The organism is Autumnicola aciditolerans (genome assembly GCF_041679265.1).
GTDB lineage: Bacteria > Bacteroidota > Bacteroidia > Flavobacteriales > Flavobacteriaceae > Autumnicola.
On sequence record NZ_JBGFSM010000003.1, the window covers coordinates 57323 to 114775 of the forward strand.

59 protein-coding genes, 2 tRNA genes and 2 pseudogenes (1 of these 63 running past the window's edge) are annotated in these 57453 nt (G+C 38.4%); 30 read left to right on the top strand and 33 right to left on the bottom strand.

Annotated features, from left to right (window positions below; genetic code table 11):
* The 3 genes in view from AB8M93_RS03605 to AB8M93_RS03615 are tightly spaced (at most 54 nt apart) and all read right to left on the bottom strand, a layout consistent with a single transcriptional unit that may run on beyond the window.
* Positions 1-224: the start of a 4Fe-4S dicluster domain-containing protein gene (locus tag AB8M93_RS03605; protein ID WP_373056269.1), read on the bottom strand. Its footprint begins 1120 nt before the window's first position; only the first 224 of its 1344 coding nucleotides appear in the window; the start codon lies at positions 222-224; its stop codon lies off the left edge, out of view.
* A gap of 5 nt (positions 225-229) precedes the next feature.
* Positions 230-1180 (bottom strand): MlaD family protein, encoded by a 951-nt coding sequence (locus AB8M93_RS03610; RefSeq protein ID WP_373056270.1) that lies wholly within the window; start codon positions 1178-1180, stop codon positions 230-232.
* Positions 1181-1234: 54 nt separating this feature from the next.
* The gene (locus AB8M93_RS03615) at positions 1235-2347 is read right to left on the bottom strand and encodes an N-acetylmuramoyl-L-alanine amidase family protein (RefSeq protein ID WP_373056271.1); all 1113 of its coding nucleotides are present in this window, start codon (positions 2345-2347) and stop codon (positions 1235-1237) included.
* Between the two features lie 137 nt (positions 2348-2484).
* Here AB8M93_RS03615 and AB8M93_RS03620 point away from each other — a divergent pair, with 137 nt between their 5' ends.
* Complete coding sequence (locus AB8M93_RS03620; RefSeq protein WP_373056272.1) at positions 2485-5199, top strand: putative LPS assembly protein LptD; 2715 nt, start codon at positions 2485-2487, stop codon at positions 5197-5199.
* Between the two features lie 202 nt (positions 5200-5401).
* Positions 5402-5785 carry a RidA family protein gene (locus AB8M93_RS03625; RefSeq protein WP_373056273.1) on the top strand — a complete coding sequence of 128 codons (384 nt, stop codon included), beginning with the start codon at positions 5402-5404 and terminating at the stop codon, positions 5783-5785.
* Positions 5786-5794: 9 nt separating this feature from the next.
* On the opposite strand, the gene AB8M93_RS03630 is transcribed toward AB8M93_RS03625, so the two are convergent.
* The gene (locus AB8M93_RS03630) at positions 5795-6160 is read right to left on the bottom strand and encodes a methylglyoxal synthase (protein WP_373056274.1); all 366 of its coding nucleotides are present in this window, start codon (positions 6158-6160) and stop codon (positions 5795-5797) included.
* 8 nt (positions 6161-6168) lie between these two features.
* Positions 6169-7154 (bottom strand): annotated as a pseudogene (gene pfkA / locus AB8M93_RS03635) (6-phosphofructokinase).
* Positions 7155-7514: 360 nt separating this feature from the next.
* Between pfkA and AB8M93_RS03640 the strand changes: the two are divergent.
* Entirely contained in the window at positions 7515-7844 is a 330-nt protein-coding gene (locus AB8M93_RS03640; RefSeq protein WP_373056275.1) for a hypothetical protein, read from the top strand.
* A 137-nt stretch (positions 7845-7981) separates the two neighbouring features.
* Here the strand turns inward: AB8M93_RS03640 and AB8M93_RS03645 are convergent, their stop codons facing one another.
* Positions 7982-12388 (bottom strand): translocation/assembly module TamB domain-containing protein, encoded by a 4407-nt coding sequence (locus tag AB8M93_RS03645; protein WP_373056276.1) that lies wholly within the window; start codon positions 12386-12388, stop codon positions 7982-7984.
* A gap of 91 nt (positions 12389-12479) precedes the next feature.
* Between AB8M93_RS03645 and tsaD the strand changes: the two genes are divergently transcribed.
* From tsaD to AB8M93_RS03675, 6 genes are read left to right on the top strand one after another with little or no spacing between them, the layout of a single operon-like run.
* Entirely contained in the window at positions 12480-13502 is a 1023-nt protein-coding gene (tsaD, locus tag AB8M93_RS03650; protein WP_373056277.1) for a tRNA (adenosine(37)-N6)-threonylcarbamoyltransferase complex transferase subunit TsaD, read from the top strand.
* Between the two features lie 3 nt (positions 13503-13505).
* Positions 13506-14213: a 16S rRNA (uracil(1498)-N(3))-methyltransferase gene (locus AB8M93_RS03655; RefSeq protein WP_373056278.1), complete on the top strand. Its 708-nt coding sequence runs from the start codon at positions 13506-13508 to the stop codon at positions 14211-14213.
* A gap of 49 nt (positions 14214-14262) precedes the next feature.
* The gene (locus tag AB8M93_RS03660; protein WP_373056279.1) at positions 14263-14907 is read left to right on the top strand and encodes a DUF4159 domain-containing protein; all 645 of its coding nucleotides are present in this window, start codon (positions 14263-14265) and stop codon (positions 14905-14907) included.
* Positions 14904-15422, top strand: a complete 519-nt coding sequence (locus AB8M93_RS03665) for a TrmH family RNA methyltransferase (protein WP_373056280.1) — start codon at positions 14904-14906, stop codon at positions 15420-15422. Before AB8M93_RS03660 ends, AB8M93_RS03665 begins: the two co-directional genes overlap by 4 nt.
* A gap of 18 nt (positions 15423-15440) precedes the next feature.
* On the top strand, positions 15441-16529 hold the full coding sequence (locus AB8M93_RS03670) for an AI-2E family transporter (RefSeq protein WP_373056281.1): 1089 nt from the start codon (positions 15441-15443) through the stop codon (positions 16527-16529).
* A 9-nt stretch (positions 16530-16538) separates the two neighbouring features.
* The gene (locus AB8M93_RS03675) at positions 16539-17723 is read left to right on the top strand and encodes a THUMP-like domain-containing protein (protein ID WP_373056282.1); all 1185 of its coding nucleotides are present in this window, start codon (positions 16539-16541) and stop codon (positions 17721-17723) included.
* A gap of 55 nt (positions 17724-17778) precedes the next feature.
* On the opposite strand, the gene AB8M93_RS03680 is transcribed toward AB8M93_RS03675, so the two are convergent.
* From AB8M93_RS03680 to AB8M93_RS03695, 4 genes are all read right to left on the bottom strand, one after another.
* Positions 17779-20772: an MMPL family transporter gene (locus AB8M93_RS03680; RefSeq protein WP_373056283.1), complete on the bottom strand. Its 2994-nt coding sequence runs from the start codon at positions 20770-20772 to the stop codon at positions 17779-17781.
* A 139-nt stretch (positions 20773-20911) separates the two neighbouring features.
* Positions 20912-21271 carry an ApeI family dehydratase gene (locus AB8M93_RS03685; protein ID WP_373056284.1) on the bottom strand — a complete coding sequence of 120 codons (360 nt, stop codon included), beginning with the start codon at positions 21269-21271 and terminating at the stop codon, positions 20912-20914.
* Between the two features lie 81 nt (positions 21272-21352).
* The gene (gene lolA2 / locus AB8M93_RS03690) at positions 21353-21976 is read right to left on the bottom strand and encodes a flexirubin biosynthesis/transport protein LolA2 (RefSeq protein WP_373056285.1); all 624 of its coding nucleotides are present in this window, start codon (positions 21974-21976) and stop codon (positions 21353-21355) included.
* 181 nt (positions 21977-22157) lie between these two features.
* The gene (locus AB8M93_RS03695) at positions 22158-22607 is read right to left on the bottom strand and encodes a hotdog family protein (RefSeq protein WP_373056286.1); all 450 of its coding nucleotides are present in this window, start codon (positions 22605-22607) and stop codon (positions 22158-22160) included.
* A 351-nt stretch (positions 22608-22958) separates the two neighbouring features.
* Here AB8M93_RS03695 and AB8M93_RS03700 point away from each other — a divergent pair.
* From AB8M93_RS03700 to AB8M93_RS03735, 8 genes are all read left to right on the top strand, one after another.
* A tRNA-Ser gene (locus tag AB8M93_RS03700) sits at positions 22959-23041 on the top strand.
* 314 nt (positions 23042-23355) lie between these two features.
* Positions 23356-23430, top strand: a tRNA-Pro gene (locus tag AB8M93_RS03705).
* 227 nt (positions 23431-23657) lie between these two features.
* Entirely contained in the window at positions 23658-24911 is a 1254-nt protein-coding gene (locus AB8M93_RS03710) for a site-specific integrase (RefSeq protein ID WP_128767235.1), read from the top strand.
* A gap of 328 nt (positions 24912-25239) precedes the next feature.
* Entirely contained in the window at positions 25240-25671 is a 432-nt protein-coding gene (locus AB8M93_RS03715) for a hypothetical protein (protein WP_373056287.1), read from the top strand.
* Positions 25672-25921: 250 nt separating this feature from the next.
* Positions 25922-26758 carry a DUF932 domain-containing protein gene (locus AB8M93_RS03720; RefSeq protein ID WP_128767233.1) on the top strand — a complete coding sequence of 279 codons (837 nt, stop codon included), beginning with the start codon at positions 25922-25924 and terminating at the stop codon, positions 26756-26758.
* Between the two features lie 429 nt (positions 26759-27187).
* On the top strand, positions 27188-27955 hold the full coding sequence (locus AB8M93_RS03725; RefSeq protein ID WP_128767232.1) for a DUF6577 family protein: 768 nt from the start codon (positions 27188-27190) through the stop codon (positions 27953-27955).
* On the top strand, positions 27948-29057 hold the full coding sequence (locus AB8M93_RS03730) for a nucleotidyl transferase AbiEii/AbiGii toxin family protein (protein ID WP_128767231.1): 1110 nt from the start codon (positions 27948-27950) through the stop codon (positions 29055-29057). The genes AB8M93_RS03725 and AB8M93_RS03730 overlap by 8 nt, the downstream gene beginning before the upstream one ends.
* 68 nt (positions 29058-29125) lie before the next feature.
* Positions 29126-30964: a P-loop NTPase fold protein gene (locus tag AB8M93_RS03735; RefSeq protein WP_128767230.1), complete on the top strand. Its 1839-nt coding sequence runs from the start codon at positions 29126-29128 to the stop codon at positions 30962-30964.
* Between the two features lie 4 nt (positions 30965-30968).
* On the opposite strand, the gene AB8M93_RS03740 is transcribed toward AB8M93_RS03735, so the two are convergent.
* Positions 30969-31166 carry a hypothetical protein gene (locus tag AB8M93_RS03740; RefSeq protein WP_128767229.1) on the bottom strand — a complete coding sequence of 66 codons (198 nt, stop codon included), beginning with the start codon at positions 31164-31166 and terminating at the stop codon, positions 30969-30971.
* A gap of 684 nt (positions 31167-31850) precedes the next feature.
* Between AB8M93_RS03740 and AB8M93_RS03745 the strand changes: the two genes are divergently transcribed.
* From AB8M93_RS03745 to AB8M93_RS03800, 12 genes and pseudogenes are all read left to right on the top strand, one after another.
* Complete coding sequence (locus AB8M93_RS03745; RefSeq protein ID WP_128764522.1) at positions 31851-32207, top strand: single-stranded DNA-binding protein; 357 nt, start codon at positions 31851-31853, stop codon at positions 32205-32207.
* A gap of 77 nt (positions 32208-32284) precedes the next feature.
* A complete protein-coding gene (locus AB8M93_RS03750) occupies positions 32285-32665 on the top strand; it encodes a DUF6876 family protein (RefSeq protein WP_128764521.1) in 381 nt (126 codons plus the stop codon).
* A gap of 21 nt (positions 32666-32686) precedes the next feature.
* Positions 32687-32884 carry a hypothetical protein gene (locus tag AB8M93_RS03755; RefSeq protein ID WP_128766709.1) on the top strand — a complete coding sequence of 66 codons (198 nt, stop codon included), beginning with the start codon at positions 32687-32689 and terminating at the stop codon, positions 32882-32884.
* Between the two features lie 431 nt (positions 32885-33315).
* Positions 33316-33696 (top strand): BfmA/BtgA family mobilization protein, encoded by a 381-nt coding sequence (locus AB8M93_RS03760; protein WP_128766708.1) that lies wholly within the window; start codon positions 33316-33318, stop codon positions 33694-33696.
* 10 nt (positions 33697-33706) lie between these two features.
* Positions 33707-34738, top strand: a complete 1032-nt coding sequence (mobB, locus tag AB8M93_RS03765; RefSeq protein ID WP_128766707.1) for a MobB family relaxase — start codon at positions 33707-33709, stop codon at positions 34736-34738.
* A 9-nt stretch (positions 34739-34747) separates the two neighbouring features.
* Positions 34748-36328 (top strand): type IV secretory system conjugative DNA transfer family protein, encoded by a 1581-nt coding sequence (locus AB8M93_RS03770; RefSeq protein ID WP_128766706.1) that lies wholly within the window; start codon positions 34748-34750, stop codon positions 36326-36328.
* 75 nt (positions 36329-36403) lie between these two features.
* Positions 36404-37192, top strand: coding sequence for a type IV toxin-antitoxin system AbiEi family antitoxin domain-containing protein (locus tag AB8M93_RS03775; RefSeq protein WP_128766705.1), 789 nt, complete (start codon positions 36404-36406; stop codon positions 37190-37192).
* Complete coding sequence (locus AB8M93_RS03780; RefSeq protein ID WP_128766704.1) at positions 37189-37977, top strand: nucleotidyl transferase AbiEii/AbiGii toxin family protein; 789 nt, start codon at positions 37189-37191, stop codon at positions 37975-37977. Before AB8M93_RS03775 ends, AB8M93_RS03780 begins: the two co-directional genes overlap by 4 nt.
* A gap of 39 nt (positions 37978-38016) precedes the next feature.
* A pseudogene (locus tag AB8M93_RS03785) lies at positions 38017-38225 on the top strand (transcriptional regulator); the annotation flags it as partial.
* A gap of 62 nt (positions 38226-38287) precedes the next feature.
* The gene (tnpA, locus tag AB8M93_RS03790) at positions 38288-38743 is read left to right on the top strand and encodes an IS200/IS605 family transposase (protein ID WP_128766703.1); all 456 of its coding nucleotides are present in this window, start codon (positions 38288-38290) and stop codon (positions 38741-38743) included.
* Positions 38744-38895: 152 nt separating this feature from the next.
* Positions 38896-39000, top strand: a complete 105-nt coding sequence (locus tag AB8M93_RS03795) for a hypothetical protein (protein ID WP_373056472.1) — start codon at positions 38896-38898, stop codon at positions 38998-39000.
* Positions 39001-39027: 27 nt separating this feature from the next.
* Positions 39028-39780 (top strand): DJ-1/PfpI family protein, encoded by a 753-nt coding sequence (locus AB8M93_RS03800; protein WP_128766702.1) that lies wholly within the window; start codon positions 39028-39030, stop codon positions 39778-39780.
* Positions 39781-39802: 22 nt separating this feature from the next.
* Here the strand turns inward: AB8M93_RS03800 and AB8M93_RS03805 are convergent, their stop codons facing one another.
* From AB8M93_RS03805 to AB8M93_RS03845, 9 genes are read right to left on the bottom strand one after another with little or no spacing between them, the layout of a single operon-like run.
* Positions 39803-40174: a hypothetical protein gene (locus tag AB8M93_RS03805; RefSeq protein ID WP_128766701.1), complete on the bottom strand. Its 372-nt coding sequence runs from the start codon at positions 40172-40174 to the stop codon at positions 39803-39805.
* Between the two features lie 7 nt (positions 40175-40181).
* On the bottom strand, positions 40182-41012 hold the full coding sequence (locus tag AB8M93_RS03810; protein WP_128766700.1) for a DUF4138 domain-containing protein: 831 nt from the start codon (positions 41010-41012) through the stop codon (positions 40182-40184).
* A complete protein-coding gene (gene traM / locus AB8M93_RS03815) occupies positions 41009-41938 on the bottom strand; it encodes a conjugative transposon protein TraM (RefSeq protein WP_128766699.1) in 930 nt (309 codons plus the stop codon). The genes AB8M93_RS03810 and traM overlap by 4 nt, the downstream gene beginning before the upstream one ends.
* 33 nt (positions 41939-41971) lie before the next feature.
* Complete coding sequence (locus AB8M93_RS03820; protein ID WP_128766698.1) at positions 41972-42586, bottom strand: conjugal transfer protein TraK; 615 nt, start codon at positions 42584-42586, stop codon at positions 41972-41974.
* Between the two features lie 20 nt (positions 42587-42606).
* Positions 42607-43449, bottom strand: a complete 843-nt coding sequence (locus AB8M93_RS03825) for a hypothetical protein (RefSeq protein ID WP_128766697.1) — start codon at positions 43447-43449, stop codon at positions 42607-42609.
* A gap of 2 nt (positions 43450-43451) precedes the next feature.
* Positions 43452-44027, bottom strand: a complete 576-nt coding sequence (locus tag AB8M93_RS03830; protein WP_128766696.1) for a conjugal transfer protein — start codon at positions 44025-44027, stop codon at positions 43452-43454.
* Positions 44028-44031: 4 nt separating this feature from the next.
* A complete protein-coding gene (locus tag AB8M93_RS03835) occupies positions 44032-46434 on the bottom strand; it encodes a TraG family conjugative transposon ATPase (RefSeq protein ID WP_373056288.1) in 2403 nt (800 codons plus the stop codon).
* A complete protein-coding gene (locus AB8M93_RS03840) occupies positions 46421-46705 on the bottom strand; it encodes a hypothetical protein (RefSeq protein ID WP_128766694.1) in 285 nt (94 codons plus the stop codon). The genes AB8M93_RS03835 and AB8M93_RS03840 overlap by 14 nt, the downstream gene beginning before the upstream one ends.
* A 2-nt stretch (positions 46706-46707) precedes the next feature.
* Positions 46708-46995 carry a hypothetical protein gene (locus AB8M93_RS03845; RefSeq protein ID WP_008610937.1) on the bottom strand — a complete coding sequence of 96 codons (288 nt, stop codon included), beginning with the start codon at positions 46993-46995 and terminating at the stop codon, positions 46708-46710.
* Positions 46996-47184: 189 nt separating this feature from the next.
* Between AB8M93_RS03845 and AB8M93_RS03850 the strand changes: the two genes are divergently transcribed.
* The gene (locus AB8M93_RS03850; protein ID WP_128766693.1) at positions 47185-47826 is read left to right on the top strand and encodes an N-acetylmuramoyl-L-alanine amidase family protein; all 642 of its coding nucleotides are present in this window, start codon (positions 47185-47187) and stop codon (positions 47824-47826) included.
* Positions 47827-47922: 96 nt separating this feature from the next.
* On the opposite strand, the gene AB8M93_RS03855 is transcribed toward AB8M93_RS03850, so the two are convergent.
* The 13 genes from AB8M93_RS03855 to AB8M93_RS03915 all read right to left on the bottom strand — a co-directional run bounded on the left by AB8M93_RS03855 (position 47923) and on the right by AB8M93_RS03915 (position 57432).
* Positions 47923-48585 carry an ATPase gene (locus tag AB8M93_RS03855; RefSeq protein ID WP_128766692.1) on the bottom strand — a complete coding sequence of 221 codons (663 nt, stop codon included), beginning with the start codon at positions 48583-48585 and terminating at the stop codon, positions 47923-47925.
* On the bottom strand, positions 48569-49321 hold the full coding sequence (locus tag AB8M93_RS03860; protein ID WP_128766691.1) for a hypothetical protein: 753 nt from the start codon (positions 49319-49321) through the stop codon (positions 48569-48571). Before AB8M93_RS03860 ends, AB8M93_RS03855 begins: the two co-directional genes overlap by 17 nt.
* Positions 49322-49324: 3 nt before the next feature.
* On the bottom strand, positions 49325-49609 hold the full coding sequence (locus tag AB8M93_RS03865) for a helix-turn-helix domain-containing protein (protein WP_128766690.1): 285 nt from the start codon (positions 49607-49609) through the stop codon (positions 49325-49327).
* Positions 49610-49906: 297 nt separating this feature from the next.
* Positions 49907-50746 carry an RteC domain-containing protein gene (locus AB8M93_RS03870; protein ID WP_128766689.1) on the bottom strand — a complete coding sequence of 280 codons (840 nt, stop codon included), beginning with the start codon at positions 50744-50746 and terminating at the stop codon, positions 49907-49909.
* 176 nt (positions 50747-50922) lie between these two features.
* Complete coding sequence (locus AB8M93_RS03875) at positions 50923-51255, bottom strand: helix-turn-helix transcriptional regulator (RefSeq protein ID WP_240674093.1); 333 nt, start codon at positions 51253-51255, stop codon at positions 50923-50925.
* Positions 51256-51848: 593 nt separating this feature from the next.
* Positions 51849-52343 carry an asparaginase domain-containing protein gene (locus tag AB8M93_RS03880; protein WP_128766687.1) on the bottom strand — a complete coding sequence of 165 codons (495 nt, stop codon included), beginning with the start codon at positions 52341-52343 and terminating at the stop codon, positions 51849-51851.
* 444 nt (positions 52344-52787) lie between these two features.
* A complete protein-coding gene (locus tag AB8M93_RS03885) occupies positions 52788-53609 on the bottom strand; it encodes a universal stress protein (protein WP_220114941.1) in 822 nt (273 codons plus the stop codon).
* A 57-nt stretch (positions 53610-53666) separates the two neighbouring features.
* Complete coding sequence (locus AB8M93_RS03890; protein WP_220114940.1) at positions 53667-54023, bottom strand: SpoIIAA family protein; 357 nt, start codon at positions 54021-54023, stop codon at positions 53667-53669.
* Between the two features lie 18 nt (positions 54024-54041).
* Complete coding sequence (locus AB8M93_RS03895) at positions 54042-54218, bottom strand: hypothetical protein (protein WP_373056289.1); 177 nt, start codon at positions 54216-54218, stop codon at positions 54042-54044.
* 9 nt (positions 54219-54227) lie between these two features.
* A complete protein-coding gene (locus AB8M93_RS03900; RefSeq protein ID WP_220114939.1) occupies positions 54228-55544 on the bottom strand; it encodes an APC family permease in 1317 nt (438 codons plus the stop codon).
* 18 nt (positions 55545-55562) lie between these two features.
* Positions 55563-55748, bottom strand: a complete 186-nt coding sequence (locus AB8M93_RS03905; protein WP_008615609.1) for a hypothetical protein — start codon at positions 55746-55748, stop codon at positions 55563-55565.
* 3 nt (positions 55749-55751) lie between these two features.
* On the bottom strand, positions 55752-56750 hold the full coding sequence (locus AB8M93_RS03910) for a sodium:calcium antiporter (RefSeq protein ID WP_128766685.1): 999 nt from the start codon (positions 56748-56750) through the stop codon (positions 55752-55754).
* A 43-nt stretch (positions 56751-56793) separates the two neighbouring features.
* Positions 56794-57432, bottom strand: coding sequence for a lipoprotein signal peptidase (locus AB8M93_RS03915; protein WP_373056290.1), 639 nt, complete (start codon positions 57430-57432; stop codon positions 56794-56796).
* Between the last annotated feature and the right edge of the window lie 21 nt (positions 57433-57453).

Sequence of the window (57453 nt, forward strand, 5' to 3'; positions counted from 1 at the left end):
AGGTAGACTATAACATGAAGAATACCAGCGATGGGTTTTCTAACCATCTTGCTCTGGCCAAACGCGATCCTGGCCATTTTGGAAAATCGTTCCCCTGCCCTGTCTTTTCTATCTATTTCTTTCCCTAATTTGATATTTCGAATGAGCAGGCGGATATTTTTCGCGAAAAATCCCAGGCCTGCCACCAGGGCAATTAAGAATAAGATTTGGGCGATAATTTGCATGGATATTACTTTAGGCTATCTTCAGGCTCTGTATAACCCTTTGGGCGTTTTCCAAAAACCGAAAAATGTACATACCGCTTAGGGTTAAGTTTTATATCCTGCAGTAATTCTTCCAATTGTTTGGTGGCACGATCCAGGTTATTGTATACCTCGGGATCATTAATAAGCTTTCCTGCTGTGCCTTCCCCTTCGGCAAGGCTATTGGTGATATTTTCAAAATCGGCGACCACATTTTCCAGGTCATTCGTCATTTTGCTAAGATTTACATTAGCCAGGGTATCAGAAAACCTATTAAAGTTGGTGGACATTTCGTCCAGGTTGGTAAGGGTGTGATCTATTTTACCTGCATTGCCATGAACAATTTCTTCGAGAGACTCTGCGGCTCCCCTAAAAGACCTTGAAGTAGCACTTAAATTCTGAAATGTATTTTGGATGTTATTTGTTGTGGAATCATTCAACACCCTATTTATTCCGGAAAGCAGGGAATCGGCGCTCACAATGGCATTTTCAACTTTAGCCTGCAGCGGGGTAAGCTTGTCGTTAACCAACTCCATTATCCCCTCTTCAATTTCGCCGCGAAGGGTATCACCAGATTTTGCAAGATTCCCTTTTTCATAATTAGGAACTATGGCAAGAGATTTCCCGCCAATAATATTACCACCGTAAATGTTGGCCACACTGTTGGCAGAAAAAGGAAAATCGTTATCTACAGTAAATTTCACCACCAGTAAACCGGTATTGTTCAGGAAATCTATACTGGAAACCTGGCCAACCTTAAGACCATTAATAGTAACTGCGGAAGAAGGCGAAAGGCCTTCAACATCGTCATAAACCGCATAAAATACTCTGCTGTCATCAAGGAGATTTTTGCCTTTGAGGAAACTATAACCGAAAATAAGAATAAGTATGGCAATGATGCCAAGTATGGCTGTTTTTACCTCTTTAGAATACTTCAAAAGCTATTTTTTTAGGATCCGTACAAATTTAGAAATAAAAATAGAAAAGTACATCTAATTGAGCTTTGATTTTAACGCCTCATTAACTGTAATCTTATGCCCGTTCCTGAAAGCGACAATATAACTGGAAGAATATCCGCTTTTTATGGCCTGCTGATGCAAATGCTGAATTTGAAGATAATCTGAAGTCGCACCAAGATAATATTTATAAAGGGAGCCTTCTTTAGCACGGGTTACATTTTCCAGCCCTTTAAAATTATAAGGTTTGGTTTCCAGTTTTTTAGAACCGGCAGCCAGCTGCACTTTAAAAGTAATGCCTTCATAATAACTGGAATTGCTTACAGGTGTTGACTCTATATTTCCGGCGGTTTCAGGAATACTTTCTAAAGTAGAGAGGTTAATGTTTTTACTGTAATTAATAATGGCCTGGGAAATAGCATCGGCCATTTTATTTTGCCCGCTGTTGCTGTTTAAAAAAGCTCCTTCTTCATCATTGGTAAGAAAGCCGGTTTCTATTAGCACACTGGGCATTACAGCTTCACGTAATACAAGAAAGACATCCTGTTTAACTCCCCTGTTATTCCTTTCAAGCTCGTTGGTGAATTTCTTCTGAATAAAATCTGCGAGCAGGATGCTCTGATTTAAATATTCTTCCTGCATCAAGGCCAGACCTATATAAGATTCAGGAGAATTAGGATCAAAACCATTATAGGTAACCTCGTAATCCTCTTCCAGATAAATTACGGAGTTCTCCCGTTTGGCAATTTCTAAATTATCATCACTTCTCCTAAGCCCCAGCACAAAAGTTTCGGTTCCTTTGGCCTGTGAACTATGGGAGTTGCAATGCACCGAAACAAACAGGTCTGCCCTGGCATCGTTGGCAATTTGTGTTCGCTCTTTGAGCGGAATAAAAACATCGCTGTCTCTGGTATAAATTACTTCTATCCCGTTCTTTTCAAGCTCCTTCCCTACTTTTAGAATGATACTAAGCGCAATGTTCTTCTCTTTGTACCCATTTCCCATGTTACCGGGATCTTTACCTCCATGGCCTGCATCCAGGACCACTACAAAACGATCTTTTGGAGGCACTTCACTGGCAAAGGCATCAGGCCGAAAATTAAAAACAAAAAGAAATAATACGAAAAGTTTAATTAAGTTCGTTCTCATAAACAGGTAACGCTAATATCGGGGTGAATATTTTAATTACTATTTTTCACTCATTCACAAAAGTCAGGTGGAAAAATATATGTAATTTTGGAATCGCAAAAAGCAAGCCACTCTATACAAAAATAGTACTTAAAGCATTGCAAACAAATATACCTTATATACTTTTTTGCTGTATTTTTATACTGTCATTCCCCTCATTTATCACCGCCCAGGAAATTGATTCTCTTGGTGGCATTCGTATAGACGCGGCGCGTGATACTATAATTTCTGTAGGTGAAGGCATACCGCTGGCCCAGACCATTCGTATGCAGGACAGCATTCTGGCAGATACGGTGCGCCCTCCGCAGGGAAACCAGCTTTTAACAGATAAGGTGACTTATAAAGCAAAGGATTATCTGCGCCTTAGCCAAAGGGAAAACCGTATGTACCTGTATAATGAAGCTGAAGTGGTCTACGGAGACATGACGATTAATGCCGGCCGTATAATTATTGATAATGAAAAAAATGAAGTATATGCTTTTGGAATAGTAGATTCCACAGGCACTTATACCCAGGCTCCTGTTTTTAAACAGGGGCCTAAAACAGTAGAACCAGATTCTATAAGATTCAATTTTGATACTGAAAGGGCACTCATTTACAATTCCCGTACCCAGGAAGCACAGTTTAATGTAAAGGGAGAAGTTACCAAAAGGGAGAATGATTCTGTCTATTTTATGCAGAACGTGCGCTTTACCACTTCTGAAGATGTGGATAATCCCGACTACTATTTTTATGCCCGAAAGATAAAATTTGTACCAGACAAGAAAATTGTTGCTGGTTTGGTGAATATGTACATTGCCGATGTTCCCACACCATTAGGATTGCCTTTTGGTTATTTTCCGCTTACCGAAGAAGAAACCTCGGGCTTTATTATTCCTTCTTTTGGAGAAAGCAATGCCCGGGGGTATTACCTTCAGAACGGTGGCTACTATTTTGCCATAAGCGATTATGCAGATCTTTTGGCCATAGGAGACTATTATACTAACGGTAGCTATGCCATGAACCTCGAAAGCAATTATGCCAAACGTTACCGCTTCCGCGGAAATATAAGTTTCAGGTATGAAAGGCTGTTAGAAAGCGAAAGAGGTTTTCCCGATTTTGCGCAAAGCTCTAACTATAACTTAAGGTGGTCCCACAGCCAGGATTCCAAAGCCAGCCCTTCTTCAAGATTTAGTGCTTCGGTGAATTTAGGAAGTAGCGATTATTACAGGGAATCTGTAAATCAGGCTAATACAGGTAACTTTTTAAATAATACCTTAAACTCTTCGGTTTCCTACTCAAAGACATTTGAGGGCACCCCGCAGGTCACCTTAAACCTGGCTGCCCGGCATTCGCAGAACACCAATACCGGAGTGGTTAATTTAACTTTGCCTACCCTAACCGCCAGCATGTCCAGGATTTATCCTTTTGAACCCAAGGTGGGAGCAAAAAAAGGAATTATAGAAAACATTAATTTTCAGTACAACTTAAGAGCTGAAAACAGGATTAGCACGTATGATTCTCTGTTCTTTAAACCGGAAATGTTTGAAGGCGCGGTTTATGGCGCTCAACACTCAATTCCTGTCTCTACTAATTTCAAGCTTTTTAGATATCTAAGCGTTAGTACCGGTGCCAGTTACGAAGAAAACTGGGTTTTTGAAACATACGACCGGTATTACGATGAAGAAACCAATAGTGTTTTAAGGGATACCATTAAAGGCTTTGATGCTTTTCGCACTTATAATTTTAATGCCAGTATAGGAACCACAGTTTATGGAATGAAAAGCTTTGGGAAAGACAAAAAAATCCAGGCTATAAGGCATGTAATGCGTCCTTCACTAAGTTATAACATCAATCCGGCTTTCGACCAGTATTACGACCAATTTGAGCAACCGGACGCAGCAGACCCCACGCAGATAAACCTGGTGGACTATTCCCGCTTTGACGGGACGTTATATGGTGCCCCGGGAAGAGCTTTTTCAAGCTCAATTGGCCTGAGCATTAGCAATACCCTGGAAGCCAAAGTCCGGGATAAAGATAGTACCGCCACAGAACCCAAGAAGGTTACCCTCCTTAATAATTTTAGCGTAAGTACATCCTACAATCTTGCCGGGGATTCCTTAAGGCTGGCTCCTATTTCTATGCGCGGAGGAATTCCGATAATAGACAACAAGCTCACCATCAATTTTAGCAGCTTACTGGATATTTACGCGCTGGATAATAATAACCGCCGCATTGATAAGCTCAATATAAATAACGGTGGAAGCTTATTCCGTTTCACCAACGCCAATGTGAGCTTTGGATATTCCTTCTCAAGTAAAGATTTTGATAAGGATACGGAAAATGATGATGAAGTAGAAAACGATACGTACCGCAATGGCGGGCGCAGGGACGATCTATTTGGAAAAGGGACAGATCTTGATGGCACATTTTATGAAGACGGGGAAGATCCTTTTGAAGGCAATGAAGAACGGGAAACCAATAGTGAATGGTACAACTACAAGATTCCGTGGGACCTGAGGCTTTCTTACACCATGACCTATAGCAATAATGCAAGACAGGATGAAATAACTTCTCACTCCCTCATGTTTTCCGGTAACGTGGAATTATCGCCTAAATGGTCTGTAGGCGCATCTTCCGGTTTCGATATTAAAGAACAAGGGTTTACCTACACTCAGCTTCGCTTTGCAAGAGACTTGGACAGTTGGAGGATAAACTTTAGCTGGATACCCTTTAGCCAGCGCAAATCCTGGAATTTCTTTATTGGGATAAAATCTTCTATTCTTAGTGATATCAAATACGAGAAGCGTAGGACCAGGGACAGGAGGCTTTAAATAAAAAACAATTGACAATGGGTAATTGATAATTGATAATGTGGATTGAATGTAGAGAAAAAGTAAAGAGGGAAGTAAGAGAAAGAAAGATAATTCAAAATGAGAAATTTTAGAATAAAGAATCATTTCATAATTTAGAATTCATCCTTCAAAATAATTTTAAATTGGAAGGACAATATTTTTTAGATTAAATTTATCAAATATGAAGAAAATTATTAAAACCAAAAATGCCCCTGCACCAATCGGTCCATATAACCAGGCAATCCTGAGCGGTAATATACTTTATGTTTCAGGCCAGATTGCTATTAATCCCATGACTGGTGAACTGGAAACAGAGGATCTTGCCGCGGAAACCAAACTAGTGATGGAAAACCTTAAAGCTATTCTTGCTGAAGCAGAAATGGATTTTGATAATGTTATTAAAACTTCCATCTTTATAAGTGATATGAATAATTTTGGAAAGATAAATGAGGTTTACGGAAGCTATTTTGATACCGAAACAGCTCCTGCACGGGAAACGGTGGAAGTAGCAAACCTCCCAAAATTTGTAAATGTTGAAATTAGCGCTATAGCGGTAAAGTCTTAATTTCGAGACCTAAATACCCTTTATTAATAATCCGGCTGTGGCAGGGTTTGTAGCCAGTGGCACATCATGAACATCGCAAAGGCGCATTAACATAAAAATATCGGGTTCATGAGGATGTTTATCCAGCGGGTCACGAAAAAAGATAACCATATCTATAAGGCCCTCAGCTATACGTGCCGCTATTTGTGCATCACCTCCTAATGGACCGGAGAGTAGTTTTTCCACTTTAAATCCCGCCAGTTCTGTTTTTGCACCGGTTGTACCTGTTGCCACCAGGTTGATATCTTTAGACTGAAGGGTTTCCCGATGCTCATTAAGGAACTGAACCATCTCTGCTTTTTTACCGTTATGGGCAATAATGGCTATTGTTTTCATATCATTATTTAGGTAGATAAGATATCTGAGATTCTCAGAAGATCTTTATTAACTTTATGCTCGGTTTGTAAGGCTTCCATAATTCCGGTTGCTTTTATATCGTTATTAATGATTCCTACCATCATGTCCCGTTCTCAATCCATCAATAATTCTACGGCTTTTACACATAGACGGCTGGCCAGTACGCGGTCAAAACAAGTGGGCCTTCCTCCCCTCTGGATATGCCCCAACACAGTAACTTTTGCATCATAATAGGGTAAATTATCCTGCACATATTCTGCAAGTTCAAAAACATTTTTACCTATTTTATCCCCTTCAGAAACTACCACAATACTGGAAGTTTTCCCGGACCTCCTGCTTCTTTCCAGGGAATTTAGCAATCTTTCCAGCCCAAGATCTTCTTCAGGAATCAGAATTTCTTCAGCCCCCGCTCCTATTCCACTGTTTAAAGCAATAAAACCAGCGTCCCGTCCCATAACTTCCACAAAGAATAGGCGGTTATGAGAACTTGCAGTATCTCGTATTTTATCTATTGCCTCTACTACTGTATTCAAAGCCGTATCGTACCCAATAGTATAATTGGTACCCGAAATATCATTATCAATAGTACCCGGTACTCCTATGCAAGGAATATTATGTTCTTCGCTTAAGGCCAGCCCTCCCCTGAAGGTGCCGTCACCTCCAATTAAAATCATGGCATCTACATGGCCTCTTTAAGTTTTTCAGCAGCTTTAGCCCTGCCTTCTTTTGTACGGAATTCTTTGGAGCGCGCAGACTGTAGCATGGTCCCTCCATATGTAATAATATTACGGACACTCCTTGCATTTAAAGGAATGTAATCGCCCTCTATCATTCCCTGAAAGCCCCGGTAAAAGCCCACACATTCTGTATGGTAATAAGCACAGGCCCTTACTACTGCACGAATGGCAGCATTCATCCCTGGTGCGTCGCCACCGGAGGTCATCACTCCTATTTTTTTTATTTTTTTTGACATAAATTATGCTGTACTTTTCCTCTTTTCTTTTAAAGAATGATGTAAATCTAAATACAAATAGACATCTGGCAAAATATTATAGAAACTTCAAATAATATTTTGTAGAATACTAATTCCATAAAAGAATTATTTTAGCCGATGAATGGATTTGTTGTTAACATTTCTTTAACGCCACTAATGTAGAATACCTAGCTTGTCATAGCTTTAATATGTAAGAATTTTTGGTCAATATTGCTATTTTTTAAGATTTATTTAAGTATAACTAGTTGTATTTGTGTTAGTTAAAAAAGTTTTTGAGCTATGGGAGTTCAGTAAAATTTATTTTCTTTGATAACAGATTAACCATTCTACTTAAAAGCCATGCATTACAAACCAACCCAGGGCTTCCTTTATGTGCCCAGCAAACCAAAGCCTACGCTAAAAGGTGCTACAGAAATTAATTTTGATTATTATTTTTCTGCCCGCTACTTTGAAGAAAACGTCCTCCTGGATGTGACTACTAAAATTATTTCGCATTATGACAAGGTTTACACCAGAATTTCTAATCATCTGATAAATCGAGGTGAAGTAAAAACCTGTGTTAAAGAATGTATCCTTACCCATTTGCTTAGGATGGGAGTGTCCCGCAAAAGAGCCGATCATATCCTGAAAGATTTCAGGCTAAGTCCTAGAAAGATACAATTTCAATAATATAATATACTATTTACCGGCACTCGTGCCGCTTAAAATATATTTGGGTTAGCTACATTTGGGGAGATGTACTAATCTGAAAAAGGGAGTGAATTAATTTTTGCTCCCTTTTTTCATTTTGCTTTATTACCACGTAATTAATCTTCAGGGAAACTAATATAATCAGGCGCAAGAGATTGTTGGTTCGTTTCTTCCTCATCCTCTTCTTTTTTAGCCTTAGAAAATTGACTGTCTGCTATTTTCCGAAGCAATTCTTTAAAAGTATCAAAATCTACCGAGTACGATAAGCCCACTCCCTGGGTGAAACCTATTTCTTCTCCAATAAACTGGATATTATTTTCACGGTTGAAGACTTTAGCGCGCAGAGTACCGTCTTCATTTAAAAGAAAGTCTATCTCTACATTTCCAATAATCAGCGATTCCGTAACTCCGCCGATAGGCACCCCAACCTGCCCGTTTATTAAAACGCGGTCACTAATTTGGGTGGAGAGGGTTAGCCCAAACCTGTCCACGGTTTGCTGATCTGGAGTACGGTCTCCCTGTACATAATTAACCCCAACCTGGAACTTCCCTTCTTCATCTGCAAAAATATCATTCACAATACTGGAAGCCCGCTCTGCCAGCGTCCCTGTAATAGCTGTTTGATTTATGCCAAATTCACTGTAAAAAGCACCCTGGGTAACCAGGAATAAAGCCTGTAATTCCTTACTGGCCCGATCGTCAATTTTATATTCAAGCTCAGAGCGTACTACAGAACTGGCACTTGGAAAGTCAATATCAAAAGTAATATCAGGCTGTACGATTTGACCCTGCAGGTTAATCACCACTTCTACAGGGATTTTACGGTTGATGGTGGGATTTTCCAGCAGGACAGAAGGATTGGCATTTAACTGGTACACCGCGCTCACATCCAGTTCAGCCCGTACAGGATTCCCGTCCCAGTTAATGCTTCCTCCGGATTTTACACGGAAAACCTTTTGGACCAGCCCGGCATATTTAAAATTATAAACACCTTCATAAACAATAAAATCTCCCCACATGTTAAACTTACCGTTGGTGTTAATCTCCAGCAGCAGGTTTCCTGCCCCACGGCCGCGCAAAGTACTTCCACTGGTTTTATCTATCACCACTTCCACCTCGGCATCATTGGTCACATCAAGATCAAACACCATTTCCAGCCCCTTTACTTCAGGCAAAACAATTTCTTCCCCGGCAAGTTTGGCTGCTTTTTCTTCCGGGCTAAGGAAATGTATATAGGAATTATCACCCACAGATTCGGTATCACTTAGAGGGATTTTAAAAACCGTACCTTTTTCTGTTGTGGCATTTACTTCCATTAAAAGTTGGTCTGTAGGTCCTTTAATAGAAGCGTCTCCACCTATAAAAGCTGTTCCGTAGTAAAGAGCATCTTCCTCTGCCTCAGTATCCAGAACTAAAAGCCTGTCTGTATTGATATTTAAATCCAGAAACCATTGGGTAAAATTTTTATGAGAGATATTGCCGCTAAGGATGCCGCGGGTATTGTATTTGGTATCTGTAAACCTGATGTTATCAAAATTAAATTGCTGCCTGGAGAGATTAACCTGCGCCATATCCTGGAAGCGGTAATCCACATCCAGGTAAGGAATGCTTAACCCTGCATCCTGTAAAACCAATTGCCCCCCAAATTCAGGGTTTTTGTAATTACCCTCTAGCCTTGCGGTACCAGTTGCACGTCCCCTTATATTGCCTATGGCCTCTCCTCCCAGCGGACTAAAAGCGGCCAGATTTAATTCTTCCAGGTCTATATCCAGGTCTATGGTGGGAACGGCGCCTGCCACATTTATATTTCCCAAGGCCTTCAGGGACTCTACGCCCTGCTTCTTAAGGTGGGCATTAATGTTATAATTGGTTAAATCCTGGTTGCCTTCCACCTCAATCAGCAGGTTCCCCAATAGAATCTCATTTACATTAAGAGAGTCTATACGCAGGGAAGTATTAGGATAGTACGCGCCATTCTCCTGAAGCAGGTCCAGTTTGCCGTTAATTCTTCCGGAAAGCCCAAGCTTTTCTATGTCTGGAGTGATTTTGTTAAGCTCTACATTTTCAAACTCCATATTAAAATCTTTATAGGTAGAATCTCTCATCATCCCGCTTAACCTAATTTCTTCATTGTTATGGCTCATCACCAGCGAATCGATCACGATATTCCTGAAGTTATCTTCAATAACAACCTTGTTGCTTTTGTTACCTTCTTCGTTGAGATACCAAACATTGTTTTTAAATTTAAGATCTGAGCGCTGTATGCCCACAACAGACCTGTTATTCTCATTGATAGTATGAAAGAGGTTGATGTTAAAAACATCTTCGTTATTTTTCCCGCCCTGAAATTCAGACCTGATGAATAAAGTATCCCGCTGGGTTACGTTTATGAAACTGAATTCCGAAAAATTATAAAAATCGGTCGAAACACTATCTGCTTCAAAATAAGTATTATAGATGGGGTTAGTATTGTCCACCTGAAGGTTTACCTCCTGGAACATATTTTTAAAGGCTTCAATTTTTGGAGACCTGAAGGTAAGTTTAAATTCAGATTCATCAGATTCCACCCTTCCTCGAACAAAAGTATTAGGAGCCAGTGTAATTTCAGGATAAAAAACTTCCACTATTTTATTGTAAATATCAAAATCAAACTCCATGTATTGATTGGTGGTAATGGTCCTGGGTTCGTAATTGGTGTAAATGCTACCCAGGGAGTTTTCAAAAAGCGCTCCTACTTCCCGAAGCTGAAAAACCCCCTGCACCTGCCCACTTATCACATCTGGTGAATTTATGGCAATGGTTCTAACATTTCCTTCAAATGAAGATACTATGCTGAAATCGTCAAAATAATAGAGGTCGTTCTGGTTTCTGTAAGAAGTATTCAGCAGCAGGATATTTCCGAAGGCATTATCTATATTGGTACCTTTCATATTCATAATCACATCGCCCTTAAAAACCGAAATACTGTCACGGGATATAAAGTTAAGGGCATTGAGATCTGCATATCCCACAGAAGCTTCAAAATCATATACATTTATATCTTCTGAAACATCCACAAGCCCGTTAAATTCCATTTTCAAATTTGGATCATTGGAAACCAGGTTACCATTAAAAACCGGGTTCCTTAAATTTCCAATTACCCTGATATTCTTGTAATTATAATTATTATATTTTAAATTTGAAATTGCTCCCCGAAGCTGCGCATTGATATTTTCTTTTTTAAAGCCACTTCCATCCACATCCAGGTTGAAACTGGTTTTTCCAAGTTTTTCGTTGTTTAACAAACGGCCGACATTGAAATTCCGGAAAATTAGATTTCCTTTATAATTCACGGTGTTGGAATTATCGAAATTGCGCAAAACAAAATCGGCATCGGCAGATCCCAACTGGGAATTAACGAGAATATCGGCCACGAGTGAAGTCGCGGTTAAAACCGCTTCACCGCTCATCCTTAAATTTCCAAAGTCCCTCAGGCTTTGGGGCAGGTTTCCAAGCAGCGGGCCTGGCAGCAGGTTTACGAGGTCGTAATAATTGGAATTGAATTCTTCAAACTGCCCGGAGATCCTAAAATCTTCTGCCTGTTGTGAAAAAGCCCCCTGTACTTCAAGGTTGCCATAAACGGCACTACGGTCCATGCCTTCCAGCTCCAGGTTTTCCAGGAAAAAATCATTCAGGGTTCCTGTCATGTGGGTGTTAAAAGTTACAAGTTCCCCATTTCCAAAACCATCATAAAAGACCTGAAGATCTGTACTGGAAATAGAAGATTCCCTAAAAAGGGCATTTACCTGTACTTTATTTTCAAAGTCTGAAAACTGCTCCCTAGTGTAGTTAAAGTTTAGATCCCCCTTTATTTCAGAATTTGCAGTATTAAGCACCAGGTTTTGCAACTGCATGTGGTGAGGGGTATAACTAAACGCTGTGTTTAAATTGGTAACCGCAATCCCCCGCCGCTCTTCAGCACTTAAAGAAGTAATCTTCACTTTTATAAGTTCGCCGTCTATCAGCAGATCTTCGGCATTCAAATTAAGATCATCCAGTAATAACACATTTTCAGTATCCAGATTTTCATCCCGGTAACTGTAGTTGCTATTAAGGATCTGCACATCCTCCACCTGCAGTGTAAATGGAGCCGGAGGTTCTCCTGTGGGTTCCTTCTTTAATTTGGAAATAAGCAAACTTAAATTATCCCTGTCTTCGCCTTCATAGCGTTTCATTTTTAGCGTAAGATCTTCTACTACGGTATTTCCAAAATTGGGACTGTTATTAAGCAGGTTTCTCAGGCTTAGAACAGAAGTGGAGACCTCGCCGGCATAAAGCAGGGTGTCCAGATGATGGTCTTCCACATAAATGCCTTTTACCTTTATATTTCCAAAATAGGAAAGGCTCACGCGGTCTATGCTAATATTAATATCTTTGTTTTTGCGAAGAGATTTTGTGATCCTGTCCGCGACAGAAGTTTGCACGGCGGGAATAGAAAATACGATAAGCAGAAGTATAAAAAACAAAAGAAGCGCAACTACCACTCTTTTTAATATTTTCCAAAATTTTTTGATACGCTTTTATGTTTTAAATTTGTACGAAATTAGCAACTTCTATGCCTCTTTAATTTTCCTGATGACACCACAACACATCTATATTCTCGCTATTGAATCTTCCTGTGACGATACGGCTGCAGCTGTACTTTGTAACGGTAAAATCCTTTCTAATATTGTTGCCACACAGGAAGTGCACCAACAATATGGCGGGGTGGTTCCCGAACTTGCTTCGCGGGCCCACCAGCAAAACATTGTTCCTGTAATCCACCAGGCATTGGTTAAGGCAAATATCGACAAAAAACACTTATCTGCAATTGCTTTTACGCGTGGCCCCGGCCTTATGGGTTCCCTCCTGGTAGGAACTTCTTTTGCCAAGTCTTTGGCAATGGGTTTAAATATTCCCTTAATTGAAATCAATCACATGCAGGCCCATATCCTGGCACATTTTATTGAGGAGAAAGGCTTTGATAAACCTCAATTTCCCTTTCTGGCTTTAACTATTAGTGGCGGGCATACCCAAATTGTAAAGGTTATAGATTACTTTAAAATGGAAGTTATAGGGCAAACCACAGATGATGCCGTGGGAGAAGCGTTTGATAAAAGCGCGAAAATTATGGGGCTTCCTTATCCCGGAGGGCCACTTATAGACAAATATGCCCGCGAGGGAAATCCTAAGGCTTTTAAATTTCCAAAACCAAAGGTTGCCGGGCTTGATTTTAGTTTTAGCGGACTTAAAACAGCGATCTTATATTTTATTCAGAAGCAAACTAAAGAAAATCCTGATTTTGTGGAAGAAAATTTAATGGATATCTGTGCTTCTATCCAATATACGATTATTGAAATATTGATGGACAAGCTGAAAAAAGCTGTAAAAGAAACGGGAATTAAACAGGTTGCCATTGGTGGGGGCGTTTCTGCAAACAGCGGAATTAGAAATGCGCTGAAGGAAGCTGAAAAAAAACACGGCTGGAAATGTTTTATACCAAAATTTGAATATACTACAGATAATGCAGCGATGATTGCCATCGCAGGACATTACAAATTCCTCAAGAAAGATTTTTCAGAGCTCTCCACTACTGCACAGGCACGCTATAAATTTTAAAAGATGCAGCTATTTTATCATCCCGGTTTAACTGAAACAGCTTCCCAGGTTCTCTTTCCTAAAGACGAAAGTAAACATATCACCAAAGTTCTTCGTAAGAAAGAAGGGGATCTTCTGGAAGTGACCAATGGAGAAGGATTGTTATTTACCGTTGAATTAATACAAACAGGAAACCAGGCGCTGGCCAAAGTCATAGAAGTAAAAATTGAAGCTGCGGCACCTTATTACCTGCACATGGCCGTGGCGCCCACCAAAATGAATGACCGTTTTGAATGGTTTCTTGAAAAGGCCACAGAAATTGGGGTACATGAAATCACTCCTGTAATTTGTGACCACAGCGAAAGAAAAGTGGTGAAATTAAACCGTTTTGAAAGAGTGTTGCAGAGCGCGATGAAGCAATCTTTGCATTACAGGATGCCCAAACTTAATGAGCCGCGAAATTTAGCCGAATTTTTAGAATCGGTACAGGAAGAAAATAAGTTTATTGCTCATTGTGAAGATCATCAGCAACGCTTCCTGCTGAAAAATAAAGTCTCCCCAAGATCCAGGGCAATAGTGCTTATTGGCCCGGAAGGCGATTTTTCTCCGGAAGAAATCGAGCTGGCACTACAAAAAGGATATCAGCCGGTAAGCCTTGGGAACAGCCGCTTGAGAACGGAGACCGCTGCTATTGCCGCCTGCCATACTTTTGCACTTGCGAACCAGGATTAAGCTTTTTCTTCGTTTAAAATTTATACTTTTAAGGAATTAAAAAACCATAATGAAAAAAGTACTTCTGCTTCTTCTTTTTTATTGTGCAGCTTACTATGGCAATGCCCAGCAAATTGCCCTTCTTAAGTATAATGGCGGGGGAGACTGGTATGCCAATCCCACCTCCCTTCCTAATCTTATTGAATTCAGCAATAAAAATATTGGCACTGCTATAAAGCCCAAACCAGGAACGGTGACTCCGGGGGCGGCAGCTATCTTTGAATATCCCTTTGTGCATATGACGGGGCATGGAAATGTATTTTTTAGTGAAGAGGAAGCCAAAAACCTCAGGAACTATCTTTTAAGCGGTGGTTTTCTTCATATTGATGATAATTATGGGATGAACCAATATCTTCGGAAGGAATTAAAAAAGGTTTTTCCGGAAAAAGAACTGGAAGAATTGCCTGCCAACCATCCTATTTTTAGCAGTGCTTTCAATTTTCCTAACGGACTGCCCAAGATACATGAGCACGATAACAAACCACCACAGGCCTTTGGCATTTTTGATAACAACCGGCTGGTATTGCTGTTTACGTATGAGTGTGACCTGGGAGACGGTTGGGAGAACCAGGAAATTCATCATGATCCCGAAGAAGTACGCAAAAGAGCCCTACAAATGGGTGCCAACATTATAAAATACGCTTTCGAAAATTGAGTGACCAGCTTTCCCATTATCAATCCAGGTTCGATAAGAAGCAATTTCCCATGGTTATGATCCTGGATAATGTTTCTGGCGAAGCGAATATTGGAAGCCTCTTCCGGCTGGCCGATGCTTTTGGCCTTGAAAAAATTATATTTTGTGGGATCTCCCCTAACCTTAACAGCAATAGGCTAAAGAAAACTGCCAGAAACACCCATCAATATGTGAATTTTGAAATTTTTGACTCTACGCCGGAAGCGGTAAATTTTTACCAAAAACAGAATTACCATGTATGCGCGTTGGAAATTACCAGTAAAAGTGCATCCCTAGCATCTGCAGATTTCTCATCCAGGAAAGCTGTTGCCCTGGTCCTGGGAAGCGAAATTCATGGTATTCAGGAGGAAGTGCTTACTCTTTGCAATGAAGTACTGCACATTAATATGTTTGGCAATAACAGCAGTATGAACGTGGCACAGGCCGCAGCAATTGCTTTGTACGAAATCACTAAAAGCTTCCATTCTTTAAATTAGAAATAATATATTTACGCCGTGAACGCAAAAGAACTTTCTTACGGGATATTACGTGCAGCCGGAATAATGGTTGGTATTATTATCCTTCTATATTTTTTATACGAGATACAGTCGGTTCTGGTTTATATAGCAGTGGCGGCAGTAATTTCACTTGTAGGCCGGCCAATCGTAATATTTTTAAAATATAGGCTGCGGCTGCCAAACCAGCTGGCGGTTATTATTGTCTTACTGCTCGTACTATCTCTTTTTATAGGGTTAATTTATGTTTTTGTCCCTATTGTGATAGAGCAAAGCCAGTACCTGGGCAGGATAGACATGGACGCCTTCAGGAGCGACCTTAATGACCTTAACACGCAGATAAACAGCTATCTTGGCGTGGAAGAAATAAATATAATCGAAGGCCTTAAACAAAGCGAATTTGTAAGAAATTTTGATATTACCGCCATTCCTAAATTTCTAAACAATGTTTTTAGTTTACTTGGAGCCACTTTAATCGCTATTTTCTCCATAATTTTTATTTCCTTTTTTCTACTGAAGGACAGCAAATTAATGATTAACAGTATTTTAGTATTTGCAAATCATGGGGAAGAACTTAAATTCCAGAGGGTATTTAATAAAATTAAAATCCTTCTTTCCCGGTATTTTGTTGGCCTTACCATGCAGGTGACGGTACTTTTTATCCTTTACACGATTTTGTTGAGTGTTTACGAAATAAGAAATCCCATAGCGATCGCTTTTATTTGTGCATTTTTAAACCTGGTGCCATACCTGGGACCGCTTTTTGCCGGAATTTTAATGGCCCTGTTTGTGATTTCAAGCAACCTTGGCGCCGACTTTTCTGTGGTGATCCTGCCGCGCTTAATTTACGTAATGCTTGGTTACAGCATTTGCCAGTTGATAGATAATTTTATTTCCCAGCCAATGATCTTTGGAGCGAGCGTGCGTTCACATCCACTGGAAATTTTCCTTATTATTCTTATTGCCGGCCTTATGTTTGGAATTGGAGGAATGGTGGTGGCTGTCCCCTTCTACACTGCCCTTAAAGTAATAGCAAAGGAATCTTTAAGCGAATACAAAATTGTAAAAAGGCTTACCAGGGATCTTTAAATTTACATTTTGAACAAATTTTTACTTCATGAAGCGGTTCAGGAATTTATCCGGGAAAATCTGCATTCAGATCTTTCCAGGATTATTCTGAAGGGTAGTCCGTTTCCGGAAGTTTCCATTCAGGAGATAGCCACTCAAATTATCGGTTTAAAAACTGCTGAAAAAAAATTTCCTGATTTCTTCAGTACCAAAAATATTATTTTCCCGCCCGGCCTTAATCTGGAACAGGCTTCTTCTGAAGTTACTGCGGAATATAAGGCCAGCCTTATTTCTGGGAAATCCCTGCTGGATATCACCGGTGGTTTTGGCATAGACAGCTTTTATTTCTCCCAAAAAGTCGAAAAGCTTAGCTATTGTGAAATTAATAAAGGCTTAGCTGAAATAGCCGCCCATAATTTTAAAGTATTAAAAGCACAAAATATCCAGGCCAACAATGTTAACGCAATGGATTTGCTAAAGAATGCTTCTGAAGTTTATGACTGGATTTTTGCAGATCCCGCCCGCAGAGATATTCATGGGGGAAAAGTTTTCCGTTTAAGCGATTGCCAGCCGGATATCCCGGCTCATCTTGAACTTCTGTGGGCCCGTGGCAAACATATTCTGATAAAGACTTCTCCCCTGCTGGATTTACATGCGGGTATAGAGGAACTTCAAAACGTTGCGGAAATCCATATTGTTGCCGTAGAAAATGAAGTGAAAGAATTGCTATGGCTTCTTCAAATAAATGCTTCCGAAGAAATAAAAGTGAAAACCATAAATTTTCAGAAGAAAGGAAACCAGTGGTTTGAAGCGGTGCTTTCAGCAGAAAAAAGGGAAACGGCATATTCTCTTCCGGAAAAATACCTGTACGAGCCCAATGCAGCCATCATGAAAAGCGGTTGTTTTAAAAAGCTTGCTGAAGTCACCCAAACTAAAAAACTACAGGTCAATTCTCATCTATACACTTCAGATAAAATAAAAAATTTCCCAGGAAGGGCATTTGAAGTTGTTGATATCATGGAATTTAACAAGAAAGATTTAAAGAAAAACTTCAGCGGTAAAAAGGCCAATATCACTACACGTAATTTCCCTCTATCTGTAGCTGAAATAAGAAAAAAGTTTAAAATTAAGGATGGCGGGAAAGATTACCTGTTTTTTACCACCAGTCTAGAAGAAGAAAAAATAGTGCTGGTTTGTAAAAAAGTGAATGTTTAAAATTTATATTTCATTGCATATATTAGCCAAATATCAATGAGAAAAAAATTCCTTATCAGGAGAGTTTCCGCAATTCGATAATATGGTTCTGGCGGTAAGTAATCTCAAAATTCAGGTCCAGGATCCAACGGTAAGAATAATCAGGGTCAAGAATAATCACTTTTTGAGCATTTTTGCGAATCATTTCTTTCAGCTCCTGCTGGAAATTGTTATCAGATTTTTCAATAATATAAATTCCGGCATCTTTTAAAGCCGAGATTTCCTTTGTAAAACAAAGGAAATCATGACCGTTCCTAAATGCATTGCGCGATATTCTTAATTTGGCATCTTCCGTTTCAAATCCCGTGATCTGGTTTTTAGGATGTTTATAACTTAAATAAATAGCCAGCATTCCGTAACCGGAATGGAATACCGCCACCTTGTCCTGGTCTTCTATAAAGCCTGAAATTCGCAAATAACGTTCTCTTTGTTCAGAAAACGTCTTTTGCATTTGCCTGTAGACAGATTTGAAGCGGTAATTATCCAGCACAAGCCTTTTAAAGTATAACTGGTTTTTAAAAGAAACCTTTTTTTTAGGATTAGAAATCAGGTTTCTCAGCCTGAAAGGGGCAAGACCTTTTTCTGCCCTGCGGTGAAACAGAAAATCGAAAAGATAAGCCTGCAACACAAAAGCCACAAAAACAGCCGTCAGCAACCCAATACTCACAATTAGCGAAACAGAGCGTAAAGCGGGATGTGTAGCGAAGAGCAAGGCGCCTGTTCCTATTATAGTGGTAAATACAGCTAATAAAATAGAAGTGCGGCAGGTACTTAGTACGGGCAGCCCTTCTTCATATTCTTTAAGCGCTGCATTGGTTATAAAAATGCTGTAGCCCAGCCCAGGACCAAAAATAACAGCTGTAAGAATAATATTTATCATGGTAATTTCAAGTTGAAAAACACTCATGATTCCGAGGCTAATAAACAAGCTCACCAATACAGGCAATATGGTGAGCAAACTAATTTCCAGGCTTTTATAAAACATAAGCAGAACCAGGAAAACGGCAAAAATGGAAATCCCCGTTAGCTGATTAAAATGATTTTTAAGATTTCCCAGGAAACCCTGGTTAATCCTCTTGCGGCCTACCACCACCAGGCCTTCCATATCCTGCAGTTCTTTTGCAAGATCTACGGAGCTGTCCCCGGGAAGGTTTACCGTGGTGGTTACTGTTGCAAAATCCGGGCTTATGGAAATAAAGTTATTAAGGTAAAGATTGGCAGTATTTCGATAGGCGTCTAAGAGAATAGGATCAAAATCTTTTTCCAGTTGCCGGTAAAAAGTGTTGAAGCTTTCCTTTTTAAAACCGTAATTCTCGGACTGATCAATAAGATCCTGTTTCAGTTGTTCTTTTTTGCCTCCACTCCAAAATTCATCCCAGCTGGCTATTCGTGCAGTTTGGGTATTGGTAGAGAGAACCACTCCCCCAATGCTACTAAAATTTTTAATTTCTCCCGCCTCCTGCATTTCCTGCAGCCTGGTATAAAGATTATAGTTGTGCAGTAGTGCTTCATCTACCGTATTGCCATAACTTACCAGAAAATTTGTTTTTCCTGACCTTCCTGCTATCCCCAAAACTTTTTCTTCAGTATTCTTTAGTTCTTCAGGAGCATAGCTTAATCTGGAAATATCGTTATTAAATCTAACGCCTGTAAAAAAGAAAAGTCCACCTGCAAATAGAATTCCCGCCAGTACCACCAGGACGGTTTTCTTATGAAAATCTATGGCTGCAAACTTATGGAAAAAACCACTCTTTTGGTTTTCCAGAGAGGAAGGAATCCTGTAAAGCAAAGGCACAAGAACAAGAGCAAAGATTGCAGTGCTAAAAATACTAATCGCTGCCAAAATTGCCAGGTCCTGCAAAGCTTTGCTCTGTACAAACAGCAGGCATAAAAAAGCAACCGAGGTGGTAAGGCTATTCATTAAAACGGGCCTGGTTACTTCTTCATATAACTGCCGTATATTGAGATTACTTCTGTAAAGCGTTATAATATGCAGGGAATAATTAAGGCTGATGCCCAAAAGGATGGCTCCCAAACCCAAAGAAACTGCCGAGATGCTCCCTTTTAGGAAATACAAAAGTGCCACGGCTACAAGCCCACCCAGCACACTGGGTAGAAATATAATAAGCGACACCTTAAACCTTTTGTAATAAATAGTAAGTAATAGCAGTAATATTCCAAAGGCTATAACGATGGTGGTCTGGAGGTCATCTTTAATAATTTTTGCTCCGGCCAGGGAATACAAAACCCCTCCAAAAAAATCTCCTTCCACATCTTCATACTTTTGATTAAGAGAAGATTGAATATTCCAGAGCCTGTTAATAAAAGGCCTGTTTTTAACCGTTTCTGAAGCCGGCAGAGAAGGGCTAATAAACAGCAATAAATGCTGCCTGTCTTTGGTAAGTAAAAAATTATTATAGAGTTCATATTCATTCCCCACCTGCAACTCCTGTAGCTTGGTTAAGCCCAGGTTGGTGACAGACAAAGGATCTTTAAAGATAAATTCTTTGGTGACAAGACCGGTGGGAGCAATGAGGTTGCGATAATCTTTTCTCAAATATCTGGCAATACTGTCTTCTGTAATCCTTGCCTGAATTTCTTGATAATCTTCAGAATTTAAGAATAAAGGCAAATGATTATACACAAAATCATACACCTCCAAAACCCCTTCTTCAGGCAATTCCCCTTCTATTTCTTCAATATACTCTGGCAATTCTTCCTGAAGCGAATCAATAAATTCTTCTGCATAACGGGTAAGGCGGTCAGGGTTTGTTTTTTCGGAAGAAGCCGAAATTGTAACGATGATTTTATCTGAAAATTTAGTTTCCTCTAAAACCCTGCGCAACACCTGGTGATCTTCCCCAGAAGGAATTAACTGGCTAATATCTTCTTCAAATTTTATTTTCGAGGCAAAAAAAGACAAAACAGCGGCCAGAATAATAAGAACAGAAAAACTTACCAACTTCTGCTGTTTTAATAGAGAATAGATTTTCAGAAAAAGTTTGGACATCTGGGGCTTTATAACCTGTTTGGCTTTAAAACCGAAAATAAGAAATAAAACACAATCCGTATAAGTAATGCAATAAAACCTGTAAAACCCACTGAAATACCTGGTAATTTAAGCAGACGCAGTGTGACCAGGTGGAAATTTATTTGAAGCTGGCATTGATTTTTAAAGAAATATTACCATTATTTTTTGCCATCCCTCTAAGTTCTACAGTCTCTTTATTATCTTCCATTTCAGATTCTAAAACAAGCACATCGTCTATATTAGGATCTACCACGGCCATAAACTTTACATTGGAAGCTTTGGACAATTTTAACCTTTTACCAGTTAACCGCTCCATTTCTTCACGAAACATGTGCATTAATATCACTCCCGGGGTTACAGGCCTGCTGGGAAAGTGCCCATTGTAAAGTTCATGGTTTTTATTAATCCTGAGATGGGTAATTGTTTTTCCATCTTCCTGAAAGGTTTTTAAAACGGAATAGAAATCCTGTAGCAGCATTTGCCTGATTTTTTTGATTGACTAAAATAGGAAGAATTTCATTGGAAACACGAGAATTTAAATGGCAGCGAATTTTTTTCCTTACTGCTGAAAAACAGCACCATCCAAAGGCTGATTCATCTGTACATTTTTAAGATGGATTTCTGTGGAATCTCCACCTTCATCAATAAGTTGTACAGACTGTACCATGAATTCATTGTTAAAGCGCATTAAGATTTTGCTGAACATTTGTGCTATAACTTCATCCTTGGGCTTAAGGCTGGCGCAAATTTGTGAATTATCACGAAAGTATATTACTTCAAAATTATCTGCTTTTCCCAGTAATTTGCCATTCATTGTTTCGGAAATCATGGTAATCATTCTTCCAAATAGTTTGTTTGCCGATGCTTCTGTTATACTTTTTTGCCCGTCATCATTAATATAAAGTTTTCCATCCATAAAAAGAATGGTATATTGAAAGGGCTCGGAATACTGCCATTTAATAGCATCAGGAGACCGGAAAAAAATCTGTCCCTTACTCTGCGCAACCCGGGTGATCATTTCCAGGTGTTTGGTTTGCACAAAGTCTGCCTGAAGCGTCTCCATGTCCCTTACCCGGGAAGCAACTTCCTGCTGAAATTGTTGCTTTTCAGCTTCGTTAAGTTGGTTCCCCTGTGCCATTACATTAAGGGCCACAAAAAACATCAAAAGATTAAGTATCCGCATCAATTAATAAAATTATTTGCCTTAAAAACTCAATATTGCGCTCTGGCAGAAGTATCAACAATTGTTCCAACCCTTCTGCCATTTCTCAATTTTCTAAATTGAAACATCTTATGAGCAATAACCTTGCACTTATTAGAAATTGAAAATATAAAGAACAAAAGAAGGATTACAATATGGCGGTTTAATCTACAGTGACCGTTCTCATCTCCGATGTGGCAATTAATTTCCCATTCTGGTCTTCAGTACGTGCCGTTACCAGGGTCACCATCATAATTTCATGAAGGATCTCTACAAAAGTAGTAAGCGTACTTCCCGCTTTTGGCAATTCCAGCACTTCCACAGATTTAATTGCTCCTATAAATCCAGTTTGTGGCTTATCCAAACCCGCAATAAATCCACGATATCCGCGGTGCAGTGACATGCTTTGAGCCATATGCTCTATAACCCCCGGCTCTGAAAAAATTCCCTTTTCAACCAAAAGATTATCCGGTGGAATGGTAAACCCCATTTTACCGGTAAGCGCAGTATATTCATATAAGCTATCTACCATCACGAAAGGCGGTTTCTGCGGGATTAATTTCAGAATCTGGTCTTCTTCCAGGATAGGTTGTTTCAGTAGGTTTTCTGCCATAGATCATGTTTTATTCTCTTCCCGGGAATTGGTTCAGATAAAATTAAAGTTTCCGGGGGTTATCAGCATTACTTACAGGTTTTGAAGATAAGATTTTTGAAACTGTTCTCAGGAATTTTTTTACAGTTTATACCGCAATCATAAAATAACAGGTTAAGCTATGTAATTTTGATTTACAGACTTTTATTTTTTTTCTTGATACAGCTAATTTTCTGAAGTAAAAGTCTTTAAAGGCCGGGGGCAAACTTTAGCTGTTATTTTTAGCTGAAAAACGGAAGGAAAGTTTGGAAGGTAAATAAGTAAAACCTACATTTGCATCCGCAAAAACAATTGCGATGTTCTTTATATAACGGAGAGGTGGCAGAGTGGTAATGCAGCAGCCTGCTAAGCTGTCATCCTTTTTGGATGCCCGGGTTCGAATCCCGGTCTCTCCGCTTAAATTTTAGTCTTTGAATATTTGTTCTCTTTTCTTCTGTAAAACCGGAATAAATTTATCCGTTGCACGGCTGCTTTTTTAAAGTGATTTGGAACGGAAAAGGCTGAAGATAATTATTCAGGGGGTATTGAATTTGAATCTTGAATAAAAAATATTGAATTAATTGCGAAAGCAATTTTTGGGGTGTAGCCCTTCGACAAATCTCTTACAAGATTTGCTCAGGATAAACACCGCCCGGTTCCCGGCCTATTTTATAGTCTATCAGGAATCTGAAATATTAAATTTTGAATTGAGTAGCACTGGCTATTTATTCGGGGTGTAGCGTAGCCCGGTTATCGCGCCTGCTTTGGGAGCAGGAGGCCGCAGGTTCGAATCCTGCCACCCCGACAATTACGGTGTCAATAGACACCAAAATATAGCTAATCTTATGAAAATCAAGGATTTTCATTTTTCTTAAAATCATAAGATTGGCTTTAATATCAATTCAAAGGTTACCTATTCGGTTACCTGATTTATTACCGGAATTTTCACTACATTGGTAATTCAATAGACTTGACTTTCGCAGCGATTTGACTTTCGTAAACAAATCGATTATTCACTTAAAGCGAGAGTTTATGCAGACTTCCAAGACTTTTACCATTCATTTTTGGCTGAGTATGGCCAAAGCAAAAGATGATTTTGCACCTATTTATGCCCGTATCACGGTCGATGGAAAACGTGCCGAGATCAGTTTAAAACGATCCACATCGGTTACCTATTGGGATACCCGTTCCAAAAGGTCAACACTAAGGACTTCCGACGGCAAGGCACTCAATGTTTACCTTGACCAAGTGTATTCCGATTTGTTGGCTTGTCACAAACAGCTTCTGGGCGAATCCAAATATGTTACCGCCCAGGCCATCAAGGCCCGGTATCTCGGAGAAGATGAACAGCACAAAACGCTGCTTCAACTGGTTTCCTACCATAATAAGAATATGGTTTCGGTACTCAAGCCCGGCACCTTGAAAAATTACTTCACTACGGAACGCTATATCAAACGGTATTTGAAGCACAAACTAAAGACCAACGATGTTTTCCTTAAACAATTATCCTATAAATTCATCATTGACTTTGAACAGTTCCTTCGTAATGGAAAATCCATAAACCGCTCCCAGCCCCTAAAGAACAATGGGGTTATGAAACATTTGGAACGCTTGAAAAAGATGATGAACCTTGCCCTTCGGTTGGAGTGGATCGAAAAAGACCCCTTTGTGAGGTTCTCGCTAAAGTTCACAAAACACCAGCGAGCATTTCTGTCCCAATCGGAACTTGAAGTTCTGGAATCCAGTCAGCTTTCAAAAGGGATGCACCAAAAAACAAGGGACGTTTTTGTTTTTGCCTGTTATACGGGTCTGTCCTATATCGACGTGAAGTTGCTTTGCGACGACCATATTGTACGCGGCATCGATGGGGATTACTGGATATTCACAAAAAGGGAAAAGAACGATGAAGCGGTAAAAATACCGCTTTTGGATAAAGCCCTTGACATCCTGAAAAAGTATGACCAGGGAACTGAAAACAAAAGCGAAAAATTGCTGCCGGTATTTTCTAATCAAAAAATCAATAAATATTTGAAGGAAGTAGCTGCTATCCTAAAAATCAATAAGAAGCTTACGTTCCACGCGGCAAGGCACACGTTTGCTACTACGGTTACGCTTTCCAATGGCGTGCCCATTGAGACCGTTTCAAAATTACTCGGTCATACAAAGCTTTCCACAACGCAAATCTACGCCAGGGTCATCGAACAAAAAGTGTCATCTGATATGCGTTCGTTGCGTAGTAAATTAAACACCACGGACAAGGCCGAAACAAGGGTGCACTATCAATAATTTGATTTGGAAAACACCTTTTAGGTTCTAATCCAGTCGGCACTCTTTTTTTTTCGTCTAATAATCCCTTGCAGATTTAGGTTTTGTATTGAGCCATAAATTTCTGCGTTAAGTCATTTTTTGTTTCGGTCAGCTGAGGCAACCAAAACCAAACCGGGGGCAAATGTAGCCACCTTCCACCGCTTGGTCAAGGTCAAGCCCTTCGGGATGCCGAACATTTTTCTGCGAAAAATAACCGCTCATACCTTGCCCCTTCCTCCCTGTGGCTGTTAATGCCCTGTTTTGGTATTGCTCGTTGCCTTACAAGCTGCCAAAACGATTTAAAATAATGTTTAACTTAAAAATTTTAATTATGGCAACAACAGTAAAACAAAACGGAACTGCAAAAAAGGAAAATGCATCCGTTAAAAAGGAAGTACAGAAAAAGCTGACCGATGAAGCCATTGGAAAAGCTGCTTCAACAGAAAAAGCGGTAGCATCGAAAAAAGCTACCATCAGTTTGGATGACCGGATCCAAAATTTTGAAAAACTGAGAGGATTGGCCACCCAACGGGAACGGTTGAACCAGACCTTGAGCGAGTTGACAAAGTTCAACTATAACCAAGGGGATTCAGCTTCATTTTACATCCGGGATTCCCACAATTTGGAATTTAAAACGACCAATACGAACCTTATCAAATTGGTTACAACTCACTTACAGTCCACTTTGGAGGAACGAAAATCCGAAATTGAGGAACAGATTGTAAAATTTGAACTCTAAGGTAACTTCAAATCCTTAAAACAGGAAGCCTACTCCCCAAGAGTAGGTTTTCTTTTTTCCTTAAAAAGGGAGGTATAGTATTCAATCAATATATGCGCAAAGGTAAACTCGTAAAATACTCCCATCAAAAGCTTACGGCATAAAGCCGCTCCCGCACTCGCTATTTATATTCCGTTTCCTTTTGAGCTGAGATTTTATCTTCCGTTTGGTTCTAGCTTAAATATTAATTGTTTAACTAAAATCAAATGTTATGTATTTATCAAATTTACAGCAGGATGAAATCTTCGTTCCATCAGAAATGAAATCCTTGAAAAGCCTGACCCAGATGGAATCCCGAAGGGGACTTGAAAATGCCATAATTTCGAATGGCAAAATTGTCAACGTGGTATCGAACAGCTACGGCCACGTACCGAACGAACTTTTCTTCAAAAAGGCCGAAGAAATGTTGACCGATGCCAGACTGAATTATCAGAAGCGGACAATCAACAGGAATGATAGGTCTTTCATTACCGACTTTATCATTGATGATAACAACCAATTTTCGGTAAAGAATGAAAAAGACCTGATACTGCCGATGCTGCGGTTTAAGAATTCCTATGATGGTAGCGAGAAAACTTCTGGACATTTTGGCTTTTATAGGGAAGTATGCTCCAATGGCCTACACGTTTCACAAGCGGAAATTGAGTTTTCCATCAAGCATAGTAAGAACAATACCGACCTGATAATGCCAAGGTTGAACAATCTGTTCGATAAGTTCTTGGACAATGAATTTTACACCATTACCAAGAAGTTCGACAGAATGAGGGAATTTGAAATCATCGACACCAAGGAATTTGTAAAAGAAATTCTGGAAAGCACGAAATTGTTCCGGTACGAATGTAGCGATAAGAACAATGATCCTTCAAAGAAATCCCGGGAAATACTTGAAATTCTGGATAACGAAGCGTTGTTACTTGATGAAAAACCTAATTTGTGGATAGGCTATAATGCTTTCAATCAAATGCTTCACAATACATTGAAAAAAAGCTTTTCACAACAGGAACGCTTGGACAAAAAACTGTTCGATGTCGTTTATGAAATGGCTTAATGTCATAATAGGTTTATCCAGTACCTTAAACTGGATTTTTTTTATTCTGAGCAAAAGAATTTATTTGGAAAGTTAGCTTTGCAATCCCACTCAGCCCATTCCCCTACATTCCGCAGAAAAAGCTCCATTCCGCGAAAAGCGCTTCATTTCAAAGGTCTTGGACACAACTCTAAAGCTTCCGATTTCCATTCCACTTGTCCGCCTATTCCCGAGAAAGGTCGGGAAGCGGCCAAACTCCATTCCCATCTACAGCTTTGAAGTCAAGTCCGCTTTAAATACCATTTCATACGATAATTTTAGTTGGTATTTAAAAAAACGACAAAACCAACCATTTCAAATATTTACCACTTTATCTGCATAGTGGCAATAATTAGTTTTCAAATATTTACCACTTTTTTGTATATTTGGCAAAGTTTAGATACATAGGTTATGCCAAAAGTTATAGAAAATAAGATTATAGAGGTATTTAAGGAGCGAAAATCCTTCGATAGGGACGAGCTATTTCACTTCTATTTGGAATCTGAACCAGACTTGAAAGAAAGTACTTTTAGTTGGCGGATTTATGACCTTAAAAAAAAAGATATTATTAAAACTATTGGACGTGGATTATATGTAATATCCTACAAACCCAAGTATAAACCAGTACTATCTGATAGCGTATTTAAAATAGCTCGCAAAACAAATGAACGTTATGAGGATATTAAATATGCTGTATGGGAAACCGAATGGCTAAACGAGTTTTCTCAGCACCAGACATCCAATGAAATGATTGTAGTCGAAGTAGAAAAGGAATTTGCCGATTCACTTTATTATTACCTCAATGATACTATGCGAATGGATTTTTTTCTTAACCCCGATGAAAAGGAAATCCAGTTTTATATTTCTGAAAGTAACGTGCCAGTTGTCATCAAAAACCTCGTTACACGAGCCCCAATTATTAAATTTGAAAATAAAAAAGCAGTTGTGTCTATTGCAACACTTGAAAAAATAATGGTGGATCTGTTTGCAGATGAAGATTTGTTTCATTTTTATCAAGGTTCTGAAATGATAAACATTTATGAAAAGATAATAGACCGCTACAGTATTAATTTCACAAAACTGTTCAGCTATGCCAAACGGCGTAGGAAAGAACAGGAAATCAAACAATTTATAAGTAACCATATTCCAAATTTTCTAGAGGACATCCAATATGATTGATAATAAAAGTTTCACGAAAGAATGGCTGGACAGCTTCCGTGCAAAAAAAGAACACAAGGCTATTAACGCAACTATTCTCGAAAAGATGGTGCACGCATTATTTTTATTGGAACATTTGAAGGAAGCTGGACTAGACTTTGTTTTTAAAGGGGGAACGTCGCTAGTACTATTGCTCAAAGAAGGAAATCGATTTTCAATCGATATCGATATAATTTCAAGTGTAACCCGTGAACCTTTAGAAAAAATTCTTGATGCGGTAGTTTCCAATTCCCATTTCAAAAAACACGTATTGAATGAACGTCGAAGCTACAAGGAAGGTGTACCCAAGGCACATTATACTTTTGAATTTAATTCGGTGTATAACCCGAACGTTCCAGGAACAATTCTGTTGGACATTCTTTTTGATAGTCCGCACTACCCTGAGCTAATCGAGTCTTCCATAAATACACCGTGGCTATCGTATGACGGAACTGCAACAACAATTACAACACCTTCTATAAATGCCATTTGTGGCGACAAGCTAACTGCTTTTGCACCGGAAACCATCGGTATACCTTATTACAAAAAAGACCAGCTCTTTGCAATGGAAATTTGCAAGCAAATGTTCGATTTAGGAAAACTATTTGAAAACATTACAGATATGGAAATGGTAAAGAAAAGTTTTTCGGCTTTTGCGAAAGCCGAATTATCCTATCGAAGTTTAGATAAAGATTTTAGCAGCAGGAAACTTACAGAAGCAGACGTACTTTGGGATTCCATAAACACTTGCACCATTATTGCTAGAAGGGAACGCAACCCAACTGCCGAATCAAAAAAGAAATTTACAGATTTGAATTTGGGTATTCGCAGTTTTGGTGGTGCATTTTTAATGACCGGAAATTTCAGAATTGAAGATGCATTAGCAGCTTCGGCCAGAGTAGCTTATTTGAATGCCATCCTTTTACAACCAGAAGTGTCTGAAATTGAATATTATGAGGGTCAAGATTTAAGCAAACTTACTATTGACAAAACAGATTGGGCATACTTGAATAAATTGAAACGCCAACCAGATAAAAGCATTTTTTATTATTGGTGTAAGGCTGTGGAATTGTTACCAGTTTAAAAAAGAGGAGAATGCTTAAAACCAAGAATAATTTGAGATCAGTATTAAACAGTTAAACACGCCACAATATGCAGACTGCACATATTGAAGAGATTTTTAAAGAATATTTAAAGAAAGAGGCAACACAATACGCTTTACTAATTAATGGTACTTGGGGAAGTGGCAAGACCTTTTTTTGGAAAAAAACGCTGCACGCAATAGTCAAAAAACAAGAGCTAAAGCCATTATATATTTCGTTGAATGGCTTGAAAACCGTAGAGCAGTTGCAACAGCAATTGATGATTAAATTAATTCCTTTTTTTGGAAAACCTGAAAATAAAGCTTTAAAAAATATAGCAAGACTAACTGGTAACATAGGAAATACCGTAATCAAGTTTTTCAAGGTTGATTTCAGTAATATTTTGAGTGGTGTTACTTTAGATGGCTTAAAGTTTAATGATAAAGTTCTTTGTTTTGATGACCTTGAAAGATGCCAAATACCTATAAAAGAATTATTCGGCTTTATAAATGACTTCGTAGAGCACAAAAACTTGAAATGTTTAATCTTGGCTGATGCAATTAAAATTGATGACAATGCTCAGTATTTAAAGATTAAAGAAAAAGTTATAGGCAGAGAACTGAATTATGAACCTGAACTGGAAAAAGTCCTTCCGACTCTCTATAAAACATATACTTCCGAAGATGCGTATTTTACATTTTTAAAGCAAAATAAAGACTATATCTACGGGATATTTTATGAATACGAAGAATATAATTTGAGAATTATATCGTTCTTTTTAGAGAGTCTTTTTAAAATTCACAGAAGCCTGAAAGATGTAGCTACGGAATTTCAAGAAGAGGTTATTCTGTTTACAGCTCTTATTTCAATTGAGTTCAAGAGAGGTCATTTAAAATCTGATGAGAGTAATGATTTTAATGGGCTGGAAAATACATCTTATTTTTGGTATCAAAATAGAGGTAAAAGTGTTCCAATGAATAGCTTCTTTCCAGAAGATAAAAAAGAACCAGAGATAGAGCCGACCTATGCTGAAAAATTCTATTTGAGGTATGTGGAAAGTAGAATCAATGAGTTTCAATTTTACGGAAGCATTTATACTTATATCCTTTCAGGGTATCTTGATGTTAAAAATTTAATAGATGAACTGGAAAAAAGAAAGCCCGAAGAACATCCCAAAGAGGTATTGGAATTTATGAGGCTCGTTACTTATAATTTTAGGTCTATTGATGGAAATGAATTTGAAAAATTAGTGGCAAACGTATTACGGAATGCTGAAAATGGTCTTTATTCTATATATGATTATGATAGGCTCTCAAATTTTTATCACTTTTTTTCACAGAATGGCTTAGTAGCAAAAACATCACAAGAAATCGACGATATACTTTTAAAAGGCTTGGATTTAGCTTCAAAGCGTAAGGAAATCAACGATAGGATTTTTGAAAATTTAGCGCATTTTGCTGTAAGCATACCTGAAATGCAACCAATACGGGACAAAATTATTGCTGTGCATAAAGTTATTAAAGAGGAATCCGAAGCTTCAGAAAGCAATATATTGATGGAATTACTCGAAAATGAAAATATTGAAGATTTAAACCAACTCTTTGAGTCAAAGAAATATTCTAAAGATTTTTTAAAGTATATAAATGGGGATCAACTTTTTATCGTTTTAAATTCTGTTAGTAATGACACTTTAGTACACTTTACTAAAGCAATGCAAGAACGCTATAAGAGTTCAAGTTTAAAACATATGTTTCCTGATGATTTTGACAGTTTGAATGATTTAAAGCTATCAATCAATAATTTAGTTCTTCACGACGAAAAACTTGATAAATTGAGAATATTTAATTGGAAAGAATTATTAGAAATCCTTGATAGAACCTGTGAAATATTAACATCCGAAGCTGAATAGAATTTTATAATTCCATCTTATTTAACAAGAGAATTGCATTTCCATTATCCCACTCAGCCCATTCCCCTACATTCCGCGAAAAAGCTTCATTTCGGGAAAAGCGCTTCATTACAAAGGTCTTGGACACAACTCCAAAGCTTCCGATTCCCATTCCACTTGCCCGCCCATTCCCGAGAAAAATCAGGAAGCAGTCAAACTCCATTCCCGGCTATAGCTTTGAAGTCAAGTCCGCTTTAAATCCTACTTCAAGAGGATTATCCTTTTCCATAACCCGGTCAGCACATTGCCGCTCCATTCCGCGTCCGCCTGCCGAAGGGGCAGGAATCGCTCCATTCCGGGCAAAGAGCTTTCCTACATAGGTCTTGAACACCATCCCCGATTGCTACTTTCCATTCCGTTTGCCCTTCCCGCGCTGCCGGGAAGCGCACTCCATTCCAATACGAAATCGTGAACGGAGTCCGCTTTTCATCGGAATTCCATTTAATTATTTAGTCCCGCCTCCTATGTTTTTATACTTCACAAAAGGCATTTAGACCTACTCCCGAGCCACCGCTGTCCCAATCGTTTTTTTGTAAGCAAAATACCAACATTTGGAAGTTAAACGGAGTGCATAACCGGTCGTACCTCCCTTTTATAACTCCTTATTAATTCCAAATATTAGCAACTATATCAGCAACAAAAAAAGGTAACAGCGGACGGCTCTATGGGAAGTAAATCTAAACTGAATAGTATGAAATCTTACAAAAACATCAAAAAGGAAGCGGGACTAAAAAAACAAAAAAAGGAAAACGCTCTGGATATAATAAGTAAATCACTTCAAAAAATATAAACGCAAACTGTCTGAATGGTTCGGATAGTATTTTAATTAATTTTTAATTCTTTTATTATGAGTACTTTAAAAAATCACGTACAGTTAATCGGAAATGTTGGCCAAGAGCCACAAATCACGAACCTTGAAAGCGGTAAAAAGGTAGCCCGTTTTTCACTCGCCACAAACGAGTATTACAAAGATGCCAAGGGCAAAAAAGTCCAAAGTACGGAATGGCACACGATTGTAGCCTGGGGCAAAACTGCCGAAATTATCGAAAAATATGCCGGAAAGGGCAAAGAAATCGGGGTAACGGGAAAACTGAAATCCCGAAGCTACGAGGACAAGGACGGTATAAAAAGATATGTTACCGAAGTGGAAGCGGGCGAAATCCTTTTGTTGGGAACTAAAAACGGCAATAATTCAGCCGAGTAATCTAAAATTAAAGAGGGCGTTTCCGTCTAAAGTTGCGCCCTCTTTTTTCATTATTAACTCCTTAAATAGAAATCACAATGAAAGCACAAGTTAACGAAATCAAAGAGGGATTGCAACATTTTCACGGTTCGGAAACCATATTTCAAATCCCATTATTAAGAACCCGATACACCAACGGACTGAAATATTTGGCGGAAGCTGCCGAATGTTTTTGGCTCATTACGGACGCTTCCGTAATCGCAAAAAGCCTGATGAACCAAAGCGAATTTATTACTATCGACTTCAAGAGATTGTCCGAGGACAAACAGGATTTTACGGGCTACGAAGCTGAGATAATCTACACGGATGGAAATGATAATATTTTGGAAAAACACGGGTATCGGGCGACTGATTTTCCGCTTGATGAACTACGGTTGTTTTTTGTGAATAATACGCTGATGTTACCGAGCGAATATTAACCTCTTCAAAACCTAAAAATTATGATCTATCTAAATTTTTCAGACCTGAACGGGGATGCCCAAGAACGTCTTTTGGAAAGTTCAAAAAAAGACGTCGAGCAAAAATTTGGCGATGATATTCGGAAGTATTCAAAAAAGCATTGCACCAATTTTGATGTGATGATCGAGGAAGAAGCACTAAGGAATTTATACAGTTATACCTATGTGTTTAATATCTGAAATTGTCCAAATAGGAACGGAAAGACCTTTGAATTTTCAGAGGTCTTTTTTTGCTAAAACATATCCAGTTCAATAAAAATCCTTATCTTTATTCCGCTGAAATTCAGCATTCAATTTTACGCAGGGGTATCCATTTTTTGACTTTCGCCGATAACCCTGCCCATCGAAAAATTACATAACGGGAAATCTTTTCCCTGAAATTGGCAATTGGCTTTTAGCCAGATTGTACGAAATTTTTGTCCCGCTGGGCGGGACGAAAAGGAGTAGCAAGAGGGTAACACGCGATGCGATGTTAAGTACTCCTTTTCCTTGTTAATCAACTGATTTTTAAATACTTAAAAATAAGCCGATTATTCAGATTTCTACAATTTGCGACAAATGCCCTGTGAATGCCCATTTTCAGGGAAGGATTTGCGACAAATCGGCGAATTATGGACTCATTTATTGGTATCAGGTTCAAAAAGGAAACGGCAAAACGTTTTCAGGAATTTTCACGGACACACTTCAAATCACACACCGAAGCATTAGCTACAATGCTCGATTTTTTCTTTTACAACGAGATTTCCCCAAAGGAAAAATTGGGCCCGACCGGAAGGACGATCGAGGCCAATTTAAAGAAACGTATCAATGCGGTGATCGCCATAATGCGGGATATGGAAAAGACCCAGACCAGACCCACCGTGGCGATGATCGAATCCCTTTTTCAGACCGAAGAACCCAAGAAGAAACCCTTGATCTTAGAGAGGAAATTTGTGGAAGAAAATAAGGAAGTCCGTTTTCGCGAAAAGCAAAACCACAACAACGAACTGTAATTTTTGAACTATGTATATCACAATCACACCTCAAAAACTTGGCAGTAACTATTCCCAGAGTTCGGCAGATTTTGTAGGCTATTTGGAAAAAGAAAATCAAGGTTTGGAACAGGGAGAGATGGAACATTTTTTCAGTCAATATGGCGATAAATTTTCAGCGGAAGAAGTGGTAAAAGATATTGATGGAAACGGTGCCAAACTCAAAAAGACCGAACCTAAATTCTATTCGATCACGGTCAGTCCGTCGAAGTATGAATTAAGTAGGTTACAGAACAACAGCGAGGATCTTAAAAAATATACCCGTGAACTGATGAAGGATTATGTTGCATCGTTCAACCGGGAAATCAATGGGCGCCCTGTGACCATCGATGACATTAAATACTATGCGAAAATTGAACACCAACGAACGTTTAAGGGAACCGACAAACAGATTAAGGAAAACCAACCCTTTGCCACCAAAATATTGCAACTAAAAAACCAGATCCGAAATATTGAAAACGGTTCGATGGAAGGAAGTGTTAGGAAGCGGGAACGGGAAATCACAAAATTAGAAAAACAGGCACCCCATCAACAGGAAGGAAAAAGGATCGTTCAAGGAATGCGAAAGGCCGGAAGCCAAAGCCATATCCATATTATCGTGAGCCGCAAGGATGCGTCCAATTCGTTCAGCCTTTCGCCCGGGAGCAAATACAAGGTATCCGATGTTGAGATGAGAGGGAAACAAGTTAAACGGGGGTTTGACCGGGACCAGTTTTTTGAAAATGCCGAAAAGACCTTTGACAAGACTTTTGGCTACCAGCGGAACTTTGCGGAAATCTACAAAGCACGTAAGGATTTTATCAAAAACCCAAAAATCTATTTTGCTTCATTGATGAAATTGCCCACTAACGAAAAGGCAATCGCTTTCAAAATGATGCGGGAAACGGATATCCCGATAATGCCAAGTATTCCGAGCAATCAGGCGCAGCTTGCCCTAAAAGTTTTCAATAAGCTGCGCAAAGGTTTGGACGTGGCCGTCAAATCAAGTTCAATAGGAATTTAAAGATTTGTTATGCAATTGAATAATCTTACAACGATACTCTTAATTATTGGTGTAGCAAGTACGCTATATTATATACTGTATAGGTTGACGCGATATGCCTTTATTTTAAGCGTGATTTTGCTCATGACCCTGGTGTTCTACCTCTCGAGCGGCAACGAACTGATTTTAATTTCATTGGTTGTGGTCTGTCCGCTTATGCTTATTAATACAGGGTTCTATGTTTTTTTGCATAAAAAGGATGAGCCTAAAAATGGCGATAGTAAATATTGCGTCAACTTTGCAACGAGCAAAGGAAACTTTAAACTGGAAAATATAAAACGTGGGGCATCTATCATAGGCTCTGCGGGAAGTGGAAAGACCGAAAGTGTGGTGTATGGTTTCCTTAAACATTTTCAAAAAGAGGGCTTTTGTGGGATCATCCACGACTATAAAGATTTTGAGTTAACGGAAATGGCATATCCACTTTTTAAGGACAGGGATATCCCGTTTAAGGTCATTTCCTTTGACAAAATCATTCACAAGGTAAATCCTATTGCGCCACGCTATTTAGAGAACGAGGAAAGCGTAAATGAAGTTTCAAGGGTATTGATCGAAAACCTTTTGGAGCAAAGAGAAAGCGGAACTTCGGGAACAACTAAATTCTTTAATGATGCTGCGGAAGGTTTGATTGGTGGGCTGATCTGGAAACTAAAAACATCTTATCCTGAATTCTGCACCCTGCCACATTTGATTGCCATTTACCAATTTTTGGACACGGATAGCCTCATTCAGTTTTTGGAAACCAATACAACGTCAAGAGCAATGGCAGACGCTTTTATAAGTGGAAAGGATTCGGAACGACAGACCGCCGGGGTGAAAAGCACCTTGGCAAATGCGCTGAAGCGAATAAGTACGCAACATATTTTTATGGCACTATCCGCAGACGAAGTGCCATTGAATATCAATAGCGAGGAAAACCCTGCAATCATTTCGGTAGTGAACAATCCAAAATACGATACATCCTATTCACCTGTAATTGCAACCATCATTCACACCATTACCAAGCAAATGAGCGTGCGCAATTCCAAGCCTTCTTTTCTATTGATGGAAGAGGCGCCAACCATTCGATTACTCAATATGCACCGTATTCCGGCAACCCTGCGGAGTTATGATATTGCCACCATCTACGTAATGCAGGATAAGATACAGAATGATATGATGTATGGGGATAAGGCGAGCAAAGCAATTTTAAGCAATCTGTCCTATCAGTTTTTCGGCAAGGTCAACGATCCCGACACCGCCAAATACTACGAACGTTTTTTTGAAATTATCAAAAACCCGACTAAAAGCGTAAGCCGTGGACATAATCTTGATTTTGATACAAGGGTTACAACTGGGGAAAAGGAAATCCCAAAGATAAGGGCGGACGTTTTCTTTCGGTTGAAGCAAGGCGAGTTTATCACTTATGCAGATGGAAAGGATAAAAAGGTGCAGTTTAGATTGTCCAAAATTCAACGGCAACTTCCTGAAGAATCCAAGCAATTTTCTCAGGCAGATTTAGCGGCTAATTTTGAGCGGGTTTATGATGAAGCGAAGTCGATATTTGAATAAATAATTTAAATATCATAGTATTTATTTTAGTTTTATGCCTAAAAAACATATATTGCTCTAATAAATACTAAAGCTATGGTTGCGGAATGCATTGATAAATTATTATCGATTGAAGAATATTCTTTTTCCCTTGATGAACTGATGGAACAGACCACCAAAAGCAAAAATGCAATTTGGCAGGAACTGGCGCATCTGATTGAAAAAAACAAAGTCCTCAACTTAAGAAAGGGTTTTTATCTTATACTCACCCCCAGATATTCCAGTTTTGGAAAACTTCCCATTGACCTGTATATCGAGAAACTTTTTGAGTATTTGGGGCGTAATTATTATTTGGGGTTTTACAGCGCGGCAAAAGTATATGGTGCAAGCCATCAACAAATCCAGCGCGATTATGTAATGACATCAACTCCCAAACTTTTGGATATTAAAAAATCGGCTATTGATATCCGTTTTTTGACTACCTCTGCTTGGCCGGAAAAAAATATACTTCCCAAAAAATCGGATGCCGGAACTTATCATATTTCCAGTCCGGCTTTGACCTTGGCAGATTTGATACATTATCAAAATAAATTAGGGGGGCTTAATCGAATGCTATCTACCATTGAAGAATTGTTGGAAGAAGTTACACAAAAAGACCTTGAAGATTTATTGAGTTGGTATGGCAATAAGGCAACACTTCAGCGACTGGGATTTTTATTGGATCAAATAGATCAAGAGAACCGTTTTTCAAATTTGATTTTTCAACATTTGGAAAAACAAAAAATACATCCGGTTTTATTAAAGCCAACTATACAACAACGACCAGGTTCGGTAGATAATAAATGGAAAGTGGATGTCAACCTAAGATTAGAAACTGACCTATGATTTCAAAACCCTATATAGCACAATGGCGGGAATATGCACCTTGGAAAGAATTTGCACAGGTTGAACAGGATTTGATTATTAGCCGCGCATTGGTAGCAATTTTTTCAGATGATTTTCTAAGGGAAAAGCTTGCGTTCCGGGGCGGCACCGCTTTGCATAAACTGTATCTGAACCCTGCACCCAGATATTCCGAGGATATCGATCTTGTTCAAATTAAGGAAGGTCCTATAAAACCTATTATGAAGCGTATAGGTGAAGTGATCACGTTTTTTGAAGAAGATAGGCGCACACAGGTGCGCGGACACGGAGCAAAAGTACTGTACCGTTTTACATCGGAATATGAAAATGAGCGTCGCCGGCTCAAGTTAGAGATCAACTGCAAAGAACATTTTAAGGTGCTAAAGTGGATGGAATTCCCTTTTGATATGGTCAATCCCTGGTTTTCGGGAAGGGCGGATATTAAAACATATAAAATCAATGAACTTTTAGGAACAAAACTAAGGGCACTATATCAGCGCAGTAAAGGACGGGATCTTTTTGATCTGGATTATTCCAGGCGAAATATGAAACTCGATATTGATGAAATTATCAAGTGCTTTAAGGTTTATATGGAATTTTCCGTTGGCAAAGTTCCTTCTCAAAAAGAGTTCCTTCAAAATATAGAAGCCAAGGAAAACGATGCAGCTTTTGAGGGCGATATGGAAGGTTTGTTACGGCCGGAAGTCAAATACGATCAAAAAGCGGCTTTCCGATGGTTGAAAGAAATGGTTATTTCAAGAATGTGATTAAATATAAAAAAGCCGTTTTTTCCTCACACCTTGCGGAGCAAGAAAGAATTTTTCGAGGGCTTTTCAGTTCCTCGTAACAAAGGACTGATGCGAATTTTCAAGGATTTGGAACTGGTGGAACAATTGGGCTCTGGAATCCCTCTTATGTTGAACACTATGGCAAAGAGAGCTTTGGCTTTTCAGATAACTTCCTTAGAATGACTTTTACGGCTAAAGAAACTACTGTAGAAGAAGGTGATCAGATAGGTGGTTTAATCTCTTAGGGTTTAATTCCCCGCTGCTTGCAGCGTAAGTAATATATTTGCTTATGTCAGATAGCAAATATATACACAAATCGCATAATGTTTCGGTGTTGCTTTATCATTTTGTATATCCTGCAAAATATCGTAGAGTAGTTTTTGATAAGAATGTTGATCAGACGTTGGTGAAAATATGTATGGATATAGAAAAGCGCTATGAGGTTCATTTTTTAGAGATTGGAACAGACAAAGATCACGTTCATTTTTTGCTTCAGTCTGTTCCGATGAAAAGTCCGACTCAAATTGTTAAGATTTTGAAGAGCATCACTGCAAGAGAGATTTTTCAAAGACATCCCGAGGTTAAGAAAGTTTTATGGGGAGGAGCTTTTTGGTCGAGTGGATATTTTGTGAACACGGTAAGTAAATTTAGAGATGAAAGTACCATATCCAAATATGTTCGTGCTCAAGGAATGGAAAAAGATTATGATGTGTTACACAAGGTAAAACAATTGACACTGTTCTGATTTTTTTCCGATACCTCGTATGCTTGCATCGAGGTAGTTCATTGGGTGGTCTAAAAGGTGGTCAAAATGATACCACAATTGACGATATTAATTGACTCATAGAAAAAAAGGAAGTTTTAATTGCTTCAGATAATCGAATAAGCCGTTCAGGAATTGCCGAGGTTTTACAAATAAACGAATCTGCGATTCAGAAGCATCTAAACAATTTGAAGGATGCCAGTTTGATAGAGCGTATAGGTGGCACAAGAGGTTATTGAAATAAAATTATCAAAAATGAAAAATATATGAAAGATTTTAGAATATTAGTATTGATTTGTACAATTGTGCTAATGGGTTGCAATACAGACAAATCAAACTCAAAAGTAGAAAATCCAGAATTCACTGCTACCGAAAAGAAATCTGACACACTTACCAAACACTTGAAGCCCTTCAAATCGGAATTGCCCACAATCGGGCTTTTGATGTATAACGGTGTTTTACAAAGTGAAGTCATCGCAACATCTGATGTTTTTACAAAACCTACGGAAGATGGAAGGCAACTTTTTAACGTCGTTACCATAGCAGAAACCGAAAATCCAATTACCACGGAAGAAGGAATGCGATTTGTTCCTGATTACACATTCGATGATTGCCCAAAGCTAACAGCCCTTTTCGTTCCGAGTGCTTACGATATGTATGCACAAGTCCACAATGAGAAAATCGTAAATTTTATTAAGGAAAAAAATAAGGAAACAGAATATACCGTGAGCAATTGCGCTGGTGCACAATTAATTGGAAAATCTGGGATTGCAGACGGTCATAAAATTGTAACGTGGATTGGTGGTGGCGAACAGTTGCAAAAGGACTACCCGAACTTGAAAGTTCAGAACGATAGTTTAGTAACGTATATTAAAGACGGTAAGTTCCTTTCTTCAAACGGGAATTTAGCAAGCTACATTCCTGCATTGGAATTGGTCGAAATAATGGCAAGTACTGAGCATAGAAAGTTTGTTGAAAGTTACTTGTACCTCGATAGACTTCAAAACTGGAAGGAATAATGTTAGTATTTAAACAGTAGTTTTAAAACGGTGCTTTATCCTTTGAACCTCTTGCGGTAGCCAGCCATTTGCCGTCCCGTTTGACCAGTTTAAAAACACCAGGCGTTTTATCATAAGCTGTGGTATATTTTACCCAAGCCACGTCGCCCATTATCGTGTCCTGTAACACCTTAAAATCTGAGTCCTTCTTTTTGGTCGCATTGAACATATTTATGATGTTCATATAATTGGCATAGCCTTCCGGTGTGGAATTCGCCTTTAAAGTTTCTTCGTCTTTTTCATAAAAGCTTTCAATAACAATTTGGGCTGTGGTGCTTGGTCCCGAGATTTTAGTTTCGGAATCAGCACAAGATAGAAACAGTAATGCGAGCGAGAAAACAACAATTTTTTTCATAACAGTATTAATTTGGGTTATTAATATATCTATGTGATAGTTTCAGTTCAATATTACGTTCACCATCTTTTTCGTGTAGTTCCAAAATTGCTCTGCGATCATTGGACAATGAAAACTTTGGCAGTACATATACAAACCGTACCGTTTCATTTTCTGTGATTTTAGAAGGCAGATTATGTTTAAAAATCGGTTCTTGATACAGTCGCTGTAACGATTTCTTTTTCCCCTTCTGTCTTGTTTCAACCGAGAGTTTTAAGAAATTTAAATCATAATCCAACGTAGAATTATTCTTAATCTGGATGACAAAGTAAAGTTCTTCCGTATCAAAAACAATGTTCTCAACGCTCAAAACTATACCTTCGGTTCGCTTTTTAATCCTACCTACACGCTGCTTTCTTTCAAGAAGATAGGAACTGAATTTCTGGTAATAATAATTCCTGTTATCAACATTGCTTTCAGCAGTAACAACCGAAATAGAATCATTCAATATTGGTCTTTCATTCCCGATACTACTTGACTTCGGAATAAAATAATTGAATTTTGATAGCTGCGTTTTATATCTTACAATATACGAAAAAATCGCACCATCTCTATTGACTATCAGAAGATTGCTTTCTTTCCCAGGTTTGGCTTGAAGCAAGCCAAAATACTGCTCTTTTTCACGGTTGTAGGTAAATACAAAATTATCTGAACCGGTTATGCCTTGGCGAATAGGTTCTGGAAAAAACAACGCTACATTTTTGGTGTCGTTGGCATAAATAGTATCGAGTGCGTTTGTTGTTTGCGCTTTTGTGAAAGCGGAAATTAACACCGTCAGTATTAGAGTAAATGTTCTCATAGTTTAGGTTTTAGAATTAATCTATAATTATTTAATACCATAACTTTTACATTACGGTTGCTTCGTCTTAGCACCTTTGTAATACCACCTACTTGCGGAACAGTAGGTATGTTGATGTCGCCAATAATATCGTCCAGGACTTCGGTGGTCGCTTCTGCCCGAAAATTGTTTTGCACATAAATACCTTCACTACCATCAGATAAATCAAAAGCTTTGAGTTTGGTAGGATGATGCTTTATGTTTTCAATTTCAATTAAAGCCCGATTAGTCTGAAAGCTTATAAATCCAAAGACAGGTGTGTTCTTAGACATTTTTTTACCATTGATGGTAGCCGCTTTAGTCAAGCGCATTCGCAATCTGGTATTTGCTTTTACAACTTGGTCGCCATCTACTACCACGTAAATAGTTTCATCTGTATTCCCTATGGTTGAAATTTCATTGGGTTTGGGGGAAGCAGCAAAAAACAATTGATGTTCCAAGCCCAATTCTTTCGCTTCAATTTTTTGTTCTCTTTTTACTTCAGCAGAATCAATTTTTGAAACTACTTTGCGAACAGTTCTTTTCTGTCCCAAATTTTGGTATCGCTTTTCTGAATACTGAATCTTGCTTACCTCATAGATGCTATCTACGATACGTTCTTTTTCGCGTTCCGGTAAATCTGGGTCATAAAATCCCAAGGAATCAATTAGTTTTTCATCGTATATGCTTGGCGCATTATTTTCCCTAACTTTTTTCAAGTCGTTAATTGCATCCAGTTTGGAATCGTACTCTTTTTGGTCCTCTTCCAAATCTGGCACTAAGGTCTGTTTAAGGTTTTCAGTTTCACTTTTATCATCGCCCATTACCATTACAGAATAGGAAATCAGGAATATGAAAATCACGGCCAATACCGCTGCAAATACTATCTTGTTTTTTTCTACTTTCATAAGAGTGAGTTTTTAAGTGCCGATTATCGGCTTTCAACTTTCATCGTTCAGTTTTTTTAAAGTGTTCTCGAAATAGTTGGTAATCAATAATCCGTGCGGATTGTTCGGGAAGTTTCGGTCAACCATAATCAAGTTTCCGGTGGAAACCAATTCATAGGTGTCGATGATTGAACCTCTATTGATTTCAAAAATCGTTGTCGTCGTAAAACTGTTAGCGCCATCATTTTCAGATATTCTTGAATCGATGCTCAATACTTTTTGAACCAATGAATATTGAAGCAACCTGTTGTAAACACCATCAGCCTTTTTCTGGCGGTAGAGATTGTCCACGGAACTATTGCCCAACCACAACGCCTTTTCCAAGTTGCGTTCGTAATTGCTGGCATCGATGTTATAGAAGTAGTTATGGAACAGATCCAAATGTGCTAAAGCTTCAACCCGAAAATTTTCCTTTTGGGTCACGAGCTTCAGCGGAATGATACTGCCATCTGTATTAATGGCAAAGGCACTATTGAGCGCTTTTTGATTGGTGTTGAATACCATCCAAACTGAAAATGTGCTGGAAAGCAACGCACAGACAACAACCGCCAAAACGATAAATCGATTCAGTTTTAGGACGTTGTAAATATTCTTATATGGTGTTTTCATATTTTTGTTTTTAACCTGCCTTATGCAGTAAATAGTCTGAGAGTGAATGACGTGGCACGCTTATACAGTTTGAATTTCAAGAAAACGATAAATCCAACCGAACCTAACTGAACAACAGGCGCAAAAAAGCCTTGACCTGTATCGGTTCCAAAAAGGTTGACCCAAAAATTGGTGTTGATTTCCGTATAAATGGAATTGATAAATACATTGACCAAAAAGAACGCTGGCACGAGCATATACACGGCTGCATATAATTTGAAGAACGTGTAAGCGAGCGAACGGAACTTTTCAAATACGGCAAGACTAATAACCAGAGGAAAAAATGCTTGCATTATGCCTAAAAGGAAGAATCGTTCTGCCAAGAATAGCGGATAGATGAATAGATCCAGTATCCAAAGTATGGTGCTCAGTATGAAAGCCAATATCTTAAAACCGTACAATGGTGTAACCAAGGCTTCATATAATAGTGTCATTGCGGAACTCGCGGCATCAAAGAGACTTACATCTTCCTCTAAAGGAATATCCTGCATTTGCAAAGGCAATAATGCTGGTGCTGTACCTCGATATTGCCCTTCAATAGCGACTAAAATGCCATCGAAAAAGCCTAAGACCTGTGTTGAGAAAATGACCAAAATGACGATGGCAAAATTCTTGACCAGTTCACCAGGACTCAATCCCCAAGTGTAACCGTCCTTATCTGCAACGCCTTCGTTGTACTTTTTAAGAATGTTGACCAAAAAGAACAGAACAGCGAGCGTCTTCATTCCGGCAATGGTGTATTGCGAAAAGTCGCTGGCCTGTATGGTCTGGAAGACGGTATCGATATATTCCAGCCCGATTCCTAAGAGAATGGTCGCGGTCATTTTTAGTATTCAGTTTCTCGGTTATTGACTTTATCCTGCATTTTTCTGAAGGAAATAATGTCGCGATAGCGTTTTGTTTTTGTTGTGATGGTGGAAACCATTTGTTTTGATTCCAGCTCTTTTGCCTTTAGAATTTCAGCACGTTCCGCATCGCTCATTTTTAGGTAATCGCTGGATAAGATTTCATCAATAAAATCTACCGTGTCCAAAGAGTTTTGAACTATGGCATCGAACGATTCCACGACCCTGCTAACTTCATCTGGTTTGATGTAGGACGAGTTAAGAATATCCTGTAAATCATTTTGCATTACGTTGATAAGGCGCTGATTGTTTTGTCCAATTTCCTGAACCGCTCTGAGTTGTTGTACCACGCTTGATACTTTCTCAATGCTCTCTTTTGCATCTTTTAAGAATTTTACAGACTTAATCATCTGAGCTGTCTGTTTACCCGATTCTATCAGTTGTTTTACCAAGCTGATAAAATTGGTATTGTCATAAGTGGGCATTCCCTGACACGCAGCGCGTGCGGGCAATAAAAAGATGAATGCCGTTGCGATAATTAAGATTTTTGTCTTCATAATATTATGTTTTAGATGTGAATTGAATTATTGCTTTTTGCATATCCTGATGCTCGTTGTAGAGCTTCATTATTTCCTCATTTTCCTGTCCATCGGTCAAGTAAGCTGCATAGACTTGCTTCGGAACTTCAAGCCGGAAGATGTTACTTTCCCTACCTATCTTGATAAACATCTCGGTGTACTTGCGTTGACCGGATAGATTGTTTTTAATGGATTTTAATTGGTTCAGGTCGTGGCTCGATAGGTTGAGACGTTTGACCAATTCGTCATAGCCTTTTTCATTGTTTAGGCTATAAATGACTTGGGTATTTTCAAGAATACTTGCTGAAGTCGAATTGTTCGGAAGCTGGTTGATGGATTGTAGAATAATCCCAATCGCACCGTTTTGTTTACGGATAGCTTGATAGTAGAATTCTACACTTTCCAATACATTTTCAAACTTCAATTGCTTGGCAAACTCATCAAAAAGGATGATTCCTTTTTCAGCTCTATTTTTCCAAATAGTTCTTTGGATAGCTGACTTAATGAGCTTTAACATTACGGACAGGATTTCCTTGTTATCCTTGACTTCATCCAGTTCAAAAACAATCAATCGCTTATCTTCGATTTTATAAGTTTGGTCTTCGCTCACTTCAAACAGGAAACTATATAGACCATCGCCGACATATTCGGACATTACGTGCAAAAAGCCGGTAACATTGAAGTAGTCGGGATGGATTTTTAGGGTATTCAGCAGGTCTTTCTGATTCCTTTCTATAAAACTGTAAAAACCATCCAATGAGTGATTTTCTGAAGTGCTATCGTAATAATGGCGCAGAATCTTTTTAACCGATACTGATTGTGCTTTGGTAACTTTTAAATCTGAAGCAAAAAGTTCAAATAAGAAAACTGATAAGTCTTCCAATCGTTCGGGTGTAAGGTCGTTTACATCACTTATATAAAAAGGATTGATGCCCAAGTTCTTTCCACTTTCGTAACGAAGCACGGTATATTTTTCGGGATAGAGTTTAGCGAATTTGGTGTATGAACCACCTAAATCAATGATGACCAAGCGAATACCACTTTCAAAATATTGACGTAAGATGTTATTGGCGAGAAAGGACTTTCCTTCGCCTGTTGGTGCGAAAATGGCAAAGTTTCTTGCCTTAATGCGCTTCTTGCGTTCATCCCAGACATCTTTGAGAACAGGAATATTATGTTCGCGGTCGTTAAAGATGATTCCGGTGGCATCCGATTTATAATTCGTGTTGTTTATGAACAAGCAAAGCGCGTGCTTTAAATCCGTCACATATAAATCGTTGTTTGAAAAATTGGAAGAGAAACAGCAGTAACTATTTAGGAGGTAATTTTTACGTTCTTCGCCTCTTGGGTAATACGGGATGATATCCAATTCCTTAAATTCTGTCTTGATTTTTGAGGTAATTTTATCAAGCTCTTTGGCTTCCTTTGCCCAATAGACAATATTCAAATGCCCACGAATAATCCGGGCATTATCATCGGCATTGATTTGGTCAAGGATGTGCTGGATTTTGCCAAGAACCACTTTGTTCTGCGAACCGAAATTTGAACTCTTGTTGAGCTCTTCAACCTTCTTATCGAGCAACTTTCGCCACTTTTGTTTGTCATCTAAATAGAGAATTTGATTGACAATATGGTTTTCGTTAAGCGTAAGCCCTAGACCATCAATAAAACCTTGATGAAACACAAAATCGTCAGAAGTGAATTTCTCATTGGTTTTGCTACTCTGTACACTTTCGCCAAAGCACAGTTCGCTGTTGATGGCCAGGGCATCAAAATGGTTTTCGCCAATATTGACGCTTTTTTTGTCCAGTAAAATATCGGTATCATAGCCTTCATTAAAACCGTTGAAGTAATTGTTTGTCATTTGCTGAATGTCGCCCGCTTTAAGCGAAACAAAATCCATCTTTCGGCTATTGTTGATGAAGGAAACTGAATCACTTACCGAGTTGGCGAAATTCTTAATATTGTCATCCAGTTCCTGTACGATTCCCTTTGAAATTTTTCTGAATGGGTTGACATATTTAGGATTGTTTAGAGCCTTATTCTTGGTCAGGATGAAAAACAAATAGCAGCTGTGCTCGATATGTCCACGACCTTTAAAATGTTCGTGGGTAGCCTTTTCCAAAAAAGTTGTATTCGGAAGTTGTTCTGAAGTATATGATTTCTTGAGATAGATATCCTGTTTATGAACTACAGTGCCAACTGGCAATGACTTTAATGCCTGAAACCAAGCACCGTGCATATCCTCAAAATCCTTTTCAGATAAGGAATAGATTTCTGGTAGATTACCTTTGTAGCACAGAATAACATTGCCATTATTGGCAAATACGATATTGTCCTGAATATCTACAATGGGTTGATATGCCGAAAGGTTAATCTTGTTCATAATCGAAGCCAGAAATTCTTTTGTTACTAATGATTTGCGGAAAGGCTTTTGCCATTTGAAATAGCTGTGGATTGTGGGTTATTCTTGTCAAAGCCACATATAGGGAAGCGTTGAATACCAGTACACCAATGATTATCCCAAAGCTGAAAGAGAAGATGATGATTAATAGCGAAGCCAAAATGGAAACCATCATTAGGGCAAACAGGGAAATGGGCAGCCCAAAAATGACTGCCCGTTTTCTAATGTTTCTATAGACCTCGAACTTCTTCATTGTTATACAACAATTCCTATGAGATAAGTAAATATGCCTACGACGGCACCTGCTATGAGTACAAATACAAGTACGCGTGTGATACCTTTTTTCAGGTCTGCATTTTCACCAAAGAAGTGTCCTGCATTAAAAAGGAAGCCAACCAAGAAGATGACACCTAATAAAATTGGAAATATGGTTCTGATGGTATCGCCTACATCGTTAACGGAATCTTCGATGCCACCAATTTGAGCAAAAAGCGAAGTGGATAAGAGCGAAAGAATGGATGCTAAATAGTGTGATTTTTTCATAACGGAACGGATTAAATTTTTGGTTCATTTTCGTTATTGGAAATTTACATATATTTGAATATAAATAACTGAAAATCAAATATTTGTGAATAAAATATTATTTGATATTGTTTGAATTCCGTTGTTATTATTTGGCATCAAATCCTATGGATTTTTGAAGGGAACTTGTTGATAACCTGAAAATTGAAAATGAAAAATCTGCTCAAAAACGTCAGTTTTGTGATTTTACTCTTCAAAATGTGCTTCATTTTTGGACAAGAAACGAGTGCTCAAAAACGAATTGTGATTGACGTTGGACACGGTGGAAAAGATGCTGGTGCAATTGGCATAAATGGCATCCAAGAAAAGGATGTGGTTTTGTCTATTGCAAATGAGATTTTAAGGTTAAATAACGACTTGGAAAAACCACTCGATATTTATTTGACCAGGTATAGTGATACGCTCATTTCACTATCTGATAGAACCAAGCTGGCAAAAGCTTTAGATGCTGATTTATTTGTGTCTTTACATAGTAATCACTCAGACAATCCCAATGCAAGAGGGATAGAGGTCTATGCTTCAAGAAAACAAGAGAAATTCTCTAAAGCATCTGTTTTTATAGGCTATCAAATTGAACGAGTACTTTGCAAAACAATTGGGTATAAAAGTAGAGGCCTGAAGTTTGCTAACTTTCAGGTGCTACAGGAAACAGTTGGTCATTGCCCTTCTGTGCTGTTGGAATTGGGTTTTTTGAGCAATATAGATGAAGGCACCTATATTTCAGATAACAACAATATTGATCGCATAGCACTATCGATATTATTATTCATTCAAGAACCATTAAAATTATGAAAGATATTTTTTTAGAGTTAACAAAGAGCTTGAAGGACATTATAGCGCAATTTATTTCAGAAGTGATTTTGTTATATAAATCTTTCAGAAATTAACCTACTTCCTCTTATCCCCAGCCGCCTTATTAAATGCAATCAAATTAAACAATTCCCGCATCCGGCTACGAACGCGGTTGCCATAGCGTTCTTCCAGTTCTTCCGCATTCAGGTTCGTGGTGGCGTGGGTCTTGATTTTATGCTTGGTTTGGAGGTAAAGTTCATACCGCGATAAAAGGACTTCGCCCATCACATTGAGATCCTTGCCGTAAAACCTTCCGGCAGGTTCCACGCCCAGATCGTCAAAACAGTAAAATTTTGTATTGCCATATTCTTCAACAGTTTTAAAACCTAAATGGTTAAAACTGAAGGTTACATTCCGGCAGGGAATCATTTCGTAAGGACGTTGCAACGGAACCAAATGACGTAACAATTTCATTAGGCTTGTTTTTCCGCAACCCACTGGTCCAGAAAGTAAAATCCCCTTATCAATGTCGATTCCATAGGTTTTGCAATTGTCTTTATCCTTGATGAAATAAGAGCAGAGTTTTCTTAATATATCCCTATCCTCATCATAAATCCGAAACTTTTCGCCGAACAAGAGTTTGCCTTTGGCATTGAGGTAAATCAAGATTTTTGGAAAATCGTAGAGTACGCTTTTCCCATCAAATTTTCCCAGCGAATATTCCACGCCGCCTTCGGTTATTTTAGAGGGGTTGTCCATAATCCTTGGTTTTAGTGGTTCGCAGGTTGTCCCGATTTTGGGACGCTCCCTTTTTGTTTGGTTTGTTTTCTTTGGCAAATAATTCGGTTCTATCCATCCAATTCACGGCTAAAGCCTGCCAATCCCGTATGGCTTTCCCATCGCTAGTCTTCCAATCATTTGCTTCATAATGTGCAAAGAATTTTTTTCCTTCATCAGCAGAAAAACTTTTTTCAATAAAAAAATCTAAAACGACCTGCCTGCCCTTTGGTTGTTTATTAATGTTTACTTGTTTGGTATTGTTTATATTAGATACCAATGCTTGTCCACTCACGGGACGGTGCGGGTACACGGCTTGTCCATTAGTGGGATGGTGCTGGTACACTACCGGTTCACATATGGGATGGTACCGTTCCGCAAGCTGTTCCAATTCGGGATTGTACTGTCCCATATCCGGTTCATCACTTGTCCCGATAATGGCCATCTTGATCTTACTGCCTTTATATGGATTATTGGATGGAAAATAGGATAGATAATCCCACGAATCGAGATCGGTCACGCACCGATGGTATGTAGATTTAGAACCTATTTTGGCCACGCGCATCAGCTCGCGCCGGTTCACAAAAAACTCATCGGCAAAGCGGCTGCTGTTCCATTCCTGGAACAAGGCCATATAAAGACTTATGTGCGTTGGATTGAGGCGGTCGTCGAAGAAGAATCTTTCAAAAGCCGCGTTGAGGAGCTTTATATAATTCATCGCCTAAGAATTTAATCCGTGCTGCACACGATTTGCGGTCATTACATTCTGGATTTCCTCGGCATCGTAGTAAATGATACCGCCCACTTTCGTGTAGGGCAATGTGCCATTGACGCGAAGGTTTTGAAGTGTACCCGGACTGACCTGAAGTAATTCCATCACTTCGGAAGATTTAAGGTATTTTTTGAGCTTTCCTTTAGACTGATTGGAAAGCAATTTTTTAATGTCATCGAGCAATTCCATTTTGAATTCCCGAAGATCTTCTGTGGTAATGATACTTGTTGGCATAATAAAACGGTTTTAAATGAAAAGGGCTAACAAATTGCTTTAAGCTAATTTAATAGCCCCTCGCAGGATTTGACTTTCGTTCTACAAAATTGGGCCAGTTTATTGGATTTTATTCCCCATTAGAACCGTAGTATGGTCAAAATTTAACATTTTGAAATTTGATTGATTATGATAGGTTTTGAGCCTTGTCTTGTGGGAACTACAAGATTAAAATACATCAAATTAAATGGATAATCTTAAAAAGCAGGATTTCGGTAGGTCGACCGTAGTACGGTCTTTTTTTAACAGTTTTTAGAATTATTCTTCACTCTTGTTCATCTCAGAAATTAGGGAGGTACTTAGGGAGTCCAAAAATAATGTTCTGCTGTGTTTTCTATTTTTTATGTCTTGGTAGGTATTGTAGATTTTTCCGGTAGGTTTAAAATCAAAAATCTCTTGAAGCTTATTGGAGAGTTTGATGATACTTAAATCATTTTGATTTGCAATTCCGGCAAAACTTAAAGCATAAACTAGCTCCACCCAATCGGTATTGGTAAATGGCCAGGGGATTTTTTCAGTAGTATTCGATTTAACACTTTTCCCATTTAGCTTATTTTTAAGCTTAAATAATCGTTCATCCAAATAGACAACCAATAAATTGTATGCTTTGAATTTACCTAAGAGCATATCCCTTGGGGTGCAAAACTCGGGATCCTGAAAGTAGAATTTTGAAGTGGTTATATGATAGGTGTCCAAATAATCACGGGTATAATATTCCTTATCAAAATGGGTAGCTTTGGAATTGACATACTGCCCGAAATCAATATTATACAGAAAGAAACGGTTAAGCTTGCCAATTTTCTTTTTAATGAATTTAAATTGGGCTTTTTTATCGGCTTTTGGAAATTGAATTTCTAAAGAATGGATTTCTGAGAAATAAATAAGCTGTACCAACGGGATTTGTTTTATGTTCTTAAAAAAGTCTATTTCTTGTTTTAGGGAAACAAATTCATTTGCAATGATTTCCTTTTTGAACAAACTAAGGAGATTACGGCACACTTCAATTGAACGAAAAGCCCTATTTAAAATATCGTTGTTTTTAAGCTTAATTTCGTTCAGTTTTTCCAGTAGTATTTCTGCTTGTAACTGTAAATCCATCACCAACCATTTTACGGATCATTTTTGAAAAGTTTAATTGAATTCTTTAAAGATAAATTCAAAACAATAAAATACAAGTGAATTACAGCGTATTTGGCTACGCAAAAACCGTATTTTCCTACGGAAATCTATTAAACCCAAGCATTTCTAAGGAAATAATAGGATGCCATCCTAACTTATTTTTTGAATTTTTTACGAAAGCGGGATAAGAATTGTCGCCTATTTTTTACCCCTGTTTTCTTGAAGATGTTAGATGCGTGCTTAGATACAGTGTTTTTGGCGATAAATAAATCTTTGGCAATTTCTTTATAAGTTAAGTTACTTAAAATAGATAAACCGACTTCAATTTCCCGTCTAGTTAAATTTTCATAAATTATTTTGTCCTTAGCCGGGTATTTACTTTGTTTCTCGTTCCAAGCAAAAACTTTATACATTTTGGTTTTATTTTCTAAAAAGTAAAGATGACTATCTATTTTAATAGCGGTTACGGCATAAAAGGCAATGTTCATTGTAGTAAAAGTTAACCATTGATAATCACCAATAACGGTTAAAATTGGCAACAGTGCTATACAACTTATACTTAAGACTGAAAATTTGTTTCTTCTAAGGAAAAAGCGGTTTGGATTTTCGAGGTTTGAGATTCTTTTGTAAAAGAACCACAGAAATATAAAGGCCATTATAGATATGGGAATTGTAAAAAGGACTCTAGCCCAATAGAGGGAACTGGTAAGGAAGTAAGGAATTAGAAATAACATAATAAAGCTGCTACTTGCCAGAATTACCAGATTTTGGATTGAAAAATGCATCCTAACAACAAGAATATCATATTCTTTATACAGGTAGTATATTAAATAAATACAGAGGGTTATGGCCACACCGTAGGTAATAACATATTGAAGGATAAAGGGACCTGGGAAGTTTTCAAAGGGTAGAAATCCGCCAGTAGCGTTATAAGTTATGAAAAGTAATCCAAGCTTTAGAAACCTAGAATGATTGCTTAGGATTTTTTTAGTTGAATGATGGTAAAATATCAATAGAACTATAAACGTATCTACGAGAAGATAAAAAAATGTCGTCCAATGGATTGATGTGCCAAACATATTTATTGTTCATTCTTATACTCAAATTTGCTGACCTCTATATTTTTAGTTACATCATTCCAAGGAAAAATAGTCCCATTCATTGCTACATATACTCCTGGATTCAAAAATTGAGCAGAGCACATTGCAAAACCCAAATTGAAGTGTGCATCCGTATTTTTAGAGTTTCCCATTATAAATGAGCCTACAAGGACAATAGTCTTTTTAATTTCTTCCTTTCCAAGATAAATGGCGGTATCTTCCATCGTAAAAGTCCCGTGAGTTATTAAAATTTTTTCTGCATTGGAAGCTTTTATTTTTTTTAACAAAAAATTCCTGTCTTCATCGGTAATTGATCGGCTATCCTTAGAAAATGCCCTTTCGATAATATAGGGAAACGAGACATTGGCCAGGTCAAGAAATTCTCTAATCGCTATTTCGCTTTGCTCTGTTTTATTTTCTTGGTTTTCATAATCCAAGCCTTCAATGGTTCCTCCTGTTGTAATAATATGTATCATAATTTTATTTTTTATAGAAATTAATGTTTATGGATATTCCCTTTTAACACAAAATAATAAAGCAGAAATGAAGCAATAAACAGAAGAATAAGGACAATAATTGCCTTGACCTTTTCCTTTTTTGTGAATTGTTTTTTAGATGGGTTTTGATTTTTTTTCTTTCTTCTGTTTCTTCTACTTAGAGACATCCTGTTGTACTATTTTTAATTTATTTTCTATAAACGGATTGCTTTGAGAACGGCCAAGAAAGCTACGCCCACATTGGCAAATACGGTTTTAAAAAACCACCTAAGACTTAAAGCCGAATGGCAGAGTTATATTGTACCAAAAGCCACCTAGTTTTTCTGAAAAGATCCACTTTTAGAAATTTGCTAATTTTTCAGAAAATAACGTTCCAGGGTATTAATAAAATCTAGTATATTTCATTAAAAGTTATCTCTACCATTATTTTAAAATAAGTACAGGAACTTCTGATTTGAAAATCATTTTTCTTCTCAGCCCCAGTTCAGTTAGTTTTTCTATAAAGTCATGTTTTCTGTAAAGTAGCGCCAAAATATCTATGGTATTATCTTTCAAAAAACCGGTTATTTTATCTTCGGTTTTCCCTTCGGAAAAAAGGTGAACAGAAATATTCTGCAGATTAAAAAACTCCTCATAATAGTTTTTTATCTCCTGTTCTTTAATAACTTCATCTTTACTTTTAGCAAAATGAAATATAAAAAGGCGTGCGTTAAATGCCTTTAGTAGATCAGCCAGAACCTTTAGTTCCCTATCAGGTTTCAGATTATCTGAATCCAGCGCCAGACAAATTCTTTTTAAACCAAAAGTTTCTAAATCTTCAGGTACAACCAGCACAGGGCAGGGTACATCCTTGCTCACTTTTTCACTGGTAGTTCCTGCAAGGTAACCTTCTACCTCACCTGCACCTTCTGTCCCCATAATTATCAAACTTGCTTTTTCTTCTGTTGCTAATTGATAAATTATATCTGAAGGTCTTCCTGGGGCTACCATACTCTTATATTTTATTGTCGCCAGACGTGGAAAATTTTCGAGAAATTCCAGCATTTTTTCTTTGTACAATTTCTGATAAGAACTAAAGTTGTCGGGAACCGGATAAACTATAGCCCCATATCCGGCATACTGATAACCTTCAGAATAGGCATGAACAAAGATAATTTCTGAATTTAAAGATTCGGCCACCTTTGTGGCATACTCAACTCCAATTTTGGAACTTTGACTAAAATCAATTGGAACTATTATTTTCATGGTTTTTTAATTTTAATTATACATTCAGTTTTTCAATTAATTGTTTAAATAAAAGCTTTACTGTTTAATCCACTTTTTGGCAATTTCCTTTTCCTCTAAGTCAAAATATTTTACTTCAGCATTGGTAAAAGGTTTCATGAATTTTGTAATCCAGTCCTGCCACTCTTTATCACCTACCATGGCGATTTTTTCATAGTCTTTTGCATGGGCAGTATCCATTTTTAGATCTTCCCACAGGCCTGGAAAATCCCAGCCTTCAAAATTTTCCATCTCAAAATACCAGCGTACTTTTAGGTCTTTATCTAAAATAGAATGGATAAGTGGATGTATTTTTTCAATATCCTTTTCTGTCAAATTCCCCGATGCTCTGGTAGCAATAATATTATCTCCTGAAATCTCTATAATTTGTAACATATCTATTTTTATTAATTATTAACCGCCTAAATCGTAAAACCATTCTTCAGCTTTCATAATTCCTTCTTTTATGACATTTCCCTTAGTATAATTCTTTTCTATAACCAGACTTTTAGCAATTTCTAGGGCTTTTTCCTTCACTGCAGGATGGAGGCCATCCAAACTGGTTTTAAATTCTTCAAAGGTCCATTCCATAGCTTCATTTTAATGGTTGAACAGTTCTTTTTCTTTTTCGGGATCCATCTCATTCTTTGACTTTTTATCCAAAAAATAATCCAGTACGATGCCCACTATAATTGCGCCCACAAAAGCAACATATACCTGCCAGTTAAACTGAACTACCAAAGACAAGCTAATGATTATGGCCAAAATGGGTAGGATAGGTACTTTTCCTATGGAAAGGGGAACTCTAAAGGGTCTTTCTTTGTCAGGTGCTTTAAAACGCAGCACAATCAAGGCAATATTCACGGCTACAAAAACGAGTAACGCCCCTAAAGAAGACATTCCTGCGACAATTTTAATATCCCCCAATAACAAAAATGCCGCTACCGCAGCCATAACCACAAGTGTAGTTACCCAGGGTACTTTTTGTGCATTGGTCTTGGTCATAAATTTTGGAAGCTCGCCCACGCTTGCCATACCGAAAAGCAACCTGCTAATGGAAATAATGCCACTAAAAGCCGCATTGGCCGTAGCAAAAAGTGCCGCAACTGCCAGGGCTACGGGCAACCAGGAATTTAAATTTGAAGCGGCCAGCGACAATGGGGAATCTACCTTTGCTATTTCTGCGGGGTCACTTATATTGAGTACCGTAAAAGATATTAGTAGGTATATAATTGTGGTAAACACCATTGTCAATAAAAATGCCCTCGGAATAGTCTTGCCCGGATTTTTTACCTCGGAACCTAATGCTGCCATATGCTCAAAACCCGTATAAACAAAGAATAAGGTAGCAGTCGCTGCCAGGGTGCCTGAAAAGGACTCCACTTTAAAAAATTCTGCTTTTGGTGCACCTGTTTCTGAAAGTCCAACGGCAATAAGAATAAACAAACCTAATAGTTGAATACTTACCATAACAATATTAGCAGTTGATGATTTTTTGATGCCCGTAATGCTTATCAATGCAAGAACCAGTAGCACGGCATAGCTAACCAGTAAGGAAGGGATGTTAAAAAAAGTGTTGAAATATCCTGAAAAAGCCAATAAAACTGCGGCAATAGTGGCCGAACTGTGAAATGCAATCGTCCAACCTGTTAGAAAGGATGGAATGTCGATTTTTGGAAACGCTTTCCGTACAAAAATGAATTCCGCACCGGCATTAGGATAGGTAGAGGACAACTCTGCATAGGACATTGCCGAGACACTGGCCGCAATGGCTGCAAAAATAAAGCTCAACCAAAGGTCTGTTCCCGCCTGTCCAGCGGCTGCACCAATTACAGTATATATTCCAGCACCAACAATGGTACCTACACCATAAAAAGTAAGGCGAAGAGTACCCAGAGATTTTTTTAATTCTGCCATAGTAATATTAGTGGTTTATTATCCATTTCTATCTAAATTCCTTTTTTCCATCTCTGCCTTTACGATTCCACGCTCAATCGCCTCTTCTTTTGAACAATTTTTGTTCAAATAGAAATCCGTCGCATATTTTAATGCTACTGCTCTAATATTTTCATCCAGCACATTTAGCCTCTCCTGGTAATCCTTAAATAAGTCCTCCTTCATTTTTTAAAATAGTTTTAGTACAAAAAACACCATAGTTAAGAGATATACAATATACGCTGCATCGAAAACGAATATCTGCCATCTGCTGAACCCGTGAAGTTCCTTGCTTTGATGGACAAATACCGAATATAAAAGTGGCATCAGTCCTACAAAAGCCAGGTTGACCCAGAACAACTGAAAATCTTCGATCGGAGTCGTCACCAGTGCCAAGGGGAAAAATGCCACCGTCATGGTAACAGCATTATCGGCAATCACGCTCGTGGTTCCCGCGGTCACTTCGCCACCCTTTACCACACTCCATGTTTTAAATATTTCGGGGGCGGTGGTCATTATTCCGGTAATAAACAGCCCTCCAACAATTTCGGAAATGTTCAACACCGAAACAATATTTTCCGTAGCCTTAACAATAAAAAAAGCACCCACGGCTATAGCCATAGCTCCGGCCACTGATAACCACACTTTCTTCTTATCCCACTCCACACTTTCCCCTTTTTTCCTGCCTTTTATAATGGCATGCGTTAAAAAAGCCGCATAGGCCGCCAGCATAATCCACCCATCAATGGGTTGTAACCCACGCCAGGCTTTTGGAAGGGTTAATATAGCTACCAAAGAAATGATTGCCAGATAGGGGATGGACAATACCGAGACAGAACGCTTGTTCAGGGCCAATAGGTTAGCATCTAAATGTTTTTGATGTTCCTTATTGTTTTTAAATTGCTTTCTGGAAGCGAAATAGGCGATGGTCACCATGAGTGGGATGGAAATTATATTGGAACCCAGCAAATTTCCTAATCCAATATCAGATACTCCCCGGGCGGCGCTGGTGATATTTATCGCCACTTCAGGACTCGCCGTTACAATAGCAAGGAAAGCCGCTCCTGCAGAAGCGGTAAGCCCCCATTGCTTACGCAGCATTTTTAAAGGTGTTAGGAGTTGATCAGCACCCCAATGAGCAGCCCAAGCTGCCAATCCCAATACTACTACCCAGAGCCAAACGTTCATAACTAATCGATTTTTATAATTGTCCTGTTACTTTCAGTATATTTCAACTTTTTCTTATCCGATATTTTCTGGTCTTTTTTTGTTGGCTTTGAAAGATCAGGAGTAAAATCACTCCCGTGCTAATCCAAACATCTGCGGTATTGAATACAGGGTCGAAAAAAGTAAATTCATTGCCTCCCCATAATGGCAGCCATTCCGGAAGCCTTGTATCAATAATAGGGAAGTACCACATATCCACCACATTGCCATTTAAAAATCCCGCATAACCACCGCCTGAGGGGAATATTTCTGCAATGTTGCGAAGTGCGGGATCACTTTTTTCAAAGATCAGTCCGTAAAATGCACCGTCCATCAAATTGCCCAATGCACCTGCGTATATAAATGCGGCACAGATTATAAAGACTTTTGCATATCCTTCACGTATCATTTTTTTGATATAAAAGGTCCCCCAAATAACGGCTACGAAGCGAAATAGTATTAAAACAAATTTGGCCAGATATCCCTCGCCAAATTTAAAGCCCCAGGCCATGCCGGGATTCTCCAAAAAATGTAAGCGAAACCAATCCAGACCAAACACAAAATATTCCTCGCCATAATAAAAATGGGTCTTCACATAAATCTTTATGGCCTGGTCTATTACCAACAACAGTAAAATCAATAATGCTACACTACTTTTATTCATAATTTCCTTATTGTTGCCCAA

What these genes read in the sequence shown, in the direction of transcription:
- AB8M93_RS03695 (WP_373056286.1), bottom strand. Translation starts at nt 22,607, where the DNA reads ATGGCAGAAAACCTACTGAAACAACCTATCCTGGAAGAAGACCAGATT.
- AB8M93_RS03820 (WP_128766698.1), bottom strand. Translation starts at nt 42,586, where the DNA reads ATGAAAACACCATATAAGAATATTTACAACGTCCTAAAACTGAATCGA.
- AB8M93_RS03685 (WP_373056284.1), bottom strand. Translation starts at nt 21,271, where the DNA reads ATGCTGCTACAGGATTTCTATTCCGTTTTAAAAACCTTTCAGGAAGAT.
- AB8M93_RS03770 (WP_128766706.1), top strand. Translation starts at nt 34,748, where the DNA reads ATGCAATTGAATAATCTTACAACGATACTCTTAATTATTGGTGTAGCA.
- AB8M93_RS03655 (WP_373056278.1), top strand. Translation starts at nt 13,506, where the DNA reads ATGCAGCTATTTTATCATCCCGGTTTAACTGAAACAGCTTCCCAGGTT.
- AB8M93_RS03775 (WP_128766705.1), top strand. Translation starts at nt 36,404, where the DNA reads ATGGTTGCGGAATGCATTGATAAATTATTATCGATTGAAGAATATTCT.
- AB8M93_RS03725 (WP_128767232.1), top strand. Translation starts at nt 27,188, where the DNA reads ATGCCAAAAGTTATAGAAAATAAGATTATAGAGGTATTTAAGGAGCGA.
- AB8M93_RS03840 (WP_128766694.1), bottom strand. Translation starts at nt 46,705, where the DNA reads ATGAAGAAGTTCGAGGTCTATAGAAACATTAGAAAACGGGCAGTCATT.
- AB8M93_RS03910 (WP_128766685.1), bottom strand. Translation starts at nt 56,750, where the DNA reads ATGAACGTTTGGCTCTGGGTAGTAGTATTGGGATTGGCAGCTTGGGCT.
- mobB (WP_128766707.1), top strand. Translation starts at nt 33,707, where the DNA reads ATGTATATCACAATCACACCTCAAAAACTTGGCAGTAACTATTCCCAG.
- AB8M93_RS03810 (WP_128766700.1), bottom strand. Translation starts at nt 41,012, where the DNA reads ATGAGAACATTTACTCTAATACTGACGGTGTTAATTTCCGCTTTCACA.
- AB8M93_RS03860 (WP_128766691.1), bottom strand. Translation starts at nt 49,321, where the DNA reads ATGAATTATATAAAGCTCCTCAACGCGGCTTTTGAAAGATTCTTCTTC.
- AB8M93_RS03740 (WP_128767229.1), bottom strand. Translation starts at nt 31,166, where the DNA reads ATGGAGTTTGACTGCTTCCTGATTTTTCTCGGGAATGGGCGGGCAAGT.
- AB8M93_RS03870 (WP_128766689.1), bottom strand. Translation starts at nt 50,746, where the DNA reads ATGGATTTACAGTTACAAGCAGAAATACTACTGGAAAAACTGAACGAA.
- AB8M93_RS03830 (WP_128766696.1), bottom strand. Translation starts at nt 44,027, where the DNA reads ATGAAGACAAAAATCTTAATTATCGCAACGGCATTCATCTTTTTATTG.
- AB8M93_RS03760 (WP_128766708.1), top strand. Translation starts at nt 33,316, where the DNA reads ATGGACTCATTTATTGGTATCAGGTTCAAAAAGGAAACGGCAAAACGT.
- AB8M93_RS03865 (WP_128766690.1), bottom strand. Translation starts at nt 49,609, where the DNA reads ATGCCAACAAGTATCATTACCACAGAAGATCTTCGGGAATTCAAAATG.
- AB8M93_RS03745 (WP_128764522.1), top strand. Translation starts at nt 31,851, where the DNA reads ATGAGTACTTTAAAAAATCACGTACAGTTAATCGGAAATGTTGGCCAA.
- AB8M93_RS03905 (WP_008615609.1), bottom strand. Translation starts at nt 55,748, where the DNA reads ATGAAGGAGGACTTATTTAAGGATTACCAGGAGAGGCTAAATGTGCTG.
- AB8M93_RS03800 (WP_128766702.1), top strand. Translation starts at nt 39,028, where the DNA reads ATGAAAGATTTTAGAATATTAGTATTGATTTGTACAATTGTGCTAATG.
- AB8M93_RS03660 (WP_373056279.1), top strand. Translation starts at nt 14,263, where the DNA reads ATGAAAAAAGTACTTCTGCTTCTTCTTTTTTATTGTGCAGCTTACTAT.
- AB8M93_RS03780 (WP_128766704.1), top strand. Translation starts at nt 37,189, where the DNA reads ATGATTTCAAAACCCTATATAGCACAATGGCGGGAATATGCACCTTGG.
- AB8M93_RS03875 (WP_240674093.1), bottom strand. Translation starts at nt 51,255, where the DNA reads ATGAACATTGCCTTTTATGCCGTAACCGCTATTAAAATAGATAGTCAT.
- AB8M93_RS03715 (WP_373056287.1), top strand. Translation starts at nt 25,240, where the DNA reads ATGTTTAACTTAAAAATTTTAATTATGGCAACAACAGTAAAACAAAAC.
- AB8M93_RS03915 (WP_373056290.1), bottom strand. Translation starts at nt 57,432, where the DNA reads ATGAATAAAAGTAGTGTAGCATTATTGATTTTACTGTTGTTGGTAATA.
- AB8M93_RS03640 (WP_373056275.1), top strand. Translation starts at nt 7,515, where the DNA reads ATGCATTACAAACCAACCCAGGGCTTCCTTTATGTGCCCAGCAAACCA.
- lolA2 (WP_373056285.1), bottom strand. Translation starts at nt 21,976, where the DNA reads ATGCGGATACTTAATCTTTTGATGTTTTTTGTGGCCCTTAATGTAATG.
- AB8M93_RS03755 (WP_128766709.1), top strand. Translation starts at nt 32,687, where the DNA reads ATGATCTATCTAAATTTTTCAGACCTGAACGGGGATGCCCAAGAACGT.
- AB8M93_RS03855 (WP_128766692.1), bottom strand. Translation starts at nt 48,585, where the DNA reads ATGGACAACCCCTCTAAAATAACCGAAGGCGGCGTGGAATATTCGCTG.
- tsaD (WP_373056277.1), top strand. Translation starts at nt 12,480, where the DNA reads ATGACACCACAACACATCTATATTCTCGCTATTGAATCTTCCTGTGAC.
- AB8M93_RS03845 (WP_008610937.1), bottom strand. Translation starts at nt 46,995, where the DNA reads ATGAAAAAATCACACTATTTAGCATCCATTCTTTCGCTCTTATCCACT.
- traM (WP_128766699.1), bottom strand. Translation starts at nt 41,938, where the DNA reads ATGAAAGTAGAAAAAAACAAGATAGTATTTGCAGCGGTATTGGCCGTG.
- AB8M93_RS03805 (WP_128766701.1), bottom strand. Translation starts at nt 40,174, where the DNA reads ATGAAAAAAATTGTTGTTTTCTCGCTCGCATTACTGTTTCTATCTTGT.
- AB8M93_RS03750 (WP_128764521.1), top strand. Translation starts at nt 32,285, where the DNA reads ATGAAAGCACAAGTTAACGAAATCAAAGAGGGATTGCAACATTTTCAC.
- AB8M93_RS03710 (WP_128767235.1), top strand. Translation starts at nt 23,658, where the DNA reads ATGCAGACTTCCAAGACTTTTACCATTCATTTTTGGCTGAGTATGGCC.
- AB8M93_RS03615 (WP_373056271.1), bottom strand. Translation starts at nt 2,347, where the DNA reads ATGAGAACGAACTTAATTAAACTTTTCGTATTATTTCTTTTTGTTTTT.
- AB8M93_RS03885 (WP_220114941.1), bottom strand. Translation starts at nt 53,609, where the DNA reads ATGAAAATAATAGTTCCAATTGATTTTAGTCAAAGTTCCAAAATTGGA.
- AB8M93_RS03880 (WP_128766687.1), bottom strand. Translation starts at nt 52,343, where the DNA reads ATGATACATATTATTACAACAGGAGGAACCATTGAAGGCTTGGATTAT.
- AB8M93_RS03730 (WP_128767231.1), top strand. Translation starts at nt 27,948, where the DNA reads ATGATTGATAATAAAAGTTTCACGAAAGAATGGCTGGACAGCTTCCGT.
- AB8M93_RS03680 (WP_373056283.1), bottom strand. Translation starts at nt 20,772, where the DNA reads ATGTCCAAACTTTTTCTGAAAATCTATTCTCTATTAAAACAGCAGAAG.
- AB8M93_RS03735 (WP_128767230.1), top strand. Translation starts at nt 29,126, where the DNA reads ATGCAGACTGCACATATTGAAGAGATTTTTAAAGAATATTTAAAGAAA.
- AB8M93_RS03890 (WP_220114940.1), bottom strand. Translation starts at nt 54,023, where the DNA reads ATGTTACAAATTATAGAGATTTCAGGAGATAATATTATTGCTACCAGA.
- AB8M93_RS03625 (WP_373056273.1), top strand. Translation starts at nt 5,402, where the DNA reads ATGAAGAAAATTATTAAAACCAAAAATGCCCCTGCACCAATCGGTCCA.
- AB8M93_RS03720 (WP_128767233.1), top strand. Translation starts at nt 25,922, where the DNA reads ATGTATTTATCAAATTTACAGCAGGATGAAATCTTCGTTCCATCAGAA.
- AB8M93_RS03835 (WP_373056288.1), bottom strand. Translation starts at nt 46,434, where the DNA reads ATGAACAAGATTAACCTTTCGGCATATCAACCCATTGTAGATATTCAG.
- AB8M93_RS03825 (WP_128766697.1), bottom strand. Translation starts at nt 43,449, where the DNA reads ATGACCGCGACCATTCTCTTAGGAATCGGGCTGGAATATATCGATACC.
- AB8M93_RS03900 (WP_220114939.1), bottom strand. Translation starts at nt 55,544, where the DNA reads ATGGCAGAATTAAAAAAATCTCTGGGTACTCTTCGCCTTACTTTTTAT.
- AB8M93_RS03895 (WP_373056289.1), bottom strand. Translation starts at nt 54,218, where the DNA reads ATGGAATGGACCTTTGAAGAATTTAAAACCAGTTTGGATGGCCTCCAT.
- AB8M93_RS03850 (WP_128766693.1), top strand. Translation starts at nt 47,185, where the DNA reads ATGAAAAATCTGCTCAAAAACGTCAGTTTTGTGATTTTACTCTTCAAA.
- AB8M93_RS03630 (WP_373056274.1), bottom strand. Translation starts at nt 6,160, where the DNA reads ATGAAAACAATAGCCATTATTGCCCATAACGGTAAAAAAGCAGAGATG.
- tnpA (WP_128766703.1), top strand. Translation starts at nt 38,288, where the DNA reads ATGTCAGATAGCAAATATATACACAAATCGCATAATGTTTCGGTGTTG.